The following is a 57,387-nucleotide window of genomic DNA, read 5'->3' as shown; positions in this document are numbered from 1 at the left end:
GATCGGCGTTCCCGGTCCGTTCCTGCCCCGATACCGCCGCCGGGAACTGCCGCGGGAACGGACCGGAAACGGCTATTCCACGTCGAGCTGACAGGCGGCGACCCGCGGCCCGAGGGCGGTGAGCACCACGCGTGTACGGGCCGTTCCCGACTCATGGCCGGCCAGGTCGAGCAGCGATCTCACGAGGGAACGGAGCACCGCGCGCTCCGTCTCGTCCAGGGCCGCGGGGCCGGTGCCGGCACCGGGCGGCCACTCCACGATCCCGGCCACCGTGTGCATGCCGTTCTCGGTTCTGGTCTCGACGCTCAGCTGGGGCCCCTCCAAGGACTCCGGCGCGGTGTACGGATGGGACTGGTCACCGGACGCCACACGCTCCGCCCACCGTTCCACGGTGGACAGGTCCTTGAAGGCCTGGCGGAGTTCCGTCCCGTCGGGCGAGCGATCCCTGGGGTCCTTCACGTGAGTACTCCTTACTGCAGACAACTACGGAACGACCCTTGCCTCTCCGGCTCCCGGTTCCCTCCCGAATCGTTCCCGCTTCCTTCCCGTTCCCTCGTTCGCCAAGGGAACGCACCGGTAATCGATGGCCGCATGATGACCCCCGTTCGACTCAGACAGGGATCCATGGTGATCCGCAGAGGATGCGACATCCTGGGGGATTGAGGCGTGGCAACGAATCGATTCGACGGCTCGGGCACGATGTGCCGGGTGCCGGTGCACAAGGGATCCGGATCCTGATGGGCACCCGGATATCAACGGACATTCCCGGTCGCTTCTCGGGAATGGGGCCCTTCCTCCTCGTCTGGTCCGGCCAGGCGGTGTCCCTGGCGGGAAGCGCCGCGGTCCGGTTCGCCTTCATCGTCGAGGTGTGGGCGTCCGGCGGGAACGCGACGTCGGTCACCGTCCTCTCGCTGTGCGCCATGCTGCCGCAGGCCGTGTTCAGTCCCATTGCAGGCGCAATCGTCGACCGGGTGCCCAAGCGCACCGCGCTCCAGATAGCCGACGCCGGCGGGCTCCTCGTGGTGGGCATGCTGGCCCTGCTCCACTACCTCGGCGCCTTCCACGCCTGGCAGGTCTATCCGGCGGCCGTACTGCTCGGCATCTGTGCCGCCTTCCAGTTCCCGGCCCTGTCATCGGCCGTTCCCCTCCTGGTCCGCAAGGACCAACTGGACCGTACCAACGGTCTGTTGGCCGGCGCGAAAAGTGCGGCCGGGATCGGCGGCCCCGCGCTGGGCGGTCTGCTCGTCGCCCTCTTCGGGATCGGCCCGACGCTCCTGGTCGACGTGGCGAGCTACGCGTTCGCCCTCATCGGCATCCGGATCGTGCGCTTCGACGGCGACCGGGTGACGAAGGAGGCCGGCGCACCGCGCAAGCGGATCACCGCCGATGCCGTCGAAGGGCTGCGCTACCTGTTCCGGGTGCCCGGCCTGCGCGACCTGATCGTCAACTTCTGCGTCGTCAACCTCGTCATGGTCTTCGGTTTCGCCCTCATCTCGCCGATGGTGCTGATCCGGGCCGGCAACGGCGCGCTCGCCGCGGTCAACACCTCGGTCGGGATCGGCGGAGTGGCCGGCGCCCTGCTCATGGCGGCCTGGGGCGGGCCCGCGAACCGGGGCCGGGGCATGATGCTCGGCGTGGTCGGCATGTGCCTGTCCGCCCTGGTGGTGATGAGCCTGGTGGACGGGGTGACCGGCTGGTGCCTGGCCATCCTGGTCGGCGCCCTGCTCATGACGGTGGTCAACGCCTCGATGCAGACGATCGTGCAGACCAAGGTCCCGCACGAATGGCAGGGCCGGGTCTTCGGCGCGGTGATGTTCCTGTCGCAGATCTCCGTGCCCGTGGCCATGGCGGTCTCCGGACCGCTCGCCGACCACGTCTTCGAACCGCTGGCCGCCCGGGGAACCGGACTGTTCACCGTGCTCGGTCCCCTCGTCGGCGACGGTCCGGGCAGCGGCATGGCGGCCATGTTGTTCCTCGCCGGCATCGGCGGGACCGGGGTCGCCGTCTGGGGCCTCGCCAGCCGCTCCATCAGGAACATCGACGACCTGCTGCCCGACCTCGACGCCCCCCGGGAGCCGGCCGGGCAGAGCGAGCACCAGGGAGGTGAGCGCGATGAGGTGCGTGCATGAGCTGTTCGAGGAGCAGGTGGCACGGACACCCGGCGCGACGGCGCTGATCCACGAGGACGAACGGATCGACTACGCGGGACTCGACGAGCGGGCTGCCCGGCTGGCGGGTCTCCTGGCCGCGCGGGGCATCCGGGCCGGTGACACGGTCGGGGTGTACCTGGAGCGCTCCACCGCACTCGTCGTGACGGTGCTCGGCATCCTCAAGGCCGGAGCCGGATATGTGATCCTCGACCCCGGCTTCCCCGCCGAACGGCTGCGCGCGATGGCCGAGGACGCGAGGACGGCCGTGGTCGTCTCGGCCCGCGACGCCGCGCCCGGCCTGCTCGACGTGGCGCGGGTGCACATCGAGGACGTCCACGGGGCGCAGCCGCTGCCGCGCGGCGCCGTACGGGTCCGGCCCGACGACATCGCCTGCGTGATGTTCACCTCCGGGTCGACCGGGCGGCCGAAGGGCATCGCCTCCTCGCACGACGCGATCACGTCCACGCTCACCGGGCAGACCTTCGCCTCCTTCGGCCCCGGCGCGGTCTGGCTGCAGTGCGCGCCGCTGTCCTGGGACGCGTTCGCCATGGAGCTGTGGGGGCCGCTCATGAACGGCGGGACCTGTGTCCTGCACCCCGGCGGGCGGCCCGAACCCTTCGTGATGGCACGGCTCGTCGCCGAGCACGGCATCACCTCCATGTACCTCTCGTCGTCCCTGTTCAACGTCGTCGTGGACGAGTACCCGCAGGTGATGGACGGACTGCGGGAGCTCGTGGTGGGCGGCGAGGCCCTGTCCGCGCCGCATGCGGCCCGCGCCCTGCGACGCCGGCCGGAACTGCGGCTGAGCAACGGCTACGGGCCCGTCGAGTGCATGGTCTTCCTGACCGTCCACCCGGTGAGTGCCGCCGAGCTCGGCGAGGGCCCGGTGCCGATCGGCCTTCCGCTGGCGGGCAAGCGGCTGTACGTCCTCGACGAGGAACTCCGTCCGGTACCGGACGGCCGCGCCGGTGAGATCTACGCCGCCGGGGCGGGCCTCGCCCGCGAATACCGGGGACGGCCGGCGCTGACCGCGGAACGCTTCGTCGCCACCGCGTCCGGTGAGCGTCTCTACCGCACCGGCGACCTCGGGCGGCGGCGAGCCGACGGGGTCCTGGAGTATCTGGGCCGGGCCGACAGCCAGGTGAAGATCCGGGGTTTCAGGGTCGAGCCCGGCGAGGTCGAGAGCGTACTGACCCGGCACCCCGGCATCGACCGGGCGGCGGTCGTCGCCCATGAGCACCCGGCGGGCGACCGGCAGCTGACCGCGTACGTCGTGCCGCGCGGCGGCGCCCGGGCGAACTTCTCCGAGACGGAGTTGCGCGCCTACGCCCGCGGCGTGCTGGCCGACTACCTGGTCCCGGCCGTCTTCGTACCACTGGACGCGCTGCCGCTCACTCCCAGCGGAAAGCTGGACCGGGCCGCTCTGCCGGAGCCCGGCCCCACTGCGGCCCTTCCCGGCCGGGCGGCGAGCGGCACGGCGGCCGCGTTGTGCGAGCTCTTCTCCCAGGTGCTGGGCACCGGCCCGGTCGGCCCGGACGACGACTTCTTCGCCCTGGGCGGTCATTCCCTGCTGGCCGCCCGGCTGCTGGGCCGGGTCCACACCGTGCTCGGCGCCGAGATCGACATCCGCGGGCTCTTCGAGGCGCCCACCCCGGCTCTGCTGGCCCCACTGGTCGACACCGCTCCCCCGGCGCCCCCCGCTCCACCCGCCGCGCCCGGCACCGCCCCGGGGGCGCTCCCGGTGTCGCACGCGCAGCACCGGCTGTGGTTCCTGGACCGGATCGGGGCGGGCGCCGCGTACAACCTGCCGATGCTGGTCCGGCTGCGCGGCACGGTCGACACGGTCGCGCTGGACGAGGCGCTGACCGCGGTCGCCGGCCGTCACGAAGTGCTCCGCACCGTCTTCGAGGAGTCCGACGGCGCCCCCGTACGGCGGGTGCTGAGCGGGGCGGCCGCGCGTCCGCCGCTGCGCCACCTGACGGTCGCCGGGGACTCGATGGAGCGGGAGATCGAGCGGGAGGCCAGGCGCCGCTTCGATCTGCGGTCCGAACTCCCTGTACGCGCAACGCTGTTCACCAGCCGCGAGCGGCCGGACGAGCACGCGCTGCTGGTACTGGTCCATCACATCGCCGGGGACGGGTGGTCCCTGCGGCCGCTCTTCCGCGATCTGTCGCGCGCCTACGAGGCACAGGTCCGGGGCGCGGACACGGCGGGGCTCGCCCCGCTCGCCGTCCCGTACGGGGAGCACGCCCGCCATCAGCTCGACCGGCTCGGCTCCGCGTCCGATCCGCACGCTCTCGCCGCCCGCCAGCTCAGGTACTGGCGCAAGGAACTGGACGGACTGCCGGCCGGCGGTCCGCTGCTGCCCCGCCGAGCCGGGCGTCCCGCCGTCCCCGGTCCGGCCGCGCGGGTCGTGGTCCGCCGGCTCGGCGCGGCGGCCCACGCCCGGGTGGTCGAGGCGGCACGCGCCCGGGGCGCCACGCTCTTCATGGCCCTGCACGCCGCGCTGGCCACCGTGCTGGTGCGGGCCGGGGCGGACGAGGACCTGGCGATCGGCGCCCCGGTGGCCGGGCGCGCCGGGGACGGCAGCGTCGAGGACGTGGTCGGGTTCTTCGTCAACATGCTGGTGCTGCGCACCGATCTGTCCGGCGATCCCACGGCGGCCGAGGTGCTCGCCCGGGTCCGGGAGACGGACCTCGCCGCGTTCGGCCACCAGGACGTGCCGTTCGAGGACGTGGTCGGCAGCCTCAACCCGCCCCGTTCCCCCGGCCGTCAGCCGTTCACCGACGTGGTCCTGGCACTCCAGAACAACGCACGGGCCGAGGTGACGCTGCCCGGTGCCGAGCACGGCGTCGAGATCGTGCGCACCGGCGCCGCCCGGTTCGAACTCCTGGTGGATGTCACGGACTCCACCTCCGAGCAGGGCGCACCGGATGGGTTGACACTGACGTTCGAGTACCGCGGGGAGGCGCTGGAGGCGGAGTTCGTCCAGTGGCTCGCACACGCCCTCCCCGAGGCCCTGGAGGCGGCCGCGACCACCCCCGACACGCCCTTGTCGCGGCTGGGCCTCACCGCGCCGCCCCGGCGCGCACAGGAGAGCGACCGGATCGCGGCGCCCGCCCGGCACCGTGGCTCCGCCGGGCGCCCGATGACCGCACTGGAGCGGGAGATCGCCGCCGTGTGGGGCGAGGTCCTCGGCGTGCCGGTCGCCCGCCCGGACGACGATTTCTTCGCCCTCGGCGGCAACTCCCTGCGCGCGGTGCGGGCCGTGGCCCGGCTCGGCGCGGGCCGGCCGGTGACGGTGGCCCAGCTGTTCGCCGCGCCCACGGTGGCCGCCTTCGCCGCCGAGCTGGAACGGGCGGTCGCCAGACCCGCGCCGCCCGCCGTGTCCGCCATCCCGCGCCGCCCCAGGGTGCCGCGCCGTCCGCAGTCCCAGACCCAGACCGGCAGAAAGCAGGAGGAGTGGCAGTGGACCTCAGTGTGATGTTCTTCGGTGCGGACAGCACCACCGCCGGCGGGGCCCGGCACACCGAGACCTACGAGGACATCCTCGCCGTGGCCAGGACCGCCGACCGGCTCGGGTTCCACGCCCTCTGGACCCCCGAGCGCCACTTCCAGCAGGTGGGGCAGGTCTTCCCCAGCCCGCCGGTGCTGAGCGCGGCGCTCGCCGTCGCCACCGAGCGGATCGGGATCCGCGCGGGCAGCGTCGTCCTGCCGCTCCACCACCCGCTGCGGGTGGCGGAGGACTGGGCCGTCGTGGACAACCTCTCGCACGGGCGGGTGGGCCTCTCCGTCGCCACCGGCTGGCACTCCAAGGACTTCACGCTGGCCCCCGGGAGTTACGCGGACCGCCGGAGGTCCGCCCTGGAGACGATCCCGCGGCTGCGGTCGCTGTGGGCGGGCGAGGCGGCCGAGTACCCCGACGGCACGGGCACCCCGGTCTCCGTGACGCCCCAGCCCCGGCCCGTGCAGGAGACCCTGCCGCTGTGGCTCACCACGTCCGGCAACCCGGAGACCTGGGAGGCTGCCGGACGGCTGCGCGCCGGGGTGCTCGGCGCGACCGTCGGGCAGAGCCGCGACGAGCTGGCCGAGAAGATCGCCCGCTATCGCGCCGCCTGCGCCGAGGCCCCCGACCAGCGGGGCACCGACGCCCACGGCCGGGTCACGCTGATGGCCCACACCTTCGTCGGCACCGACGACGCGGAGGTCCGCCGGATGGCGGGCGCGCCGCTCAAGACCTATCTCGCCTCCTACGTCCGCCAGACCGCGGCGAACCGCTCCGCGGACGCCACGACGGCGGCCCTCACCGAGGAACAGACCGCGATGCTCGCCGACTTCGCGTTCGAGCGCTATCTCAGCTGGGGCAGTCTGCTCGGCTCCCCCGGCCACTGCGCCAAGATGCTCGCCGATCTGGCCGAGCTGGGCGTCGACGAGGTCGCCTGCTTCATCGACTTCGGCATCGGACGCGACGACGTACTGGCCGGGCTGCACCGGTTGGCCGAACTGAAAGAGAACCTGTGATGAGCGCCCCCACCGTTTCGCGCCCCGTCCCGGGTGCCGCGTCCCCTTCTTCCATGGCCGACCGGTTCGGCGCACTCGGCAGGGAGCAGCGCGTCCGCCTGATGCGCCGTCTGCTGGAGGCCGGGCGGGCCCGTGAGATACCCGCCGTCATACCGCCGCGCGACCCCGCCCGCCGGGTGCCGCTGAGCCCCGCGCAGCACGACCTGTGGGTGTACGACTCGCTGTATCCCGGCACGCCCGCGCTCAACCTGTGCGCCGCGTACCACTTCGAGCAGCCCGTCGACCCGGCGCATCTGGAGGCGGCGCTGACACTGATCCAGCGTCACCACGACATCCTGCGGACCCGTATCGTGACGGACCCGTCGGGCGAGCTGCACGTCGAGTTCCGCGACGAGGCGGGCTTCGATCTGGAGCGCGAGGATCTGCGGGGCACCGCCAGGACGATCGACGAGGCCTTCGAGACCTTCCGCAGCCGCCCCTTCGACCTCGGCCGGGACAAGCTGATCCGGGCCCGGTTCGTCCGGGTCGGCGAAGAGCGCTCCACCCTGATGCTGAGTCTGCACCACACCATCAGCGACTGGTGGTCGTTCGACGTGCTGCAGAACGAGTTCGCGCAGGCGTACGGCGCCCTGCGCGACGGACTGGAGCCGCCCCTCACCCGCCCCGCCGTCCAGTACGCCGACTTCTCGTCCTGGCAGAGCGAGCTGGAGGAGTCCGGGGTCTTCGCGAGCCGGCTCGATTTCTGGCGGCGCTATCTCGCCGACCCGCCCGGTCCGCTCACCGTGCCGGGCGGCGCCGCAGCCGTCACCGAGGGCGACGGCATCGCGCAGGTCCCCTTCCGCATCGACGCACCGACCACCGCCGCCGTAAGGGCCCTGGCCCGGGAGCGCGGTGCCTCCGTCTACGTCGTGCTGATGGCCGCCTTCGCCGTCCTGGCGCACCGGGTCAGCGGCGCCGACGACCTGGTGCTCGGCACCCCCATCGCCAACCGAGCGGCCAAGGGCCTGGACCAGGTCATCGGGTACGTCATGAACGCCGTGCCGACCCGCTGGAAGGTGACGCCCGAGCGGTCCTTCGCCGATGTGCTCGCCGGGTTCGCCGTCGACTTCCCGGATCTGATGGCCAACTCGGACGTCCCCGTCGGCCGGATCGTGTCGGCCGCCGCACCCGAGCGCAGCGCGGGCCGGGCCCCGCTGTACCAGTGGGTGTTCATGCACCTGACGCAGCAGCCGAGCGTCTCGGTGATGAAGGAGTTCGCGGAGCCGGAGCGCATCCACACCGGCGGAGAGCACGACCTCGTCGGCGTGGTGAAGGACAGCGGTGACGGCATGGAGGGCAGCTTCGGGCTGCGTACCGATGTCTTCAGCCCCGAGACGGTGGCCCGCTGGACGCAGTGCTACGTCGAGCTCCTGCGGCGGATCACCGCCGACCCCACCGCGCTCGTCGGGGACATCGACCTGGTACCCCGTGCCATGCGCGACGAGCTGCTCGCCGGTTCCGCCGGGCCCGCCGCCCCCGCCCCCCTCTCGCTGCCCGAGCTGGTGGCGCGTCACGCGGCCCGTACACCGGACGCACCGGCCGTCGAGTCCCCGGGGCACACCCTGAGCTACGGCCGGCTGGACGACCGGGTGGCCCGGCTGGCGGGGAGGCTGGTCCGTCTCGGGGCCGGCCCCGGGCGGGTCGTGGCCCTCGCCCTCGCCCGCGGCAGCGACTGGCCGGTGGCGGCGCTGGCCGTCCAGCGGGCCGGCGCCGCCTATCTGCCCCTCGACCCCGCCCACCCGGCCGAGCGGCTCCGCCGGGTCCTGGCCGAGGCCGCGCCCGTGCTCCTCGTCACCGAACCCGGCGCCACGCCCCTGGAGACGGGGCTCCCGACCCTGGTCCTCGACGAGGACGCCTGGTCCGGGGAGCCGCTGCCGCCCGGCGGCCCGGCACCGCACGACGTGGCCCACGTCATCCACACCTCCGGCTCCACCGGCACTCCCAAGGGCGTGGTCGTCACCCACGCCGGTGTGGCCGCGCTCACCCGGAGCCTGGTGGACGGCATCGGACTGGACGCCGACAGCCGGGTGCTCCAGCTCGGGCCGCCCTCCTTCGACATCTCCGTCGGCGAGCTGTGCCTGGCCTTCGGCTCGGGCGGAACCCTGGTGCTTCCTCCCCCGGGCCCGCTCGTGGGCAAGGCCCTCGGGACGGTACTGAGCGAGCGCCGGATCTCCTGCGCGTTCGTCCCGCCGTCCGTGCTCGCGACCGTACCGGCCGGAACTCACCCGGATCTGCGGGCCCTGGTCGTCGGCGCGGAGGCGTGCCCGCCGGAGCTGGTGGCCCGCTGGGCCACCGCGGGGCGGCGCTTCCACAACGCCTACGGGCCCACCGAGTCGACCGTCGTCTCCACCTTCTCCGGGCCGCTGGAGCCCGACAGCACGGTGCCGCCCATCGGCACACCGGTGGCGGGCACCACCGCCTATGTCCTCGACGAACGCCTCCGTCCGGTGCCGGCCGGGGCGGGCGGTGAACTGTACCTGGCGGGCGGGGCGCTCGCCCGTGGCTACCTGGGCCGCGCCGCGCTCACCGCCGAACGGTTCGTCGCCGACCCCTACGGTCCGCCCGGCAGCCGCATGTACCGCACCGGTGACCTCGCCCACCGGGACGACAGCGGCCGCACGTACTACCTCGGGCGCGGCGACGAGCAGGTGAAGCTGCGCGGGCTGCGGATCGAGCCGGGCGAGATCGCCGCCGCGCTCGCCGAACACCCCACCGTGGAAAGGGCGGTGGCCGTCGTCCGCCACGACGGGGCCGGCAGCGACCGGCTCGTCGCGTACGCGGTGCCCGCGCCGGGGGCGGAGATCGACGAGGACGCACTGCTGCTGCACGCCTCCGGGCGCCTGCCCGCGGCCATGGTCCCGGCCGCCGTGGTGGCCCTGGACGCGCTGCCGCTGTCGTCCCACGGCAAGCTCGACCGGGACGCCCTGCCCGCGCCCGCGCCACGGACCACGGGCACCGTCCGGCTCCCGGGGTCGGCGCGTGAGGAGATCCTCTGCGGGCTCTTCGCCGAACTCCTGGACCTCGAACAGGCCGGTGCCGACGACGACTTCTTCCGGCTGGGCGGCGACAGCATCATGGCTATCCAGCTCGCCGCCCGGGCGCGGGCGGCCGGGCTCGTGCTCTCGCCGCACGACGTGTTCACCGTACGCACCCCGGCCCGGCTGGCCGTGCTGGCCCGCACGCCCGACGCCGGCGCCCCGGAGCAGGAGGACACCGGGACCGGACGGCTGCCCCTCACCCCGGTGATGCACTGGTGGCGCGAACAGGTCCGGGACACCGCGGCGTTCACCCAGTCCATGCTGTTCCCGCTGGCGCCCGGCACCGGACTGGCGGCGATCCGGGCGGCCGTCTCCTCGCTCGTCGAGCGGCACGCCGCCCTGCGGATGCGCCTGGTGCGCGGGGACGACACCGGCTGGGAGCTCCAGGTGCCCGAGGAGGGCACGTCCGCCGACCCGGCGGTCGTCCGGGTCGCCGTTCCGGCGGACGCCGATCTCCACTCCCGGGCGACGGAGCTGGCGCGCACCATCACCCTGCGGCCCGAGCACGGCGAGATGGTGCGGGCGGTCCGGCTCGACCCCGGCCCCGGCCGGCCCGGCGCCCTGCTGCTGACCGTGCACCACCTGGCGGTGGACGGCTTCTCCTGGCGGGTGATCGGCCAGGAGCTCGCCGCGACGCTGGACCCCGGTGCCGGGGGCGGGGCCGCGCCCGCCAGGAGCGCCTCCTTCACCCGGTGGTCCCGGCTGCTCTCCCAGGAGGCCGGGCTGCGGCTCGGCGAACTCCCCTGGTGGCAGCGGCAGCTGGCGGACGACACGGCGAGCCTGGCCGACGGTCTGGGGTCGGACGGGCGGCGGGAGACCCTCACCTTCGAGCTGGACCCGGCGCTCACCCGCAGTGTGCTCGTCACCCTGCCGGGCGCCTTCAACTGCCGGCCCGACGCGGTGATGCTGACCGCGCTGACCGCGGCGGCCGTCCGGCGGCGGGGCACCGGCTCCGCGCTCGTCGTCCATCTGGAGGGCCATGGGCGCGAGGCCGTCTCCGCCCAGGTCGACGTGTCCGGCACCGTCGGCTGGTTCACCACGCAGTACCCGGTCCGCCTGGACCTCGGTGCCGCCTCGGTGACGCCGGGCGGCCGGCCCGGGGAGGCCCTGAAGTGCGTCAAGGAGCAGCTGGCGTCGGTGCCCTCCGGCGGGCTCGGCTGGGGTCTGCTGCGCTACCTCGACCCCGGGACCGGCCCGGCGCTCGCCGCGCTCCCCTCCCCCGACGTCCGCTTCAACTATCTGGGCCGGTTCGCCGCGGGTGACGCGGCGGGCGGGCGGCTGCTGGAGCCAGGCCCGGACGCCGTGCCGCTGGCACACACCCTGGAGGTGGACGTGCTGGCCCGTGAGGAGAACGGCGAGCCCGTCCTGGAGGCGAGCTTCTCCTACCCCTCGGGGGTGCTCACCGAGGACGAGGTGCGCGCGCTGGCCGGGGCGTGGTCCGAGGCGCTCGGCGTCCTCGCGGAACACTGCGGCCCGGACGGCGGAGCCGTCCACACCCCGTCCGACTTCCCGCTCGTCGACCTCACCGGCGACCAGCTCGAACTCCTCGGACAGGACATGGACTTCGACGACCTCGACGACCTCGACGCCGGCTTCGACGGCGTCGGCTCCACCGACGGCGCGGGGGAGCGACGATGAACGCGCGCATCGCGGACGTGCTGCCGCTCTCCCCGCTCCAGGAGGGCCTGCTCTTCCAGGCCGCCCGGCAGACCGAGGGACCCGACCCCTATCTGGTGCAGGCCCGGTTCGTGACCGGCCCCTCGGTCGCCGGGGAGACGGTCAGGGCCGCGGTCACCGCGCTCCTGGACCGGCATCCGAACCTGCGCGCCTGCTTCCGGCACGAGCGCCTGGACCGGCCGGTCCAGGTCGTACCGAAGGCGGTCCGGGTGCCGTGGACCGAGGTGGACCTGACCGGTCTCGCCCCGGACGCCGTGGGCGTGCGGACCGACGAGGTGCTGCGCGAGGACGCGGCGCTCCGCTTCGATCCGGCCCGCCCGCCGCTGGTCCGTGCCACGTTCCTGCGGAACGACACCGGCGCCGAACTGATCGTGTCCTTCCACCACATCCTGCTGGACGGCTGGTCGATGGCGGTCGTCGAACGGGACCTCGCCGCCCTCGTGGCGGGCCGGCCGCTGCCGCCCGCCGCGCCCTACCGGGACTACCTGGTGTGGCTGGGCGGCCAGGACCGGCACAAGGCGGAGGCCGCGTGGCGCGAGTCGCTGGAGGGCCTGGAGCGGCCCGCGCTGCTGGCCCCCGCCGGACCGGACACCGCATCCGACCGTTCACGGCTGTGGCTGACCACCGGCCTCACCGAACTGCTGGTCCGGCGGGCCGCCGGAACGGGCGTCACCCTCAACACCCTGGTGCAGGTCGCCTGGGCGCTGGTCCTGGCCCGGCTGACCGGCTCCCGCGACCTGGTCTTCGGCGCGGTCGTCTCGGGGCGCCCGCACGACCTGCCGGGCGTCGAGTCCATGGTGGGCCTGTTCATCAACACCCTGCCGGTCCGGGTGCGGCTGCGGGACGGCGAGCGGGTGGAGGACCTGCTCCTGCGGATCCAGGAGGAGCAGTCCCGGCTGCTGGAACACCACCACGCCCGCACCGCCGAGGTGCAGCGCGCCGTGGGGGCCGGTGAACTCTTCGACACGGTCGTCGCCTTCGAGAACTTCCCCCGGAGCACCGGGGGCGACGACGGCCCCGGCGCCGTCCGCCTGGTGAAGGTGGCCGACGCGACGCACTACCCGGTCACCGTCGCGGCAGTCGCCGAGGACCGGCTGCTGCTGTCGGTGAGCTGCCGCCGGGGCATCTCCGCCGATGCGGTCACCGAGCGTCTGGCACACGTGCTGGAGCAGCTGGCCCGTTCCCCCCGGACGGCGGTGGACGACATCGACGCCCTGCCCGCGGCGGAGCGGCGGCGACTGCTGGCCCTGGCCGACGGCCCGGCCCGGACGCCCGCCGGACCCGCCACCCCGGCCGGCCGGTTCGCCGTCCAGGCGGCCCGTACCCCGGACGCCCCGGCCGTCGACACGGACGGCGAGCTGCTCAGCTACGCCGGGCTCGACGCCGCGTCGGACCGGCTGGCCGGCCGCCTCGTCGGGGCCGGTGTGGCACCGGGTCACACCGTGGCCCTGCTGCTCCCCCGTTCGGCGTCCGTGGTCGTGGCCCAGCTCGCGGTCCTCAAGGCGGGTGCCTGCTGGCTCCCCCTGGACCCGGCGCAGCCGCGGGAGCGGCTGGCCCGGCTGATGTCGGCGGCGGCCCCCTCGCTCGTCCTCACCGCGGGGACGGGTCCGGCTGCCGCCCGGCTGCCCGCCGGTACCCCGCTGCTGGACGTCACCGAGGAGTCGGGGCCCGCGCCCTTCGAGGGCGTGCCCGCCGATCCCGGGGCCGCCGCCTGCGTGATCTACACCTCCGGCTCCACCGGGGAGCCCAAGGGGGTGGTGGTCACGCAGCGGGCGATCACCGAACTGGCCGTCGACGCCCGCTTCGCCGGTGGTGCCCACGAGCGGGTGCTGCTGCACAACCCGTACACCTTCGACGCCTCGACCTACGAGGTGTGGGTCCCGCTCCTGAACGGCGGGACGGTGGTCGTCGCCCCCTCCGAGGCGGTCACCCCCGACCTGCTGGAGCGGGTGGTCCGGGAGCGGCGGGTCACCGCGCTGATGCTCACACCCGAACTGCTGCGCACCGTCGCGGAGATCGCGCCCGGGGCACTGTCCGGGCTCCGCGAGGTGTGGTCCGGCGGCGACGTCCTGGCGCCCGACACCGTGCGCCGGATCCGGGAGCACTGCCCGGACACGGCGGTCGTCAACGGATACGGCCCCACCGAGACGACGGTCTTCGCCACCGCGCACACCGCGTCCCGGGACTCGGCGGGGCACCCGGGCGCCGTCCCCATCGGGCGTCCCCTGGACAACACCCGCGCCCATGTCCTGGACGCCCGGCTGCGCCCCGTCCCGGCAGGCGCCATCGGTGAGCTCTACATCGGCGGCAGCGGACTGGCCCAGGGTTACCTCGGGCGGCCGGTCCCCACCGCGGAGCGGTTCGTGGCCGATCCGTACGGGCCGCCGGGCAGCCGCATGTACCGCACCGGGGACCTGGCCCGCTGGACACCGGACGGCGTGCTGGAGTTCGCCGGCCGGGCCGACGACCAGGTCAAGGTGCGCGGCTTCCGCGTGGAGCCCGCCGAGGTCGAGGCCGCGCTGGCGGGCTGCCCCGGAGTGGCGCGGGCCGTGGTCGGTGTCCGGCGGGACGCGGCGGGCGGCAAGCTGCTGGCCGCCTGGCTGGTACCGGCCGGGGACGAGGGCGGGGAGGAGCAGTGGCAGCGGACTCTCGCCCGGGTGCGGGAGCACGCCGCCGAGCGGCTGCCGGCGCACCTGGTGCCTTCGCTGTGGACCCGGATCGACGAGGTGCCGCTCACCCGCCACGGGAAGGTCGACCGGGCCGCGCTCCCCGACCCCGGACCAGCCGGGGAACCGGCGGCCCACCGGGCGCCGCGCACCGCGCGCGAGCGGGAGCTGTGCGCGCTGTTCGGCACGGTGCTCGGGATCCCCGCGGTCGGTCCCGACACCGACTTCTTCCGGGCGGGCGGCCATTCACTGACCGCGCTGCGCCTGAAGTCGAAGATCGAGACGGTGCTCGGCGTACGGATCCCGGTCTCCGCCCTGTTCGACGCGCCGACCCCGGCCGCTCTCGCCGCCCGGCTCGACGCGCCGCCGTCCACGAACGGCCCCGCTCCCCGGACACCGCTGCGCGCCACCCGCGAACGCCGCGCGTCCGCGACGGCCAGCGACGAGCCGCACCGCAACAGCCTGGAGCCGGTGCTCACCCTGCGCACCGGCGGTCACCGCACCCCGCTCATCTGCGTGCACCCGGGGCTCGGTCTCAGCTGGTCGTACGTGAACCTGCTGCCGTACCTCGATCCGGACCGCCCCGTGCACACCCTGCAGAGCCCGGCGCTGCTGAACGGCGTCGGTGAACTCCCGGCCACCATGGGCGGGATGGCGGACCAGTATCTGCGCCGGGTGCGAGAACTCCAGCCGCACGGACCGTATCTGCTGATCGGCCGGTCCTTCGGCGGGGCGCTCGCCCACGAACTGGCGGTGCGGCTGCGCCGGGCCGGCGAGGAGGTCGGGATGCTCGCCGTCGTGGACGCCATGCCGATGCCGGAGGAGATCAGGCGCACCCCGCTGGACCCCGCCGCCGTCGAGGACGAGATGCTGCGCATCCTGCTCCACTCCCACGCACCGGAACTGCCACCGCCGACGGGGCAGTTGGAGCGTTCCGAGGTGTTCGCCATGGCGCGCGACGGGGCCTTCGACGGCCTCTGTGCCGCTCGTCTGCACAACCTCGTCGACGCCGGGGCGCACCACACCGGCCTCGTACGGAAGTGGTGCCCGTCCTTCTACGACGGCCGGACGACGCTCTTCTCCGCGACGCATGACGCATGGCCGACCACGGCCGAGAAGACCGAGGCCTGGCAGCGCGCGACCGCCGCGCTCGATGTGCGCGAACTGGACTGCGGTCACAGCGACGTACTCACCCAGGGCCCGGCGGCCGAGATCGCCGCGGTCCTCGAAACCGCCCTCCGAGGGGACTGAAACCCATGACCGTCGACGCCGTCGATCTCATCGACCTCTACGCCGCGGAGGGTGTGGGGAACGAGGAGTACGAGTTCCCCGCCTCCGACGCCCAGAGCCGCCTGCTCGTCCTCGACCAGCTGAACCCGGGCTCCCCCCAGTACAACGTCCCGGTCGCCTTCGCGGTGCACGGGCCCTTCGACAAGGCCGCGTTCGGCCGCGCGCTGGACGCGCTCGTCGACCGGCACGAGGCGCTGCGCACCGTGTTCCGGACCGCCGGGGACGGCACCCCGGCACAGCGCGTCTCGGCCGTCGGGCGGGTGCCGCTCACGGTCCGCCGGGACGTGCCCGCCGGCCGTGCGGACGACCTGGTGCGTGCCGAGGCCGCCCGTCCCTTCGACACCGCCGAGGGGCCGCTGCTGCGCTGCACCGTGTACGCCGTCGACGACGGCAGCCACCGGGTGCTGCTCGTCGCCCACCACCTGGTCTGCGACGGCTGGTCGCTCGGCCTCATGCTGGAGGGACTGTCCGAGGGGTACCGGCACGAGGCCGGGGGCCTGACGTACCGGCCCGCCGAGCTACCGATCCAGTTCCCCGACTACGCGGCCTGGCAGCGGGAGCGCGCCGCGGACGGGGCGTTCGAGGCGTCCGTGGAGCACTGGGTCGGCCTGTTGCGCGGCGCGCCCACCACCATGGAGCTGCCGCTGGACCGTCCGCGCCCGCCGGTCCGCACGGCCGCCGGGGGCACCGAGCGTTTCCTGCTCGGCGCCGAGGTCAGGGAACGCCTGGCCGAGGTGGCCGCTGCCTCGGGCGCCACGCCGTTCATGACGATGTTCGCCGCGTACGCCGCGTTCCTCTCCCGTCTCTCGGGCGGCGACGACCTGGTCATCGGCTATCCGGCGTCGGGGCGCGAGCGGCCCGAGCTCCAGGAGATGGTCGGGATGCTGACCAACACCCTGGCGATGCGCGTGGACCTGTCCGGCGATCCCTCGCTCGACGAGCTCACCCACCGGGTCCGGGCCTCGATGCTGGCGGCCCAGCCCTACCAGGACGCGCCGTTCGAGGCGGTGGTCGACACCCTCGCCCCCGTCCGTGAGACCAGCCACGACCCGGTGGTGCAGGTGGCGCTCAGCTACGAGGACGAGGCCGCGCCGGATCTCGCGCTGGCCGGCGCGACGACCGAACGGCTCCCCCTGACCCTGGACACCGCCAAGTTCGACTTCCACCTGTTCATGGAGCGTTGGGGCGCCGGACTCGCCGCCCAGTTCATCTACCGCAGCGACCTGTTCGAGGCCGGAACGGTCCACCGCTGGACGGAGAACTTCCGTACGCTGCTGGCCGGGCTCCTCGCGGACCCGTCCGCGCCGCTGTCCACCGTGGAGCTGGTGCCGGCCGACGAATGCCGCCGGATCATCGCGGGCGCCGACCGCCTCGCACAGGCCGCGCCGCTGGACCGTCTGGTGCCCGATCTGATCGCCGACCGGGCGGCCGAACGCCCCGATGCCACGGCCCTGGTCTGCGGTGAACTCCGCCTGAGCTACGCCGAACTGCTCGCCAGGGCCGACGCGCTGGCCGCCCGGCTGCGTGCCGCCGGAGTGCGGCCGGGCTTCCGGGTCGGTCTGCTGCTGCCCCGCTCGGCCGACCAGGGCATCGCGGCGCTCGCCGTCCTGCGCGCGGGCGGTGCGTACGTCCCGCTGGACCAGGCGCACCCGGAGGCCAGGCTCCGCCACATGGTGGGGAGTTCGGGCACCGGGCTGCTCCTGACCTCCCGGGAGACCGCGGAGAAGGGCGGGAGCCTGGCGGTGCCGTGCATCCGGGTCGACCGCCCGGCCGTCACGGACCCCGTCCTGCCGGGGGCCGTCACGACCGGTGGGGCACCGGGTCCCGAGGACCTCGCCTATGTGCTGTTCACCTCGGGCTCCACCGGCGTCCCCAAGGGCGTCGCCATCGAGCACCGGGCGCTGATCAACCTCACCCGGGCGGTCCGGCACTCCTTCCCCGTCGATGCCGACGACCGGGTGCTGCAGTTCGTGTCGTTCGGCTTCGACGTCGCCGTGTCCGACCTCTTCTTCCCCTGGGTGGCCGGGGCGGAACTGCACATCCCGCAGGAGGACGAGCGGATCGGCGAAGCGCTGCTGGAGCGGCTGCGGGACTCGCGCATCACCTATGTGTTCCTGCCGCCGTCCGCCGCGATGCTGCTGCCCGACCTGACCGGACAGCTGCCCGAGCTGCGGACCGTCGCGGTCGGCGGCGAGGCGTGCCCGGCCGAACTGGTCGAGCGGCTCAGCGCGCCCGGCCGGCGGATCGTGAACGCGTACGGCCCCAGCGAGGTCACCGTCTACGCGACCACCGGCGACCTCACCCCCGGTGAGCCCGTGGTGCTCGGCGGCGCCGTGCCCGGGGCCCGGGTCTACGTCCTCGACGAGCGGCTCCGGCCGGTGCCCGCCGGGGTCGCCGGTGAGATCTACGTGGCCGGGGCCTCGCTGGGGCGGGGCTACATCGGCCGGCCCGCCCTGACCGCCGAACGGTTCGTCGCCGACCCGCACGGCGCACCGGGCACCCGGATGTACCGCACCGGCGACCTCGGCCGGATCGACGCGCACGGCCTCATCCACTACCTCGGGCGCTCCGACCTCCAGGTCAAGCTGCGCGGTGTACGCGTCGAACTCGGCGAGATCGAGACCCTGCTGGCGGGTGCGCCGGGCGTCGCCCTGGCGGCGGCCACCGTCCGCGGCACGGGCACCGCCCAGCGGCTCGTGGCGTATGTCGTGGGCCGGGACGGGGCGGCGCCGCCGGACGCGGAGCTGCGCGCCCATCTCGCCCGGCGGCTGCCGGGGTCCATGGTGCCCGAGGTGCTCGTGCGCCTGGACGAGATGCCGCTCAGCAGCAACGGCAAGATCGACCGGGCCCGGCTCCCGGAACCCGCCACCGTACGGTGCCGGCCGGACGGCTCGACCACCGTCGCGGGCACCGCGACCGAGCGGCTGGTGGCCGGTCTGTGGGCCCGGGTGCTCAACCTCGAACTCGTCGCCGTCACCGACCACTTCTTCGATCTGGGCGGCAACTCGATCCGGCTGCTGAGCGTCCTGTCCGCCCTGCGCGAGCTGGGGACGTACGGCGAACTCAGCCTGGTCGACCTGTTCCGTCACCCCACCGTCAGCTCCCTCGCGGCCTTCCTCGACAGGGCCGCCGCCGGAACCGCCGCCGAACCTCCCGCCGCCACGGCCGCCGCGCGCGGCGGTGACCGGCACGCACGACGCACCGCCGCAGCCCGTCGACTCAGCTACCGGAAAGGCTCCACACGATGACCGAGAACGCCAGCGCCGCCGAGCCCCTCGCAGCCGACTCCGCGATCGCGGTCGTCGGGATGAGCGGACGTTTCCCCGGCGCCCCCGACCTGGACGCCTACTGGGAGAATCTGCTCGGCGGGCTCTGCTCGGTGACCGATTTCACCGAGGAGGAACTGATCGCCGACGGCGCCGACCCGCAGGAGGTGCGCGGCCGCGACTACATACCGGCCAAGGGCCATCTCGCGGACGCGGACCGCTTCGACGCGGAGCTGTTCGGCTTCAACCGCACCGAGGCGGCGGCCCTCGACCCCCAGCACCGGTTGCTCCTGCAGACGGCCTGGTCCGCGCTGGAGAACGCCGGCCGCAGCCCGCTCGGCGGCACGGCACGTACCGGTGTGTACGTCGGCGGCGGCCCCACCGAGCACATGCTGGCCGCGCAGACCGATCCACGGCTCGCCGCGTCCGTCGGGGCGCTCCAGGTGCGCATCCTCACCGACCGCGAGTTCCTCGCCCCCTGGATCTCCTACCGGCTGGGCCTGGAGGGGCCGAGCCTGACGGTGCAGACGGCCTGCTCGACCTCGCTGACGGCGGTGCACCTCGCGGTGCAGTCCCTGCTGCTGGGCGAGTGCGACACGGCACTGGCCGGGGGCGTCGCCGTGGACACGGTGCGCAAGCGGGGCTACCTCCATCAGCAGGGCGGCATCTACTCGCCGGACGGCCGCTGCCGGCCCTTCGACGAGCGGGCCGGCGGCACCGTGCCGGGCAACGGGGTGGGTGTGGTCGTGCTGCGCCGGCTGTCCGACGCGCTCGCCGACAACGACCCGGTCCGGGCGGTCATCCGGGGCAGCGCCGTCACCAACGACGGCGCGACCAAGGTCGGGTTCACCGCGCCCGGCGTCGACCAGCAGACCGCCGCGATCGTGGAGGCGTGGGCCGCGGCCGGTCTCGACCCGGCCGACGCCCAGTACCTGGAGGCACACGGCACGGCCACCGCGCTCGGCGACCGCATCGAGGCGGCGGCGGCGACCGCCGCGTTCAAGGGAGCGCTCGGCACCGGGCGGATCGGGATCGGCTCGGTGAAGTCGAACATCGGCCACCTGGACGCCGCGGCAGGCGTGGCCGCGCTGATCAAGTCGGTGCTCATGCTGGAGCACGCCACCCTGGTGCCGAACGCCGACGCCGGCCGCCCGCACCCGGAACTCGGCTTCGACGACTCCCCGTTCCACCTGATCGAGCGGCCGGCCGCCTGGCCGGAGCCCGAGCACGGCCCCCGGCGGTCCGGGGTGAGCTCGGTCGGGATCGGCGGCACGAATGTGCATGTGGTCCTGGAGGAGGCTCCCCGGCGCACCGATGCCGGGGCACCAAAGGCGCAGGGCGCGCCGGAACTCCTGCTGCTGTCCGCCCGCACCCGGGAGGACCTCTGCGCGCTGGCCGGCCGGCTGGCCGGGGCGCTGCGGGCTCCGGGCGCCCCGTCCCTCGCCGACACCGCGTACACGCTGCGTCTGGGCCGTACGCCGATGGCCGTGCGCGGCTATGTGCGGGCCGGGGACCGGGCGGGGGCGGCGGAGCTGCTCGACGCGCTGGCCTCGGGCGGTGCGGTGGGGCTCGGCGGGCCCGACCCGCTCGGCGAGGCCTGGCTGGCGGGCGAGCCGGTGGTGCGGGAGGGCGACGGCCGGCGGGTCGCGCTGCCGTCCTACCCCTTCGCCGGCGAGAGCTACGGCGCGTACCGCCTCGGCCCGGTCGTCGAGGCCGCCGAGCAGCCGGAGCAGGGCGGCGGCGGTGCCGATCCGGAGCAGGGCGTACGGGCGCTGCTCGCCGAGGCCCTGGGTCTGGCGGACGCCGACGACCCGGAGATGACGTACTTCGCGGCCGGCGGCGACTCCCTGACCGCCGTCCACCTGGTCGGCTGCCTCCGGGACGACTTCGACCTCGACGTCCCCATCACGCTGTTCCTGGAACAGCTGACGCTGCACGAGATGGCCCGCCGCATCGTGGCCACCGGAGAGGGCGAGGACTCCCTCGACGCACTGCTCTCGGAGTTCGAGGCGGAGTGAGTGGGGCCACCGCACAGGGCTTGGGCCCCGACCCGGTAGGGGGTCGGGGCCCAAGCCCTGTGCGGTGCGTGGTGTCAGGCGACCGTGCGGGCCGCTCGGCCGGGCACGTGCGAGGCGACGAGATCCGCGACGTACGGCAGGTGGTCGTTCAGGAAGAAGTGGCCGCCGGGCAGTACATGCCGCTCGAAGGGACCTTCGGCCTCCCGCTCCCAGGCCTGCACTCCCTCGACGGAGACCCGGGGGTCGCTGTCACCGGTCAGCGCGACGACCGGGCAGTGGAGCGGCGGCCCGGGAACATGGGTACGGGCGGACAGCATGGCGTAGTCGGCGCGCAGCGGCGGCAGTGCGAGTTCGAGGATCTCCGGATGGGTCAGCAACTCCTCGTCCGTGCCGGACAGCAGTCGCATCTCCCGGATCAGGTCGTCGTCGCTGGGCGATTCGGGGAGCCGCGAGCGGCGCGGCAGCGAGGGGCCCTCGCTGCCCGAGACGAACAGCACGGCGGGCTCCCGCCCTTCGGCCGCGAGCCGCCGCGCCGTCTCGAACGCCAGGAGCGCACCCATGCTGTGGCCGAACAGCAGAAGCGGCCGGCCCCCGCTCGGAGGGAGCGAGGCCAGCACCGCGTCCACGACGACGCCGAACCGTTCGGCGAACGGTTCGGCGAATCGGTCGTGGCGCCCGGGGTACTGCACGACCAGTGCCTCCACCGTCCCCGTGACCTCGGTCGCCAGCGGGATGTACCCACTGGCCGAACCACCCGCGTGCGGGAAGCACAACATTTGCGCCCCGGCTTCGGGGGCCGGGCGGAAGCACCTTGTCCAGTTGTTCACGACATCCCTTCTCTCGTGTTCTCGGTCCGGTCCGTGACCGACTCCGTGAACGTCTCCGCTCACCGTTCGGCGGCGATCCAGCTCTCCAACTGCTCACGGGTGGTCGCCGGGTCCGCGACGAGAACGGCGAGTTCGTCGTCGCGGGGTTCCAGTGTCGTCAGGGCCGGGCAGCGGTGGCAGGCCTCGACACCGACCTGGTTCCACCACTTGCAGTGCGGGCGGAGGTGGCACCGTGGGACGGCGGCCGGACCGGGCTCGGCCGGTACGGTCGTGATCCGTTCGATCAGCCCGCAGGCCTCGCCGACCCGGTTCGCGCAGTCCGACACGCAGTGCGAGGCGAACCGGAGCACCCGGTTGGGGGCGATCCCCTCCGGGATGCTACCGAGAACATCGGCGGCGGGTACGGGTTCGGCCAGGTAGACCACCTGATCGTGCTCCCCGGACCGTACGCCGAGGACAACGGTCTCCGGGCGGCTCGCATCACCGCTCGGACACCATCTGAGGGGGCTCTCCTGCCCGTCCCGGGCACGGTCCGCAGTGCTGTCCACGGTGCTCACCTCCGATTCGTCAGCAGGAACGCGGGGTTGTCGAGTTGACCACCATGCCGCCGATGACTCCGACGGTGACAGCGCCCTTCTGCTGCTCGGCGGCGACCGCCTGGGCGATGCTTCTGGCGAGCTGCTCCTGGCTGGTGATCCGCTCCGGACGCTCGGCGGCTGCGGCACCGGTGGTTCCGCCGACCGTGACGAGACCCGCAACGAGGGCTGCGGCAGCGGCCGCCGTACGCATGCTGTTGTTCATCCCTGTCCTCCATGGCGTCGGTCATTGCTTACGGAGTCGACGGTAGGGTCCGTGTACCACCGCGATCGGCAGTTCCGGCGGCGGCTTCGCGGGCGGTTCCCGCCCGCGCATTGCCCACTGGTCACGCAGCCAATAAAATCGCGGCATGTCGTCAAGCACCCAGCGGAAGCGGACCCGCAAGTCCCCGGCGGACCGGCGCGCGGAGATCGTCGACGCGGCGGCGGCGATCGCCCTGACCGAGGGGCTGGAGTGCATCACCCTGCGCCGGGTCGCCGAGCAGCTCGGCGTCCGCCCCGGTCTCATCAGCCACTACTTCCCCGCGGTCGAGGACCTGGTGGCCGAGGCCTTCGGCACCGCGGCGTGCGCCGAACTCGACTCCCTGCTGCCGGCGGACCGGGCGGCGGGGACGCCCACGGACCACCTCGCGCGCTTCTTCGCGCTCGCGACGGGCGCCGCGTACGACGACATCAGCCGATTGTGGATCAACGCCCGGCACCTCAGCCGTTACCGCCCCGTCCTGCGTGAGCGGGTCGGCCACCAGGAAGCCCTGTGGCGGGGCCGCCTGGAGGATCTCGTCCGCGAGGGCGTCGACTGCGGCGAGTTCCGCAGCGAAGATCCGTATGTGACGACGATTCGGATCCTCGTGGTCATCGACGGCCTGGGCGCGCATGCCAACACCTCGGCGGAAGGCCGCCCCGAGATCGTCACGCGCATGGCGGTCGGCACGGCCGAACGCGAACTCGGCCTGGAGAGCGGCACACTCACCGGGCGCGCGGCCACGCTCGATGTCAGTGGTGGTTCATAGACTCCCGCCATGAGTGAACCTGTGAACGAGAACGCGTCGGACCGGGCCGGATCCCGCGCGGTGACCGACCGGCCGTTGCCCATCGACATGGCGGTGGCCCGCCGGGTCGCCGAGGCGATGCGGGCCGCCGCGTCCGATGCCTGCACGGCCGCCGGGGTTCCGGACGGAAGCGGCTGGCTCACGGAGCTCGTACGGCCGGAGTTCGACAGCTTCCAGGAGCTCGTCGCCGTGCTCCGCAACGGCGCCGATCCCGATCATGTCCCGCTGATACCGGAGTTGTGCGCCGGGATTCTCGGTGACGCCGCCCGTACGGACCGCACCCTGGCCGGTGACCGGCAGGTGGACGCGCCGTTCTTCCACCACGGGGATCTCGTGGTGCGGGGACATCTGGACATCGCGGCTCCGTTCGTGGTCACCGGTTCCTTGACCGTCGAGGGCTGCCTGGCCGACTGCGGCCCCTACTCCGTCGTCGCGGTCGGCGGTGGAGTGACGGCCCACGCGGTGCACACCGACGGCGAGATGTCGGTCGGTGGCGACATCGCGGCCGAGGTGGTCTACGGCCACTACAACGACCACACGCTCCAGGCGGCCACCATCCGCGCCCGGCTGGTGATCGAGGACGAGCACTGCACGATCGCCGCGGTGAAGGCGGACACCCACTTCGACCTGGACGACTACCAGCAGGGATACGGCGAGGGCGTGCAGGAGCGACTGCGCGAGCTCCTGGTGGACGAGGTGTTCGGCGACGAGGAGGGCGAGGAGGACGAGGAGCAGCTGGACCGGAACCTGCTGTTCGGCCGGATGCGTGAGGGGCTGCCGGTCTTCCGCGCGAAGGACGCGTAGCGACCCGGCGCCCCGGCCCCGGAGGGGTACCGCCTACGCGCGCAGCGCCGCCAGGACTCTGCCGCGGAGCAGTTCGTACTCCTCGCGGAGCCGCACGATCTCCGCGGGCCGTTCGATCACGTCCCCGCCGACGACCATCTCCTCGGGGGCGAACCGCTCGCGCGTCAGATCGACCTCGATCCCCAGGCCCAGACGGTTCCACCAGTGGTAGTCCACTCGCTCGCCGTCGACATGGACCTCGCCGCGGATCAGATCACCGCCCAGCAGATCGTGCACCACCAGGGCGGTGACACCGCACTGGTCGCGCGCCGGATTGTCCGGGGTCCAGTCCGGACGGTGTGTCGGCGTCGTGGTGTCCGCGCCCCAGCCGTCGCGAATGGCCTGCTCCAGGTCGCTGAAATTGCTCAGTGTCATACCGCTCAGCCTCGCAGACGCCTCTGACAGTCCTCCCGGCCGCTCATGCCGGTGCCGGGATCTGCCGATGACGGGGTGGTCGTCGTCCATCCGCCGCGGTACCGCCCCCGGGGCTTCCCGGGGAACCCCCGGGGCGCTGAACACGGGGGTCCCGCCGTGCGTACCCCTGGGCGACGGCCGAAGTCGTGAACACTGCGGAAAGGAAAGCCAGCATGAGCACATCGCGGAACCACGAGGGACGTCCCGGGCGCCGGGCCGTCGTCGTCGCGGCCGGAGCCGCCTCGGTGGCGGCCGTACTCACCGCCTGCGGCAGCCGGCAGGGCTCCGGCGGATCCGATGGGGTCGACCCGGCCGACAACGGAACGGACACCGGCAAATCCACACTCGCGAAGACCGCCGACATCCCCGAGGGCGGCGGAACGGTCTTCCCGGACCAGGGCGTCGTGGTGACGCAGCCGAAGGCCGGCGAGTTCAAGGCGTTCTCCTCGAAGTGCACCCACCAGGGATGCACGGTGTCCAGCGTCTCGAACGGCACCATCGACTGCCCTTGTCACGGCAGCAAGTTCGACGCGTCGACCGGCGCCGTGGCACATGGCCCCGCCACCCAGCCGCTGCCCGCCAGGAAGATCACGGTCACGGGCGACTCGATCGCACTCACGCCCTGACCGCCTCGTCACCGGGCAGTGCCCGGGCTTCTTCCGACGGGCCGTCGCCGATGCCCAGCTCGGGGGTCGGCCTTCGGAAGCCCCGGGTGAGCCGGAGGAGACAGCAGAATCCGATGGCGAGCCAGCACCCTCCGACGGTGAGCGCCGCCGTGCTGAGCTGCGTCAGCAGGTAGACGGTCACACCGGCGCCGAGCACCGGCGCGACGACGTGTCCGAGCACGCCGACACCACCGGTGCCGCGGTTGCGGACGAAGTGGACGACGACGCAGGCGTTGACGACGGTGAAAGCGAGGAACGCACCGAAGTTGATGAACGAGGTCGCGGTCTCCAGGGAGAGACCGGGGCCGAGGAGACACATGGCCCCGGTGACCAGGAGGCAGAACACCGGGGTCCTGGTGCGAGGGTGGAGGGTTCCGAGGAACCGCGGCAGCACCCCGTCGCGGCCCATGATGTACATCAGCCGGCTGGAGCTGAGCTGCACGGCCAGGCCCGAGGCGAATCCGGCGACGATGCCGGCCATGTTGGTCCAGTCGGCGAAGGTCTGACCGCCGACCTGGACCGACATGGTGTACGACTTCGCCGGATGGTGCCCGAGATGGACGAGGCAGTAGGCGACGAAGAGCAGGACGAGGAATACCGTCACGCCGGTCAGGAGCTTGTTGACCCGGTCGGTCAGGGAGAGCCCGATGATGTTGACGAGGGTGGTCAGCCCGGCGTTGACCAGCATCCACACCCAGACCGGAACAGCCGGGAACTGGGCGTTGAGGTACACCGACTGGACGAGCCAGGCGACCATCGGCAGGAACAGGTAGTCGAGCAGTACCACCCAGCCGACGAGGAAGCCGACCGGGGCACCGATCACCTTCCTGGCGTAGAAGTACGCCGATCCCGAGACCGGGAAGTGCCGGGCCATCTTCGCGTAGCTCAGCGCGGTCAGGAACATCGCTCCGGTGGCGACGAGGAAGGCGGTCGGCGCCGTGCCCCCGCTGGCGGCGGCGATCACACCGAAGATCACCATCACCAGGCTGGGGGCCATGTAGGCGAGCCCGAAGGCGACCACCGAGGTGAGCGAGAGGCCGCCGCTCAGTTCGACCCGGTCCGTGGTCATGACGCCTCACCGTCCCGGGCGGGACGGCTGTGGACCGCCGCAGTGCCGGTGCGCAGGCCGGCCGGGGTCTCCGGGGAGATCGCCGGCGCGGGGTCGATACGGCCGTTGTAGAGCGGCAGTTCCAAAGAGGTGTCGCCGGGCTCGAAGTGGTCCCAGGGCCATGAGTCGCCGCTCGTGCCGTACTTCCGCGCCACCGCGACCCGGTCGAAGTCGATCACGCTCAGCAGGGTGGTGTCCTCCATCCCGGTGGCGGCGACGCGGATGGCGCCCTCCGGGTCGATCAGGAGACTCCGGCCCTGGGCCGTCGGGCCTGCACCGTTCACGCTCGCCACCCAGATCTGGTTGACGATGGCGTTCGCCTGGTTGACCGGGATCTTCTGCGCCCGGCCGGACGTCGAGGTCTGCACCAGGTTCACGACCAGTTCGGCGCCCATCCAGGCGAGGTGCCGGGTGACCTCCGGGTACCAGCTGTCGTAGCAGATGGAGAGGCCGACCCTGCCGGTGCCGGGCATGTCGAAGACGACGAACTCCCGGCCGACGCTCATCGGCTCGTAGGGGCGCCAGGTGAAGATCTTCCGGTAGCTCGCCACGAGTTCGCCCTGCGGGTCGTAGACCACGGCGGTGTTGTGGACGGCGCCGTCGGCGCCCCGTTCGAGCACGGTGCCCGGTATGAGCCAGATCCCCAGTTCGCGCGCCAGACCGGACAGGACCCGGCCGAAGGCGATCTACGACACCGCCGTCGAGGCGATCCTGACCGCGGCCGAACGCGCCGCGACGGGTTGACCTCCTCCGGCGCAGGAGAGCTCCGGGGCAGGCGGGACCTCCGGGTCACGCCTCAGGAACCACCCCTGCCGGGTGCCCGGTTCAGCCAGCAGCCCAGCACGCCGTCCGTGTCCGTGATGGTGGCGACGAGGGCGAGCGTGTTGCGGATCATCGCGGGGGTGTAGTCGGCCGGCACCCCGGCGATGGCATCGGACGGCACCACGGCGGTGTAGCCGAGATTCACCGCGTCGAACACGGCGTTGGGAACGGCGACATTGGCCGAGACCCCGGCGACGACGAGCGTGCGGCAGCCGAGGTTGCGCAGCAGCGCGTCCACATCGGTGCCGGCGATCGGCGAGAGACCGTGCAGCCGGCGTACGACGAGGTCCTCGTCGGCCACCTCGATCGGCGGGGCGATCCGTACCGCGGTGGTGCCGGAGTGCTGCTGCACGGGCAACCGGCCGGCTGCCCGGAAGAGCCGGGCGTTGCTGTTGGCCCCCCGGCCGTCGGGGCGCCGTTCGGCCACCGCGTGCAGCACCTGGACCCCGGCCCCGTGGGCGGCGGCGACCAGCCGGGCGACACGGTACAGGGCGCCGGACGACCTGGCCTCCTCGGCCAGTTCGGGCAGCGCGCTGCCGGGGCCGACGACCCCCTGCTGACACTCGACCGTGAGAAGCACGGTGGTGGCCGGATCGAGCTGCTCGGCGAGCTGAGTCCCCGACGGCACGGCTGCCCCTTTCTGCGGCGGACCGGGCGCCAGAGGCTAACCGCCATTGCGTGATGAGGGAAGAGACCTCATGATTTCTGACACACAGTCAGCAAACCGGAAGGGGCGCCCCATGACCGCCACTCAGCGACGGGGCCGTCGGATCATGATGACGGAAGCCGAACGCGACACCTATCTCACCGAGCAGCGCACCTGCCGGGTGGCCACCGTGGCCGAGGACGGCCGTCCGCACATCGGCGCCCTCTGGTTCACCTGGGACGGAACCTCGCTCTGGCTCTACTCGATCACCCGCAGCCTGCGCTGGTCCCAGCTGCGCCACGACCCGAGGATCGCGGTGGTCGTGGACGACGGGGTGGAGTACGGGGAGCTGCGCGGCATCGAGCTCTCCGGCGAGGCCGTCCCGGTCGGCGAAGCGCCCCGCACCGGCGAACCGTGCCCCGGACTCGTCGCGCCGGAACGGCTGTTCGCGGCGAAGTACTTCGGCATGGACACCATGCCGCACGACGGCCGCCACGCCTGGCTGCGGCTGACGCCACGGACCATCACCTCCTGGGACTTCCGGAAGCTCGCGGGGTCGTTCACCACCTGAGCACGCACCTGGCCACGGCCTGTCCGGCCCTGATCCGCCGGGCATTCCCTACGGCGCGTCCAGCTCCCGGCCGGCCACGCGCAGCGCCGTCACCGCCGCCCGGATCGACGGACGCCGGTCCGCGTCGGTACGCCACACGGCGTGGACGTGGCGTCGCATCTTCTGCCGTACGGGTACGAGCCGCACCCCGTCGGGCACGGGTCCGCGGCCGAGCCTCGGCGCCACACAGACGCCCATCCCGGCGGCGATCAGGGCGAGTTGGGTGTGGTGCTCGCCCGCCAGGTGCGCGATGCGCGGTTCGATGCCCTTCGAGCGGAGGGTGAACATCAGCCAGTCGTAGCAGAACTCCCCCTCGGGCCAGGACACCCAGTCGTCGTCGGCGAAATCCTCCAGGTCCACCTCGGCCCGGCCGGCGAGCCGATGGCCGGCAGGCATCGCGATGTCCGGTGCGTCGTCCAGGAGTTCGGCCTTGGCCAGACCACCGGGCACGGGCAGCCGCTTGTTGCTCCAGTCCAGTACCACCGCGAGGTCGGTGTCGCCTCTGAGCACGGCACGGATTCCGTCCTCGGGCTCCAGTTCCCAGGTACGCACGCGGAGTTCGGGGTGATCCCTGCGCAGCGTGTGGAGCACCGCGGGAAAGAGTCCGCGTGCCGCGGTCGGAAAGGCGGAGAGCCGGATCTCGCCCACCACTTCACCGCGCTGCGCCTCGATGTCGGACTGGGCCAGCTCGACCTGGGACAGGATCCGCGCCGCGTGGTCGGCGAGCAGCCGGCCGGCGTCGGTGAGCCGGACCCCGCGCCCGTTCTTGGCCAGGAGCTGTTGCCCCACCTCGCGCTCCAGCTTCGCCAGCTGCTGGGAGACCGCCGAGGTGGTCACATGCAACCCTTCGGCGGCGCCGCTCACGGAACCGTGCCGGGCCAGTGCGTCCAGGGTGCGCAGCCGCTCCAGATTCAACATGTAAGCAATGCTACGCAGACCCTCACACAAAATCTCGCTTGTTCTAAGTGGTCCGCTTCGCCATCGTTGAGTCCATGAGCGTCGCTGCCACACCGAAGTCCACCCCTCCCGCCCAGCCCTCCGCCCCGGCTCCGGCAGCTGTCCCCGCAGCCGCCCCGGCTCCGGTGCCCGCCGCCCGCCCTGCGCTGGACTGGCGGATCCGGTTCGGCGCGCTCTCGCTCATCTGGGGCTTCAGCTTTCTCCTGATCAAGGTCGGCACACAGGGGTACGCCCCGTTCCAGGTCACCCTCGGCCGCCTGCTGTCCGGCACGGCGGTCCTGGCCGTGGCGATGGCGGTCCGGCGTGAGCGGCTGCCGCGCGGTGCCCGCACCTGGGGGCATCTGGCCGTCGCGGCGTTCTTCCTGAACGCGCTGCCGTTCTCGCTCTTCGCCCATGCCGAGCTGACCATCCCCTCGACGCTGGCCGGCATCTGCAACGCGACCTCGCCCCTGTGGGGCATGGCCCTGTCGCTCGTCGCGCTCTCCGAGGACCGGCCCACCCGTCGCCGTGTCGCCGGACTCGGGCTGGGCTTTATCGGCGTACTGACCGTGCTGGGCGCCTGGCAGGGCTTCTCCGGGCTGGACCTCGGCGGCACAGCCATGGCCCTGCTCGCCTCACTCAGCTATCCGGTCGGCTGGATCTACGTCCGCAGGACGCTGGCGGGCAGCGGCTCCTCGACGCTCGCGCTGACCGGCAGTCAGCTCTTCCTCGGCACGGCGCAGATCGCCCTGGTGACCCCGCTGTTCACCTCGGCTCCCGACGGCTTCGCGCTGCTCCCGACCCTGGCCGTGGTGGCTCTCGGGGCGCTCGGCACCGGTTTCGCGGTCCTGGTGCAGTACGGCCTGGTGGAGGAGGTCGGACCGACGACGGCGCAGATGGTCACCTACTTCATCCCGGTCATCGCCACCGCCGCCGGGGTGGCCGTGCTCGGCGAGCAGCTGAGCTGGAACACCCCGGTGGGGGCCCTCGTGGTGCTGGCGGGCGCCGCACTCACCCAGAGCAGGCCCGGACGGGGCGGCCGGACCTCCGGCGGCCGGGCCGGGAGCGGGGATCACCCGTAGTTCAGCGGCTTCACCGGCCCCACCGCTGCCGCCACCGCATCCGCCAGGGGTCCGATGTCGGCCTCGGCGAGCGACGAGATCGTGAGCCGGATCCCCTGGGGCGCGGTCATCCGGAACCGCGCTCCGGGCGCCACCGCCCAGCCCGAGTGCAACAGCCTCGCCACCGCGCCGGTCTCGTCACCGACCGGCACCCACACATTCATCCCGCTGCGCCCGTGGGCCTCCACGCCCCGCTCCGCCAGCGCCCGCACGAGACCGTCCCGCCGCTTCGCGTACGCCCGCGCCACCCGGCCCGGATCGACGGCGCCCGAGGCCCACAGGTGCACCACGGCCCGCTGGAGCAGTCTGCTGACCCAGCCGGGGCCCAGCCGCTGGCGCCCCGCCACCCGGTCGACCGTGACCGGGTCGCCGGTCAGCACGGCGACCCGCAGGTCCGGCCCGTACGCCTTGGCCACGGACCGCACGAAGGCCCAGCGGTCCGTGGCACCGGCCAGCGGATGGAGCGGCAGGTCCACGATGCCGTGCCCGTGGTCGTCCTCGATCAGCAGGACGCCCCGGTGCCCGGCGAGGACTCCCCGCAGCTCGAAGGCGCGCCCGGCACCGATCGCCGCGCCGGTCGGGTTCTGCGCGCGGTCGGTGACCACCAGCGCGCGGGCGCCGTCGTTCAGCGCATCCTCGACGGCGTCGGGCACGGGCCCTTCGTCGTCGACCGCGACGGGCACGGGGCGCAGCCCCAGCGCCGGCACGAGATCCAGCAGGCTGCCCCAGCCGGGGTCCTCGATCGCCACCGCGTCACCGGGTCTGAGGTGCGCGACCAGCACGCGCTCGATCGCGTCCAGCGATCCGGAGGTCGCGACCACGGGCCCGGCCGGCACCCCGTCGGCGTCCAGCGCGGCGCGGGCGAGCCCGGCGAACTCCGGGTCCACCGGTGCCTGCCCGTACATTCCCGGCTGCCGCGCGTACTCCCCCGCGACCGCCGCGAGAACCTCACCCAGCGCGGGCAGCAGGGCCGGGTCGGGATTACCCGCCCCCAGATCCCGCACGCCCACGGGCGCCTCGACCCGGAGCGAACCACGCGCCGTGCTCGCCGGGCGCGGCCGCACCCTGCTGCCCCGGCGCCCGGCCGTCTCGATCACTCCGCGCTCGCGGAGCGTGCGGTAGGCGGCCGCCACCGTATTCGGATTCACCCCCAATCGCTCGGCCAACTCCCGCATGGGGGGCAGCGCTTGACCGGGTTCGAGCTCACCGGAGCCGACCCCGCTCTCCACACTGGCGGCAATGTCCGATGCGCGCCGCCCGACAATCCGATACTCTCCTAGCACAAACAAGATTATGCACTAGTGCAATGGAGTATGCAATGTCGGACACCGCATCGCAGCAGACCACGGCCCCGGAAGCCGCAGCCGGATACGAGCCGACCGAGCGCACCGTCCCGACCCGTTCCCGTGAACGGGCGGCATACGACCGGGAGGTGGTCCACTCGATACTCGACGAGGCGTACGTATGCCACCTCGGCTTCGTCCGTGACGGCGCGCCCGTAGTCCTGCCGACTCTCTTCGGCCGGGTCGGCGACCGGCTCTACGTACACGGCTCGACGGGATCCCGGCCGCTTCGCGAGGCCGGCCGCACCGACACCGGACTGCCCGTGTGCCTGACGGTGACACATGTCGACGGGCTGGTGCTGGCCCGCTCCGCCTTCCACCACTCGATCAACTACCGCTCCGTGGTGGTGCACGGCATCGCGCACACGGTCACCGACCCGCAGGAGCGGCGGACCGCCCTGGACGCCATCGTCGACCACGTGGTGCCGGGCCGCTCCGCCGACTCCCGGCCCGCCGACGAGAAGGAGCTGGCCGCGACCGCGGTGATCCGGCTGGACCTGCGGGAGGCGTCCGCCAAGATCCGTACCGGCGGCCCCAACGACGAGCCCCGTGACCTCGCGCTGCCCCACTGGGCGGGCGTCGTCCCGCTCGCCCGGGGCTATGCCGCGCCGCTCCCCGCGGACGACCTCGACCCCTCGATCGGGGTGCCCGACTACATCACCGCGCTCTGACACACCCCGGGGGCGGACGGCCCCACCACCGGGCAACGGGTCCACCCGCCCCGGCGGTCGGAGCCCGGCGCGCCCACGACCGCGAAGGGCCGTCCGGGACCGGCCTGCGCCGTCATGTCGCGGCTGGTCCCCGCCGCCGCTCGCATCCGGTCCCCGCGGCCGTCAGGTCGCGGCACGCCCGGCGGACAGCTCCCCCTCGGCGTCCGCGCGGTCGCCGTCCGGACCCTCGGGAACCATCACCCCCGGCCCCGAAGCGACGGGACCCGAGGGTGTCCGCGGCGTCGACGACTGGGCGATGAAGGCACCGATCAGCACCATGGCACCGCCGACGAGCTGGGGCGCCGACAGGTGCTCGCCGAGCATCACCCAGGCGAGCACGGTGGCGATGACCGCCTCCAGGCAGGCGACCACACCCGCGACCGCGGGGGAGAGCAGCCGCACCGAGATCACCCCGGTGACGTAGGCGATCACCGTCGCCAGCAACACGATCCAGACGAGCAGCAGCCAGGCCGGAACATCCGTGCCGTCCATGGCGGCACGGCCGCCCAGAATCGACCAGTCCATGCCCCAGGGCCGTGCGACCGCGGTGAGCACGACCGCCCCGATCAGCAGCCCGTAGGCGATGACACCGACCGGATTCGGCGGTTCGGCGCCGTCCGCCCCGCCCGCACTCCCCTGGTCCGACAGGACGAAGTAGCCGACCTGGCAGCAGGCGGCACCGAGCGCCAGCAGCAGTCCGACCGCGTCGAAGCTCAGCCCCGACCAGACCTCGACCACGCACGTCAGTCCGCCCACGGCGAGCACCACACCGACCGCTGCCCGCCGGGTGACCGGTCTGTGCTGGACGAACCGGACCCAGCCGAGGACGAGCGCGGGTGCCAGGTATTCGACGAGCAGGGCGACGCCGACGGGGATGCGGGAGATCGCGGCGAAGTAGAAGGCCTGCACACCCGCGACGGCGAGCAGTCCGAAGCCGAGCAGCAGGACCGGGCGGCTGCGCACCAGGTCCCGGTGACGCCAGGCCACCGGCAGCATGACCAGGGCCGCGCCCGCCACCCGTAGCCACACCACATGGAGCGGATCGAGTCCTGCCTCGATCAGCGGCTTGGCCGCAACCCCTGACCCACCGAATGCGAACGCCGAGGCCAGGGCTAGTCCCAGGCTGGCGCTTCTCCCCTGAGACGCGTGCATCGGCCCATCATGACAGCTGCGGTCAGCAGCGTCACCCCGGTCACCCCTGACACACTCGCCCCTGAGTACGTGGCTTCACCACGGTCTTCCCGTCGGCCCGGGGAGCCGGACCGGACGCCCGTCGACCGGTCGGTCAGCCCCCGGCCTCCCCCACGCCCTGGTCGGCGGCGTCCGCGATCCGGGCGGCGAGGCTGTCCGCGTCGATCCCGCCCCGGACCAGCACTTCCACGGCGCGGCACTCGTGATCCATGGCCAGCGCCGCGAGCAGATCGAGCCCTCCGGCCCGCACGTCGCCGCGCTTGTCTGCCCGGTCGAGCGCTCCGGCCATCGCCGAGGCGGCCGAGGGCGACCAGCCCTCAGCGTCCCGCACGGCGGAGTGCGGGTCCGGGACGACCGGGACCGCGCCGGAGTCCTCCACCGAGCCCTGCCAGCGGAGCCCGTATCCGATACTGCGCTGGACGAGGTAGCCGAGCACCCTGGCCAGTTGGGGCCCGCCCTCGAAGGCCGCCCGCACCGCGGGATCCGATTCGATCAGGGAGTGCAGCAGATGCGCGGTGTCGATCTGCCGGTCGCCGTCGCGCAGCGCACGCCTGCGGGCGCCCGTCACCACGGCGGCCAGCTCCACCGTGAGTCTGGCGTCGAGCTCGGCGCGGTTCGGGACGGGCTGCTGAGGGATCCGCGGCATCCGGTTGTGCACGTCTCCCACCCCATCAGTTCCGGAGCGCCGATACATCCCCGGAAGGACTCATCCAGGCATCCCGCTCAAGTTGGGCACACCCGAACGGTTTCTCCTCCTTGCGGATGAGATCTCGCCATTTCCGGATCCGATCGGTGAAAAGGGCGCGCGCCGCCTTGCCACGCGCTCCCTGAGCAACCGGAAGCCATTCCCTTACGTCCCACAGGCCATACCCATGCGACAGCCGGAAGGGGGACCGCGCACGTGTCCTGGTTGGTCGCCCTGCCGGCACTCGACGGGCGGGAGTACGTGTACCGGGTCCACGCACCGGCCGACGCACTGCGCGCCGACCTCTTCTGGGCCGCGTTCCACTGCCACGACGACGGCCCGCACCCGCGCGCCTTCGACCGGTTCGACGCCGCCCTGATCTGGCGCGCGGGAGCGGAAGGGACCGGCCACATGGATCTGACAGTTCATCAGTATTGAATGTTCCGACCACTGCGGCTACGTTCCGCGACACCGTAACCCGCCGAGAAGGGGTGGTCGCATGGCCGAAGTCAGTGCAGAGGCACGCATCGAAGCACCGGCCGAGAAGGTGTGGGCCCAGCTGACGGACTTCACCGCGTACGGTCAGTGGAACGCCACCCACACCAGCTTCCCCAAGGGCGGCCCGGAGACACTCGAACTCGCGGCCACCTACGAGGAGAACATGAAGCTCATGGGCTTCCCCGCCGAGGTGACCTGGACGGTGGCGGAACTGGAGACCGCACGCCTGCTGACCACCAGAGGCAAGGGCCCGATGGGCGTCAACCTGGCCATGCGCTACTCACTGACCCCCGACGGGGACGCCACCACGGTCCGTATCGACGGGGAGTTCACCGGCGCCGCGGTCTCCCTGATGGCGGGAAAGCTCAAGGATTCGGCGACGGCCGCGCTCGTCGAATCACTGCGCAAGCTGGGCGGCCTCATCACCGCCTGACGCCGTCCGCACGGCGGAAGGGGCCTCGCGGCTCGGCCGCGAGGCCCCTGTCACCACACCCGCGAACACCGCGCCCACCGGCTCAGTGTTCGTCGGCAAGGATCAGATACAGCTTCTTGCGGGCCTCGTTGATGACCGTCAGAGCCTTCTGGCGCTGGTCGGCCGAGCCGGTCTTCCAGACCTGCCCGAACGCCTCCATCAGACCGAAGCCGGCCTGCCGGATCTCATTGGCGCTCTCCCAGTCGACGCCGCGCCCGGCTTCCTCCCAGGGCGCCTCGGACCCCGACTCCGCCTCGGCGCGCCCGGTGTCGGTGAGCGTGAACAGCTTCTTGCCGCCCTCGCTCGCGCTGACGATCAGACCCTCGTCCTCCAGCAGCTGAAGGGTCGGGTAGACCGAGCCGGGGCTGGGCCGCCAGGCCCCACCGCTGCGCTCCCCGATCTCCTGGATCATCTCGTAGCCGTGCATCGGCCGGTCCTTGAGCAGCGCCAGGATCGACGCGCGCACGTCACCGCGCCGCGCCCTCCCCCGGCCGCCGCCCCGGCCACGCCCGCCACCGAAGGGTCCACCCCCGAAGGGCCCGCCCCCGAACGGCGGCCCGAACTGCCCGAAGGCCGCCCGCCGCCCCTCGAAGTCACCACGCCCCTGATGACCGGGCCCACAGTGCCCATGCCCATGACCGAACTCGTGCTCGTGTCCATGTGAACGCATCACTACGCTCCTTACATCGTTGATCTGTCGCGATGCGTCAACGATATATCGGAACCGATCGCATGGCAATGCCTTGCCGATGGGCACACAGTCCGCCGACGGAGGGCGATGCCGACGTGCAGGTCGACGGCCACACCGATCGGCTGCGCCCGCCCGCGCCGCAGGCCCGCCCGGCGCGAGCCGTCACCCGAGGTGGAGCGGGAACCTCGCGGCCGGTTCGCCCAGCTCGGCCGTCCCCTCGTCGGTCGCGGCACGCCGTCCGGTGCCGACCAGCAGGGCGGCCTCGTCGGAGAACGACGCGGGGAAGGCGGCCCCGGCGATCCGCTCCAGCATCTCGCGGGATCGGGCGAGTCCCTCCGCGGGCGGTCCGGCCGCGTCCTGGAGGTGCGCGATCAGGTCGAGGTGGTGCAGCGTCCACTCCAGGACGTACGCCCGGAGGTAGTCGCCCGCGGTGAGGACCCCGTCGCGGGTGCCGACCCGGAGGCCGGGATCGGCGAGCCCGGCCGCGCGAGCGGCGGCGGAGCCGACGTCGTCGAGGTGGAACTTGAGCAGCCCGGCTCCTCGTACGCGGCGGCCAGCCGGACGGTCAGCGCGTCCAGCGGATCGTCACCGGTCGGCGGCGTCGCGGTGACGTCCCAGTAGGTCACCGCGTCACGGGTCGGTTCCGCCTCGGTGGGGGTCACCAGGGTGATCAGGACGTCCTGGGCGTCGATGACCAGATGACACACCAGGTCCCGTACGAGCCAGCCGGCGCAGCCGGACGGCTTCGCGAAGTCCTCGTCCGAAAGCCCGGCGACCGCCGTGCGCAAGGCCGTCCAGGAACGCGAGAAGAGATCCACGCCGGCAACGTGGTCCGGTGCCGCGGAGGCGGACAAGCACATCGGTACGGCCGGTTCCGGCGGCACCGTTCACCCATCGGCATTCCGGGTCCAGTGACACCGGATTGGCCTTGGCACCCGGCTCCGCACCGTACATAGGGTCGCGCCATGAGGATTCGCATCGTCGACACGTTCACCGACCGCCCCTTCACCGGCAACCCGGCGGGAGTCCTGGTCCTGGATTCCGGCACCTTTCCCGACGACGACCGGCTCCAGCGGATCGCCACGGAACTGAACCTCTCCGAGACCGCCTTCGCCCACCCGCTGCCGCCGGGCGGAGAGGCGGACTGGGCGCTTCGCTGGTTCACCCCGGCCACAGAGGTCGACATGTGCGGGCATGCCACCCTCGCCACCGCGCACATCCTGCACACCACCGGGACGGCGAGCGGCACGATGCGCTTCGCGGCGCGGTGCGGGATCCTCGCCGCGACCGCCCGCCCGGACGGCTCCATCACCCTCGACTTCCCCACCTCGCCGCTGACACCGGAGGCCGCCCCGGCCGGGCTGGCCGCCGCCCTGGGCGCGGACCCGCTCTCCGTGCACGACACCGGCCCGCACATCGGCGACCTGGTCGTCGAGCTGTCCGACGAGGCGACCGTACGAGGGCTGGTCCCCGATCTCGTCGCCCTGGCCGAGGTCTCCCGGCGGGGCGTCGTCGCCACGGCCGCGGCGGAGGACCCCTCCCGCGGCTACGACTTCGTCTCCCGCGGCTTCTTCCCGCGCGTCGGGATCGACGAGGACCCGGTGACCGGCAGCGCCCACACCGCGCTGGCGCCCTTCTGGTCGGCCCGGTTCGGCCGGGACGAGCTGACCGGACTACAGGCTTCCGCCCGTTCCGGCCTGGTCCGGACCTCGCTGCGCGGCGACCGCACCCTGCTGACCGGCGACGCGGTGACGGTCATCGACGGCGAACTGCTCACGACACTCTGAGCCCGCGCGCGGGAGGCGTACAGGGCTGCTCACCCTCACGGTGTGGGCAGCCAGCCCACCTTCCCCGCCAGCAGGGCGTATCCGACGAACGCCCCGATGTCCAGCAGCGCATGAGCCGCGACCAGCGGCCCGACCCGCCCCCAACGACGGTACAGCAGCACGAAGACGACGCCCATCGCCATGTTGCCGATGAAGCCGCCGATCCCCTGATACAGGTGGTACGAACCGCGCAGCACCGAACTGGCGACCAGGGCGGCCATCGGCGTCCATCCCAACTGTCCCAGTCTGCGCAGCAGATACCCGACGACGATCACTTCCTCCACGACGGAGTTCTGGATCGCGGACAGGATCAGGACCGGGAACTTCCACCACACGTCGGGCAGCGACTCCGGGACCACGGTCAGGTTGAATCCGGCTGCCCTGGCCACCAGATAGAAGGCGAGACCGGCGCTTCCGATGCCCGCCGCGACCAACGTGCCGCGCCCCAGGTCCGGCCACGGCCTGGCGCGGTCGAAGCCGATGGACCTCAGGCCCGCGCCTTCCCTCATCAGCAGATGCGCGACCAGGGCGACCGGCACCAGAGCGGTCGCGATACCGAAGAGTTGCCAGGCGAGATCCAGCCATGGACGCCCCGGGGCATACGAACTGTTGAGCGTCGCGGCCTGATCCTTCAAACCTCCTGGTTTCGTCAGTGATCCGACAAAACTGATCAGGGCAGACACCCCGCTGGCGCCCAATGAGAGTGCCAGCACGAGGACCGTTTCGGACCGAAGAATCCGTCGCGGAACAGCCTCCTGAGGGAAAGAATCAGCCACAAGCCCCGCCTCCACCTGTACACCTGCCTTCAGTTGTGCATTCACGTCCCATCCTGCTCCCCGTCCGGCTAGGGTCTCGAATGCAGGTACGAAGATCATGCGCGACAGGCCGGGGGACAACCACCATTGCCGATGGTGTGGTCCCCCTTTTTCCTTGTACATCCTCAAGGAGGGGCACCACCGACATGGGACGTCACAGCTTGCCCGACGAGTACGCCGGAGACGGAAGCGGGGACGGATCACCGCCGCGACGCCGGCGCACCGTCGCCATCGCGACCATGCTCGTGCTCGCGGTGGCGGCGGGAACGGCCGTCGCGGCACAGGGCGGCCTGCTGTCGTTCTCGAAGGGCTGCGAGAACTCGGCCGTACATCTGTCCATGATGGCATCGCCGGACATCGCGCCCTCCATTCGCGCCGTCGCCGACAAGGCGCGCAAGGACGAGGTGCGTTCCGACGGCCGCTGCCTGTACGTGACAGTGGTCGCCCGCGACTCCTACAAGGTCGCCGACGCTCTCTCCAGCGACGCCCGCACCCCGGACTTCCAGGTCTGGCTGCCCGACTCCGACCTCTGGGTCGACCGGGCCAAGGGCTCCGGTGACGGCGTCCCGGTCACACCGGGCGACTCCGTCGCGTCCTCTCCCGTGACCCTGGCCATGATTCCGTCCGCGGCCAAGAGCCTCGGCTGGCCGAAGAAGAAGTACTCCTGGGCGGAGCTGACGGCCGCGGCCATGGAGTCGGACAAGGTCCGACTCGGCGCGGCCGACCCGGCACGCAGCGCCACCGGCCTGCTGGCGCTCGCCAGCATCGGCGCGTCCTCCGAGAAGCAGGGCGGGGACAGCGACACCAGGGTCGCGGCGACCGCCAAGCTGCTCGCGCAGCGCATGTCGGACGGTGACACCCAGGTGCTGGAAACACTGGCGCAGGGCGATTCGGGCGCCGAACAGGGCAATCCGGAGCGCAATCAGGCGGTGCTCCTCTCCGAGCAGGCCGCGTTCGCCCACAACGCGGAGGCGACCGGCGGCGGAAAGCTCGACCTCTTCTACCCCCAGGACGGCACCCCGCTCCTCAACTACCCGTACACCCTGGTCGACGAGAACCGGATGAGCACGTCCGAGAGCCGGGCGGCGCTGCGGTTCATGACGCTGCTGAACGAACCCGGTGCTCAGGAGGTCCTGGCGAAGAAGGGCTTCCGGGACGTCGACGGCAGGGCCGGGGAGTCGGTGGTCGCACCGGCGGGCGGCAGGAAGCCCCAGCCCTACGCCACCGCGGCCGCCGCCCCACCGACCGCCGAGGCGCTCCAGCAGACGCTCGGCATGTGGACGATCACGGTGCAGAGCGCCAGGCTGACCACGGTCGTCGACGCGTCCGGATCCATGGCCACGATCGTCCCGGGGCGCAACCAGTCCCGGATGGACGTCACCAAGGCGTCCCTGATCCAGGCACTCAACCAGTTCACGCCGAACGACGAGATCGGGCTCTGGGAGTTCGCCACCACGCTCGACGGCGACAAGGACTACCGCAAACTGGTGCCGGCCACCCGGCTGGGCGACCCGGCGAAGGGCGGCGGCACCCACCGCGAGAAGCTGGCCGCGGCCTTCGCGGCGCTGAAGCCCGTACCGGGCGGTGCGACCGGTCTGTACGACACCATGCTGGCCGCCTACAAGGACGCCCAGGCGACCTATGTGAAGGGCAAGTTCAACGCGGTCGTGATCCTGACCGACGGATCGAACCAGGACAGTCTCTCCATCTCCCGCAGCGCCCTGATCGCGGAGCTGAAGCGGATCGCCGACCCGGAGCGCCCGGTGCCGCTGCTCGCCATCGCGGTCGGCCCCGAGGCGGACCGCGAGGAAGTGAACGAGATAGCGAAGGTGACCGGCGGTGGCGGTTACCAGGTCATCGACCCGGCCGAGATCCAGACGGTGATCCTGCAGGCCATCATGACGGCCGGCCAGAGCGGTCACGCCACCCAGGAATAGCCCGGACGGCGCCGGCGTCACGGTTTCGGGGCGCCGGTGGGCCAGCTGTGCACGGGCTCACCGCTGTGCATCAGTTCGGCGTACCACCGGGTGGTCGCGGCCAGCGCCGCGTGCCTCTCCATCCCGGCCTCCCGTGCCCGGTGGTAGGTGTCCGCCTGCCAGGACGCCCCGTTCACCCGGCGCCTGCAGCGCTCCTCGATGACCCCGAGGTACCGGTCGCGGTCCGCGGGCTCGATGTTCCAGGCATCGAGCCCCGCCGCGGCCAGCGGCAGCAGTTCGTCCCGTACGAGCTTGACGGCCGGCACCCGGGTCAGCCCGCCCGCACGGCCGGGACGCGGCCAGGTCAGTTCCGCGTCGATGCCCAGACGGCATGCGGTGTCGAAGTTCTCCTCCGCCGCGGCGAACGGCAGTCTGGTCCACACCGGACGGGGCTCCTCGGCGAGCGCCCGCACGAGCCCGTAGTACAGCGCCGCATTGGCGATCAGATCGGTGACGGTGGGCCCGGCGGGCAGGACCCGGTTCTCCACCCGCAGATGGGGGACGCCGTCCATCAGGCCGTACACCGGCCGGTTCCAGCGGTAGACCGTTCCGTTGTGGAGCACCAGTTCCTGCAGCCGAGGTACCCCTCCCTCGTCGAGGACCCGCAGCGGCTCCTCCTCGTCGGAGATCGGGAGCAGCGGCGGGAAGTAGCGCAGGTTCTCCTCGAAGAGTTCGTACGCCGAGCCGACCCACCGCTCTCCGAACCAGGTCCTGGGCCGCACGCCCTGGTTCCGGAGTTCGGGCGGCCGGGTGTCGGTGGCCTGCTGGAAGAGCGGCGGCCGCGATTCCCGCCAGAGCTCCTTGCCGAACAGGAAGGGTGAGTTGGCACCGAGTGCGATCTGGACACCGGCGACGGCCTGGGCCGCGTTCCACACGGCCGCGAATCGCGCCGGCGTCACCTGCAGATGGAGCTGGACCGAGGTGCAGGCGGCCTCGGGGGTGATCGAGGCGGAAGTGGAGACCAGTCGTTCCACGCCTTGGATATCGAGGGAGAAATCCTCGCCCCGCGCGGCCACCATTTGATCGTTCAGCAGTGTGTAGCGGTCCACGTCCGAGAGGTTCGCCAGGACGAGGTCCTCGTGGCGCAGAGTGGGCAGAATACCGATCATCATGATCCCGGCATCGACCTCGCCCGCCTTCCGGTGGGCATATCCGAGCCCGGCCCTGAGCTCCTCGGCCAGCTGATCGAAAACACGCCCGCCCAGGCGGTGCGGGACTATGTTCACTTCCAAATTGAACATCCCGAGTTCGGTCTGGAAATCACGGCTCGCGATGCGTGGGAGGACCTCCCCATTCATCATCCTCGGCATGCCGTCGGCACCCGCGAGATTCAGCTCGATCTCCACGCCCATGAGGTTGCGCGGCCGGTCGAACCTCCGCTCCACAAGAAGCCTCTCCAGCCCCTCCAGGCACTGGTGGAGCTTCTTCCGGTACCCCTGTCGATCGGACAGGTCAAAGGCGCCCGCCACGACCTTCTCCCCCATCGGAGCGTCCCTCCCTCAAGTGGGCGGCCCGCGGCCCAGACCGCTCGCGTCACGATCGATAATGCCCAGGCGAGGTGATCCATAACGCCCACAAGAACCCGGCGGGCCCAGTAATCTGAGAGAGAAGCCCGGGGCACATTCCATGGGCATGATGCAGCCCACGGTTTCCCCGCCGGGCGCCGGTGAAAACGCCGACGCGTTTCGGCCGTCCGCGCCCGGGGAAAAATCCCTGGCGGTGGCTGCGCCGCTGACACAGAATCAGTAGATTCTCCGCATAATAAAGTCTTGATACCGCCTTGTCGGCAATGCCTGCGACGGCTAGTGGAATCACCGCGTGAACACGTGTCGTATAAACTCCGCGGACGAGGCAGAGAGTTGACGCACCGGCCCAGTCACCGGCCTCCTCTGGCCCCGCATGCCGACAGCGCCGTCTGCACCCGCCCACGCACCACCGTGTCTCCGAAGTGAGAGGCGACCCACTATGCCGCTGCATGTTCCTCCGGCTCCCGTGCCCGCTCTGCGCAGCGTTCTCACGGCACTCGGTTCACCCACCGCGGTCCGTGAAGCCCGCACACCCGCCCTCCGGTCCGCCCAGGGGCCACTGAGTCCTGAACTCCCGCTCCCCGTCCATGTACTGGAGCGGATCGGTCCGAACGGACTCGCTCCCGCCACCCGGCTCGCCGGGTGGCGGTTTCTGATCCACACCCCGGAACAGGCCGTCGCCGCGGCGGACACCATGCTCACTCCGGACGGCTGGGCCTTCTCGCACTTCTTCGAGGGCCCGTACATCGCCTCGACCGAACTCGCCCTGCGCCAGGCCGAGACGGTGACGGCGCCCTACCAGCCGCGGCTGCTGTCCATCCCGGAGCTCTACATGCTGGCGCTGTGGCTGCACGGCGACATCGAGGCCGACGCCTCCGGCGGGGCGCTCGCCCCCGCCGATCTTCTGGTTCCGCTGGCTCCCGCCCCACCGGGTATCGCGGCACACCGCCCGCACCGGGTCGCCGATCTGCTCCGCGTGATGACGCTGCGCATCACCCCCGGCCCCGGCCCCCTGCTCGGATCACCGGCCTGAGACCCGGACCCCGCACCTGCCCTGTGCCCCGCCACCGTACCCGGTCGCGGGGCACAGTGCTGGGGGCGCACTCCGTGCCCGTCCGGACTAGCCCGTACTGACCACCCCGAACCACCCGAAGGGACAGTGCAATTGCGGTGAACCGTCCGCGCGGGTGACGCGTCCTCCGGGTAAGGAGAAGTGCTGCTGCGAAATCCCTGCGGATTGACGCCCGTGGGGCAACACTGGGACCGGACCGATCGATACGGGGGGCGGCCATGAACACCTCATCCAGCCGCAGGACATTCACTACAACGCAGCGAAAGAACCCAGCCATGTGCCAGCACCAGCCACCATGCCCGACCGCCGACTCAGCCGACCGGGAGGCCGCCCGCCTGACGGCACACCACCCGGAACAGGGCTGGAGCCTGCTGTGCAACGGAGTCCTGCTCTTCGAGGACACCGGTGAGCTGCTCCCGGACGGTCAGATCATCGCTCCGCACCGGCCCCTGGGGACCGACCGGGTGATGAGGGCCGCCTGACCGCGGGCGGTACGAGCTGGGGCCGGCCCGGAGCATTGTCCGAACCGGCCCCGACGCATGTCCGCGTCACACGGTCACGCTCATCGCTCAGTTGTCGTACTCGTCCAGCGGCGGGCAGGAGCAGACGAGGTTGCGGTCGCCGAAGGCGCCGTCGATCCGGCGCACCGGCGGCCAGTACTTGTCGGCGGCCGAGACCCCGGCCGGGAAGACCGCCTCCTCGCGGCTGTACCCGTGCTTCCACTCCCCGCCCAGCATCGCCGCGGTGTGCGGAGCGTTGTGCAGCGGGTTGTCGTCCGCGCTCCACTCGCCGGAGGCCACCTTCTCGACCTCGCCGCGAATGGCGATCATCGTGTCGCAGAACCGGTCGAGCTCCGCGAGGTTCTCGCTCTCGGTCGGCTCGATCATCAGCGTCCCGGCGACCGGGAACGACATGGTCGGCGAGTGGAAGCCGTAGTCGATCAGCCGCTTGGCGATGTCGTCGACGCTGACGCCCGTCGCCTTGGAGATCGGCCGCAGGTCCACGATGCACTCGTGCGCGACCAGACCGGCCGGGCCGTTGTACAGGATCGGGTAGTGCGGTTCCAGACGCTTGGCGATGTAGTTCGCCGCGAGGACGGCGACCTGCGTCGCGCGCTTCAGGCCCTCCCCGCCCATCAGGCGTACGTACGCCCAGGAGATGGGGAGGATGCCGGCCGAGCCCCACGGTGCGGCCGAGATCGGTCCGACGCCGGTCTCGGGGCCCGCGGAGGGCTGGAGCGGGTGGTTCGGCAGGTACGGCGCGAGGTGCGCTCGCACCCCGACCGGACCGACGCCGGGGCCGCCGCCGCCGTGCGGGATGCAGAAGGTCTTGTGCAGGTTCAGGTGCGAGACGTCGCCGCCGAACCGGCCCGGCCTGGCGAGGCCCACCAGCGCGTTGAGGTTGGCACCGTCGACGTACACCTGACCGCCGGCGTCGTGCACCTCGGCGCAGATGTCGGCGACGTGCTCCTCGAACACGCCGTGCGTCGACGGATACGTGATCATGAGCACGGCGAGCTCGTCGCGGTGCTTCTCGATCTTGGCGCGGAGGTCCTCTATGTCGACCTCGCCGTCGTCGGCGGTCTTGACCACGACGACCTTCATGCCCGCCATCACGGCGCTGGCCGCGTTGGTGCCGTGCGCGGAGGACGGGATGAGACAGACGGTGCGCTGCTCGTCACCGTTGGCCCGGTGGTACGCCCGTACGGCCAGCAGGCCCGCGAACTCGCCCTGCGAGCCCGCGTTCGGCTGGATGGAGACCGCGTCGTACCCGGTGACCTCGGCGAGGCGCTCCTCCAGCTCGCGGATGAGAGTGAGGAAGCCCTCCGCCTGGTCGGCCGGGGCGAAGGGGTGCAGCGCGCCGAACTCGGGCCAGGTGATCGACTCCATCTCGGTGGTCGCGTTCAGCTTCATGGTGCAGGAGCCGAGCGGGATCATGCCGCGGTCCAGTGCGTAGTCCCGGTCGGCGAGCTTGCGCAGGTAGCGCAGCATCGCGGTCTCGGAGCGGTGCTGGTGGAAGACCGGGTGGGTGAGGATCTCGTCGGAGCGCAGCAGGCCCTCGGGCAGCGCGTCGGCGACGGTGGCGTCCAGTTCCTCGATGTCCCCGTCGGCGCCGAAGGCGGCCCATACGGCGGCGATCTGCGTACGCGTGGTGGTCTCGTCGCAGGAGAGGGAGACCAGGTCGGCGTCGACGAGCCGCAGGTTGACCCCGCGCTCGCGGGCGTCCGCGACGACGTCGGCGGCCTTGCCCGGGACGCGCACGGTGAGGGTGTCGAAGTGGGCGCCGGTCACGACGTCGACGCCGGAGGCACGCAGGCCCTCGGCCAGGATCGTCGCGTAGCGGTGGGTGCGCCCGGCGATCGTCCGCAGCCCGTCCGGGCCGTGGTAGACCGCGTACATGCCGGCCATGACCGCAAGCAGCACCTGAGCGGTGCAGATGTTGCTGGTGGCCTTCTCGCGGCGGATGTGCTGCTCGCGGGTCTGCAGGGCCAGCCGGTAGGCCTTGTTGCCGTCCGCGTCGACGGAGACACCGACGAGGCGGCCCGGAAGGCTGCGGGCGAACTTCTCGCGTACGGCCATGAACCCGGCGTGCGGTCCGCCGAAGCCCATCGGTACACCGAAGCGCTGCGTGGTGCCGACCGCGATGTCCGCGCCCAGGTCACCGGGCGAGGCGAGCAGCGTCAGGGCCAGCAGGTCGGCGGCGACCGTGACGATCGCGCCCAGCTCGTGGGCCTGCTCGATGACGGGCTCGATGTTCCGCACTTCCCCGGACGCGCCCGGGTACTGCACCAGGACGCCGAAGACACCGCGCTCGGCGATCTCTGCCGGGATGCCGTCGGACAGGTCGGCGACGACGACCTCGACACCGGTCGGCTCGGCGCGGGTCTCGATGACCGCGATCGTCTGCGGCAGGGCGTCGGCATCGACCAGGAAGACGCCGCCCTTCACCTTGCCGACGCGCCGGGCGAGCGCCATGGCCTCGGCGGCCGCGGTGCCCTCGTCCAGCAGGGAGGCGCCGGAGGTGGGCAGCCCGGTCAGCTCGGCGACCATCGTCTGGAAGTTGAGCAGCGCCTCCAGGCGGCCCTGCGAGATCTCCGGCTGGTACGGCGTGTAGGCCGTGTACCAGGCGGGGTTCTCCATGACGTTGCGCAGGATCACCGGCGGGGTGAAGGTGCCGTAGTAGCCGAGCCCGATCATCGGGGCCAGCACCTGGTTGCGGTCCGCGAGCGCGCGCAGCTCGGCCAGCACCTCGGCCTCGGTACGGGCGGCCGGCAGTCCGAGTGCCTCCGTGCTCTTGATGACATCGGGCACCGCGGCCGCGGTCAGCTCGTCCAGCGAGCCGTAACCGAGCTGAGCGAGCATCTTCGACTGCGCCTCGGCATCGGGGCCGATATGGCGCTGCTCGAACGGAATGCCCTGCTCCAGCTGGGAGAGCGGAGTGCGACGGGGGGTCATGGTGGAGGCCTCCTGGTCTGTCACGACCTGCGAGGGGCACCACGGCGCGGGTGCCCGAACGGCCTCCCCCTCTGTCATCTCGACCTGAGAGCTTCACCGGCGCGCCCTGCGGCGTACCGGCTTTCACCGTCGGTGAGGAAGGGACTCGCACCGGCACTCGGCCGCACGTGACCCGTCCTGCTTTCCAGAGTGACCTCGTCCGTGCGGTACGGGGGCCTGAGAGATTCCGGGGAGGATTTGCTCCTTCGGCGCCTTCGGATCAGCTCCGGAGGACTCTCCCGCACGGGGTCAGCGGCCATCACCAGCCTACCAGCGGGGCTCATGGCTGATTTCTCGAGTGGCCAACCACTCGGATCTGCCCTTTTGTAGTGCTTGTGGAGTAGCCGCGACCAGTGGGAGGGACCGTGCAGACCGACATCGATCCGCGCAGCCTGATCGGCCGCAAGGCGTTCGACCGCAAGGGCACCAAGATCGGGACCGTGGACGAGGTGTATCTCGACGACGCGACCGGAGTGCCCGAGTGGGCTGCCGTACGTACCGGACTCTTCAGCCGGGACGCGTTCGTCCCGCTGGAACCCAGCGAATTCGTGGAGGATTCGCTCCGCATCCCCTTCGACCGCGCGCTGATCAAGGACGCGCCCGATTTCGGCGTCGGCCGCCATCTCTCGCCGGAACAGGAACTCCAGCTCTACCGGCACTACGGCCTGGACTCCCTGTCCGGGCCGGCCGGCCCGGACAGGGACTTCGGCAGACTGGCCGGCCAGGACGAGTAGTCCACCGGGTCCCGCACCAGGGGCAGCGGATCGGCGGTCCGGAGCTCCGGGTCGTCGATCCGGAACGTACGCACCCGTCCGGGCGCGGACTCGGGCTCCTCGAACCGCACCGTCACCCGGCCGACGCCGCTGCCCTGCACCCAGCCGTGGCCGTATGTGTCATGGCGTACGTCGTGCCCGGCGGGCCACCGCCGGGCAGCGCGCTGCTCGGGGGTCTCCTGGTCCTGAGCTCCGGAACCGTCCGGCGGCCCGGCCGTGTCGTCCCCGGCCGGTGCCTCAACCGCTTCCTCGGTCGCGGCCCGCTCACCGGCGGCCTGGGCGAAGAGATCCTCCTGCGTGTAGTCGGCGAGCCCCGTCACGCCCACCCCCAGGAGCCGGACGCCCCCGGTGGTGTCCACGGCCTCCAGGAGGCGTGCGGCGGCCTCGCGGACCACCGTGGGGTCGTCCGTGGGCCCACGGAGCGTCTCGGACCTCGTGAGCGTCGAGAAGTCGTACCGGCGCACCTTCAGCACCACCGTCCGCCCGGACCGCCCCGCGCCCCGCAGCCGCTGGACGCACCGGTCGGCCAGTCGCTCGACCTCCGTGCGGATCCGCACCCGGTCGTGCAGGTCGGCGTCGAAGGTGTCCTCGACCGACACCGACTTCGCGTCCCGCTCCGCGACCACCGGCCGGTCGTCGTACCCGAACGCCATCCGGTGCAGCGAGCCGCCGTGCGCCTTCCCCAGCAGGCGTACGAGCTCGTCCTCACCCGCCTCGACCAGGTCGTCGACCGTGGTCATCCCGGCACGGCGCAGATGGTCCGCCGTCGTCGGCCCGACACCGGGCAGGATCCGCACCGGCATGGGGGCGAGCAGGGCGCGTTCCGTACCCGGTTCGATGAGCAGCAGACCGTTCGGCTTCGCCTCCTCCGACGCGATCTTGGCCAGCATCTTGGAACCGGCGAGTCCGACCGAGCCGGTGAGCCCGGTGACCGCTCTGATGGCCGTACGCAGCTGCTCACCGATCACCAGCGCCGATGCCGCGTCGTACGCCGTCCCACCGGCCTCCAGGTCGACGAAGGCCTCGTCCAGGCTGAGCGGCTCCACCAGCGGGGAGAGCTGCGCCAGGAGCTCCATCACCTGGTCGCTCACCGATCGGTAGAGCTGGAAGCGGGGCACCAGATACGCCGCGTTGGGCGCGAGCCGCCGCGCCTGCGCCATGGGCATCGCCGAGTGCACCCCGAAGCGTCGCGCCTCGTACGACGCGGTGGCGACGACTCCGCGCGGCCCCAGCCCGCCCACCACGACCGGCTTGCCGCGCAGGCTCGGCTTCGCCGCCTGCTCGGCAGAGGCGTAGAAGGCATCCATGTCCAGATGCAGGATGGTGGGCGCGGCTCTCACATCGATCGATGCTGCCCTACGGCACTGACAATCGCCGCGCCGCGGGGCCTGCGCGGCGGATCGGGGTCAGCCTGCGCGGTTGCGCCGCCGCGCGAGCTCATCGGTGGGATTGTTCCCGATGAGGGTCTCGCCGGTGTCCACCCGCTCGCCGTGCAGCTGCGAGAGGGCGACGTCGACGTCCTGCCACACCACGCCCACCGCGATGCCGAAGACCCCCTGACCACCCTGGAGCAGGCTGACGACCTCGTCGGGCGAGGAGCACTCGTAGACCGTCGCCCCGTCGCTCATCAGCGTCATCCGCTCCAGGTCCTGGAATCCCCGGGCCCGCAGATGCTGAACCGTGGTGCGGATGTTCTGGAGTGCCACGCCCGTGTCCAGGAAGCGCTTCACGATCTTCAGAAGCACGACGTCCCGGAAGCTGTAGAGCCGCTGCGTGCCGGACCCGTACGCGGGACGCACGCTCGGTTCCACCAGCCCCGTGCGCGCCCAGTAGTCGAGCTGCCGGTAGGTGATCCCGGCAGCCGCGCAGGCGGTTGGCCCCCGGTAACCGATGTCGTTGGCCGATGCCACTCCGCCCCCCGCCACCGCCGCCGGTTGAACCGGTTGCATGATGGTGTGGTCGGCTGTACTCCCCTGCTGCGGATACGGCCCACCCGCTGCCGTACCGTCGCCGCTGCTTCTCACGCCGACCTCCGTCCTTGACCTGCCATCTCGAAGGTAGGCAGTCACTCGGGGTGCGTCAACGATCGCCACACTCGGCACGCCGAGTGATAATCACCCTGAGGGTGGTTTCCCGTGCCTCATGAGCGGGAAAGGCTTGCCGAATGCGCTGACGGCGACCTCGAAGAACGGTCACTGACTGTTGGTACCGAAATCCTCCGGAGAGATCTGATCGAGGAACTCGCGGAACTTCTCCACCTCATCCTCCTGCTCGTCCGGGATGGCGATGCCTGCATCGTCGAGCACCCCGTCACTGCCGTAGATCGGCGTTCCGGTGCGCAGCGCGAGCGCTATGGCGTCGGAGGGCCGCGCGCTCACCTCGACTCCGCTGGCGAAGACCAGCTCCGCGTAGAAGACCCCTTCCCGGAGGTCCGTGATGCGGACCTCGGTGAGCTCCTGGCCCACGGCCTCGAGCACATCCTTGAAGAGGTCATGGGTCAGCGGCCTGGCCGGAGCCATGCCCTGCTGGGCGAAGGCGATCGCAGTCGCCTCACCAGGACCGATCCAAATGGGGAGGTACCGGTCGCCTCCCACTTCACGCAGGAGCACGATCGGTTGGTTGGAGGGCATTTCCACCCGGACACCCACAACGTCGAGCTCGTTCACACAGCAACCCTAGGACGTGCCCGGCAGGTTTGGGTAGTCGGGCACCGGCGCGATCAGTGGAGCCGGATGTGCAGAGCGCTCTGCACAAGGGCCGAATGAAGCCTCACGGACAGCTCCGCGAGCTCTTTCGCAGTGGCCTCCGCATGCGCTCTGGTCTGCGGATTCCGGTGCCGGCGCAGGGGCGCGACCACCTGCTCGATGAGCCCGACCTCGCGATCCGCGGCCGCGCGCATGGCACGCAGGTGACGCGGTTCCAGACCGAACCTGCCCAGATCCGCCACAAGCCTGGCGACGGTCACCATCTCGGCGTCGTAGCCACCCTCGGCGGTCGGGGCGACCAGGCCGTACGACTCCCACTCGTCGAGGTCGCTCTCGGTGGCCTCGGCAGCAGCCAGCAGCTCGGCACGGCCGATCCGGGCCGCGGTGGCCCGTCCGGACTCCGCGTCCCAGCCGCCGTCGGTCAGGTCCCGCGGGCCGCCCCCGGACGGCAGGGCGGCCTGTTCACCACGGGCGAGGGCGTCCAGATGCTCCCGGATGACCTTCAGCGGGAGGTAGTGGTCCCGCTGCATGCGCAGCACCTGAGCCAGCCGCTCCACATCGGCACCACGGAACTTCCGGTAGCCGGAAGGGGTCCGCTGAGGCTCGACGAGCCCCTCGGCCTCCAGGAATCGAATCTTGGAGATCGTGACCTCGGGGAACTCGTCCCTCAGCCGCAGAAGCACCGTGCCGATGCTCATCGGGCGGTCGTCGGCGGTGGCGGTGCCGGCCACGGCACCGCCCGTCGGTGTTCTCAGCATGGACCTTCCCTGACGGGTCAGATACCGCGCCGGCTCGCGTAGAAGACCAGCCGGTACTTGCCGATCTGCACTTCGTCGCCGTTGGACAGGGCGACGGAGTCGATGCGCTCCCGGTTGACGTAGGTGCCGTTCAGGCTGCCCACGTCCCCGACCGTGAAGCTGCCGTCGGGACCCCTGCGGAACTCCACATGCCGCCGCGACACCGTCACGTCGTCGAGGAAGATGTCGCTCTGCGGGTGACGGCCGGCCGTGGTCAGCTCACCGTCCAGCAGGAAGCGGCTGCCGGAGTTCGGGCCGCGGCGCACCACCAGGAGCGCGGAGCCGAGCGGAAGGGCGTCGACGGCGGCCTGGGCCTCGGGCGAGAGCGACGGAAGGGCCGTCTGCCCGGTGGCCTCCGCCTCGTACGCCTCAAGACCGGAGATGGAGATGGTGGACGTCGTCTCCGAGGCACGCTCGGGCACCCCGCCCCTCAGCGGCGCACCGCAGTTGGAGCAGAAACGACTGGCCTCGGCGTTGCGATGGCCGCACCTCGTACAGACCGGCATGGACGAACCCTCCTGCCTGGGGGCGAACTCTCCACCCGAACCCGAGGTCGACGATTCTCCGAAACCTATGCGGCCGGGACCGGCAGGGTCAACAGACGACGCGCCGGAAGCTCCCGAATTGTCACTGCCCGTACCCGACACCTGATCCCGGAAGAGCGGGCGCTCCGTGGCCTGCTCGTCTCCCTGGCCATGGCGCGGTGCGCGATGGCGGGCAGCCTCGTCGCGAGCGCTCTTGCCGAACAACTTCCCAAACAACTTCACGGGCGCTTCCCCTTGACCGAAATAGACCCGCCCGTGGGGCAGGACGAACCCTGAATGAACACACCTGCCGACCCGGACATCTTCACAACGTCCGTATCCACTCGACAGTTTCCACCACGCGCCACCAATACGATGCGGCGACCCCCCGCAACCTTGTACGCGTGTCCTTCGTCCCGTTCCCGCCGCGGCTTCACGGGGACGACGACCGAGCGTAGTCAGGCTGCTTCGCCGGTCGCAAGGCGTCCACGACGATGTCGTCGACCTGCTCGACCTGCACGGTGGCCTGCTCCTTCTCCAGTGTCTGGACCACACCGCCCGGAATGTTCAGCGCCGGCTCCAGATCCTGGGGCTTGCCGATCACCTTGAAGACGTACGGCGCGGTGATCTTACGGTCGTCAACCCTGACATTTCCGCCGTCGCCGGAGAAGTACGTATTGGCCACCACGCGCACTCCGTTCACCTCGATGGCCTCGGCGCCCGCCGCGCGCAGTTCCTGGAGTGCGTCGAGCAGCATGTCCGCCTTCACCCCGTCCCCGGGGTCGTGGACGGTGAGCGTGATCCCGGGGCCGTGTGCCGCCACGGTGCCCGCGAGCACACCGAGCTGCCGCTCCTTCTCCACCGTCTGCTTGCGCGCCTCCTCGGCCTGGTCGGAGCTGTTCTCCAGCTCCGTGCGCTGGGCGGCCAGCCGCTGCTTCTCGTCCTCCAGACGCTGTGTCCGGTCGTCCAGCTCGTCGAGGATCCGGACCAGGTCCTCCTGCCGGGCACCCCGCAGCGCGCTGTTGTCACTGTTGGACCGCACCTGAATGGCCAGTCCGAGACCGAGCACGAACAGCAGGAGCGCGACGACGAGTTGGGCCCGTGTCACCCGCGGCGGCCACAGGCCGGCGATCAGCCGCTGACGACCGGTGAGTTCCTTGGCGGAGCCGGGCGCCTGCTCATCGGCGTGCTCCGGCTCGCCGGGAAGTTCTTGGTTGCTCATCGGCGTCAGGCCCGGAAGACGTGCCGGCGGATGGCCGCGGCGTTGGAGAAGATCCGGATCCCGAGCACGACCACCACACCGGTGGACAGCTGCGCTCCGACGCCCAGCTTGTCGCCAAGGAACACGATGAGTGCGGCCACCACGACGTTCGAGAGGAACGACACGACGAACACCTTGTCGACAAAGATCCCGTCGAGCATGGCCCGCAGACCGCCGAAGACTGCGTCGAGGGCGGCCACGACGGCGATCGGGAGATACGGCTCGACCACGGCCGGCACCTCGGGCCGGACCAACAGTCCGACCACGACTCCCACGACGAGGCCCAGTACGGCGATCACGATGTGCCCTTCCCTGTGTCTGCCGCACCACTGCCGGTGTCTGCGGCCTGATAAGGCTCTGCTGTACGTACGATCAGGCTCGGCGCGACCGGGAGGCTCACCTTCTGCTGCACGGACATGCTCGTCCGGATGTCGAAGGTGTCCTTGAGCGCCCGCAGATACTGACCGTCGGCACTGTCCTGGAACGCGGTGCCGAGTTGCTTCCCGTTCCCCACCGCCAGCACCGTGTACGGCGGCACGAGCGGTCTGTTGTCGACCAGTATGGCGTCGCCCGCCGCGCGGATCGCCGACAGGGCCGTCAGCCGCTGCCCGTTGATCGCGATCGCCTCCGCGCCGGACTGCCACAGCCCGTTGACGACCCGCTGGAGGTCCCGGTCGCGGACCCTCCCGGTGTCGGCGAATCCGCTGGTCTCCCTGGGACCGCCACCCCCCTGGTCGGTGTTCTTGGCGTCGTCGACCACGAGTTTCACGCCGGGCCCCACGACCGGGGTCGCCCCGGCGAGCAGCGCCACCCGCTCCCCCTGGTCCCCGCCGTGCTTCTCCAACGCCTTGCGCTGGCGCCGGCCCACATCGTCCCGGAGCTTGTCCACCTGGGACTCGAGGGTGTCGGCCGCCGACGTCTCGTCGTCGATGCGATCGATCAGCTCCTGGCGCTCCTTGGCGAGGACGGGCGCGGAGACGCGCGCCTCCGCGGCGCCGAGCGTGACCACGAGGGCGGCGAGCACCAGACATGCGGCGAGACCGAGCTTCGACTTGAGCGTACGGGGCAGGCCCGCGCTCCCGTCGGCCTTGCGACGCGCCGACGCCTCGGCGTATCCGTCGTCCAGGCTGTGGTCCATCACATTGGTCAGCAGCGACATGGAAGCGTCGGGACGCGCTGGCGGCGAGACGGTACTCCGATCGGGGGGCTGCTGCGACATGCCGCACATCGTCGCACGTCGCCGCCGCTACCGCCGAATGGCCCCACCGGTGTGCCCGCGGGCGCCCAGGGACGCAGGCGGGCACACCGGAAGAACCGTCACTGACCTGCGCTGTCCACGACCGCCGCCCATTCGTCCAGCAGCGCCTGTGCGGAGGCGTCGTCCGGCCCTTCGGCCCACAGATGGGTGACCGCCTCGGCCCGGTCCGGCAGCACCATCACCCATCGCCCGTCGGCCTCGACCACCCGTACGCCGTCCGTCGTGTCGACACTGCGGTCACCGGCGGCCTCCACGACCCGGCGCATGACCAGTCCCTTGACGGCCCAGGGGGTGGCGAGGTCACGGCGCAGGACATGGGCGCGGGGGATGCGGGCGTCGATCTGGCTGAGGGTGAGCTGGGTCCTGGCCACCAGCCCGATGAGCCGCACGAATGCGGCCGATCCATCGAAGACACTGCTGAATTCGGGAACGATGAAACCCCCGCGCCCGTCTCCACCGAAGATGGTGCCTTCCTCGCGTCCCACGCGCGTCAGATCGTCGGGCGACGTCGTCGTCCATTCGACCTGCGTGCCGTGGTAGGCCGCGACCTGCTCGGCGACCCGTGTGGTGGTGACCGGCAACGCCACCCGTCCGCTGCGCCGCTCGGCCGCCACGAGATCGAGCATCACGAGGAGCGCCCGGTCGTCCTCGACGATCCGGCCCCGCTCGTCGACCAGGGAGAGCCGCTCACCGACCGGGTCGAAGCGGACGCCGAAAGCGGCCCGGGCCGACGAGGCGATCTCGCCCAGCCGCACCAGTCCGGAGCGCCGGGTCTCGGCGGTCTCGGTGGGGCGCGATTCGTCGAGGCCGGGATTGATGGTCAATGAGTCGACACCGAGTCGCCCCAGCAGGCTGGGCAGTACGAGCCCGGCACTCCCGTTGGAGGCGTCGACGACCACCTTGAGACCCGCGTCGGCGATGCCCGCGGTGTCCACGTTCCGCAGCAGCGATCCGGTGTACGAGTCGAAGACGCTGGACGGGAAGTGCAGATCCCCGATCTCGCCCGGGAAGGCGCGGCGGTATTCCTGACGTGCGTAGACCCGGTCCAGCTTCCGCTGCCGCGCCTGCGACAGGTCCGCTCCCCGCTCGTCGAAGAACATGATGTCCACCGAGTCGGGCACGCCGGGGGACGTACGGATCATGATCCCGCCGTCACTGCCCCGCGCGGTCTGCTGGCGTGCGACGGGCAGGGGTACGTTCTCCAGGTCCCGGACGTCGATGGCGCTGGCCTGGAGGGCCGAGATCACCGCTCGCTTCAGGGCACGGGCGCCGCGGGAGTGGTCACGTGCGGTGGTGACCGTCGAGCCCTTCTTCAGAGTCGTGGCGTAGGCACCGGCCAGCCGGACCGCCAGTTCCGGGGTGATCTCGACGTTCAGGATCCCGGACACGCCCCGGGCACCGAAGAGATGGGCCTGTCCGCGCGATTCCCAGATCACCGAGGTGTTGACGAAGGCACCGGCCTCGATGGTCTTGAACGGGTAGACGCGGACATTGCCCTGAATGATCGACTCCTCGCCGATCAGGCACTCGTCCCCGATGACCGCGCCGTCCTCGATGCGGGCAGCCCGCATGACATCGGTGTTCTTTCCGATCACGCAGCCGCGCAGATTGCTGTGCTGGCCGATATAGACGTTGTCGTGCACCACGGCCTTGTGCAGGAACGCACCGCTCTTGACGACGACGTTCGACCCGATGACCGTGTGCTCACGAATCTCCGCACCGGCTTCGACTTTTGCGTAGTCCCCGATGTAGAGCGGTCCGCGCAGCACTGCGTCGGGATGCACTTCCGCGCCTTCGGCAACCCATACGCCGGGCGAGATCTCGAACCCGTCGATGTCGACGTCGACCTTGCGTTCAAGAACGTCGGCCTGCGCCTTCACATAGCTTTCGTGGGTGCCGACATCCTCCCAGTAACCCTCGGCGATGTAGCCGTAGATGGGCTTGCCTTCCTTCATGAGCTGAGGAAAGACGTCGCCTGACCAGTCCACCGAGACATCGGCTTCGACATAGTCGAATACCTCGGGCTCCATGACATAGATTCCGGTGTTCACGGTGTCCGAGAACACCTGGCCCCAGGTGGGCTTCTCCAGGAAACGCTCGACCTGGCCGCCCTCGTCCACGATTGTGATGCCGAATTCCAGCGGGTTCGGTACGCGGGTCAGGCAGACGGTGACCAGACCGCCTTTTTCCTTGTGGAAGGCAATGAGATCGGTCAGATCGAAGTCGGTGAGTGCATCACCGGAAATGACGAGGAAGGTGTCGTCCTTCAGTGCTTCCTCGGCGTTCTTCACGCTCCCCGCGGTGCCGAGCGGCTTCTCCTCGTTGGCGTAGCTGAGCTCCATCCCGAGCTCTTCGCCGTCCCCGAAGTAATTCTTGACCAGCGAGGCAAGAAACTGGACCGTTACGACGGTCTCGTTCAGCCCGTGCCGCTTGAGCAGCCGAAGCACATGCTCCATGATCGGCCGATTGGCGACGGGCAGAAGCGGCTTGGGCATGCTTGAGGTCATGGGGCGAAGGCGAGTGCCTTCGCCGCCAGCCATCACGACGGCCTTCATGTCGGAAACGTCCTCCTTGAAGAGACGACGGTCTGGCCGACTTCGCCCGTCGGGGCACCATCCGGGTCATCCGCGGCGGGCCGGCCACACTGCGCGGCACCGCGTCAACGAGCTCAATCGGCTGCTACATCCGCCTTGACGAGCCGGCGGACCTGAACCACGTAGAGGATCCCTGCCCACCAATAGAGCGTTGTACCCCAACCTGCGAACGCCCATCCGAAAATAGCGGCCAGCGGTGCAAGCCAACCACTTCCGTCGCTGAGCAGCAACAAGGGGAACGCGTACATCAGGTTGAACGTGGCCGCCTTGCCCAGGAAGTTCACCTGGGGCGGCGGATAGCCGTGACGCCGCAGGATTCCGACCATCACGAGGAGCATCAGCTCACGGGCAAGAAGTGCCGCGGTGAGCCACAGCGGCAGGATCTCCCGCCAGGTCAGGCCGACCAGGGTCGAAAGGATGTAGAGGCGATCCGCAGCAGGATCCAGGAGCCGGCCGAGGCTGCTGATCTGGTTCCACCGACGGGCGAGCTTTCCGTCGAGGTAGTCGCTGATGCCGCTGAGCATCAGCACCAGCAGGGCCCAGCCGTCGCTCTGGGGGCCGCCGAACACGGGGCGAAGAATCAGCCACAGGAAGAGCGGAACCCCTACAAGGCGAGCCATGCTGAGGATGTTGGGGATGGTGAGTACCCGGTCCGTCTGAACCCGAGTCTCCTGGACCTCCACCCGGGGGCCTCCTGTGAAGAACGTGCCAATGATGCCCCCTGACCTTACCCTCAGCCACTGCTGTCGGTTGCACAGGGGGGACGGGAAGCATCCCGTGAACGCAGAAAAGCCCCGTGCCACAAGGGCACGGGGCTTTCCCGTAAAAGGAGTTCGGCGGCGTCCTACTCTCCCACAGGGTCCCCCCTGCAGTA

General features: G+C 71.6%; 46 protein-coding genes, 1 pseudogene and 1 riboswitch. Of the genes and pseudogenes, 20 read left to right on the top strand and 27 right to left on the bottom strand.

Annotated features, from left to right (window positions below; genetic code table 11):
* Positions 1–72: 72 nt before the first annotated feature.
* Positions 73–459 (bottom strand): hypothetical protein, encoded by a 387-nt coding sequence (locus ACWCPY_RS32600; protein ID WP_451271065.1) that lies wholly within the window; start codon positions 457–459, stop codon positions 73–75.
* 323 nt (positions 460–782) lie between these two features.
* Between ACWCPY_RS32600 and ACWCPY_RS32595 the strand changes: the two genes are divergently transcribed.
* Genes ACWCPY_RS32595 through ACWCPY_RS32565 form a run of 7 tightly spaced genes read left to right on the top strand, consistent with a single transcriptional unit; the run spans position 783 to position 20,665 of the window.
* On the top strand, positions 783–2,129 hold the full coding sequence (locus ACWCPY_RS32595) for an MFS transporter (protein WP_451271063.1): 1,347 nt from the start codon (positions 783–785) through the stop codon (positions 2,127–2,129).
* Entirely contained in the window at positions 2,113–5,634 is a 3,522-nt protein-coding gene (locus ACWCPY_RS32590; protein WP_451271061.1) for an amino acid adenylation domain-containing protein, read from the top strand. The genes ACWCPY_RS32595 and ACWCPY_RS32590 overlap by 17 nt, the downstream gene beginning before the upstream one ends.
* Positions 5,619–6,671, top strand: coding sequence for a MupA/Atu3671 family FMN-dependent luciferase-like monooxygenase (locus ACWCPY_RS32585; RefSeq protein WP_451271059.1), 1,053 nt, complete (start codon positions 5,619–5,621; stop codon positions 6,669–6,671). Before ACWCPY_RS32590 ends, ACWCPY_RS32585 begins: the two co-directional genes overlap by 16 nt.
* 53 nt (positions 6,672–6,724) lie before the next feature.
* Positions 6,725–11,386: an amino acid adenylation domain-containing protein gene (locus ACWCPY_RS32580; RefSeq protein ID WP_451271057.1), complete on the top strand. Its 4,662-nt coding sequence runs from the start codon at positions 6,725–6,727 to the stop codon at positions 11,384–11,386.
* A complete protein-coding gene (locus tag ACWCPY_RS32575; RefSeq protein ID WP_451271055.1) occupies positions 11,383–15,342 on the top strand; it encodes an amino acid adenylation domain-containing protein in 3,960 nt (1,319 codons plus the stop codon). Before ACWCPY_RS32580 ends, ACWCPY_RS32575 begins: the two co-directional genes overlap by 4 nt.
* 5 nt (positions 15,343–15,347) lie before the next feature.
* Entirely contained in the window at positions 15,348–18,629 is a 3,282-nt protein-coding gene (locus ACWCPY_RS32570; protein ID WP_451271053.1) for a non-ribosomal peptide synthetase, read from the top strand.
* The gene (locus ACWCPY_RS32565) at positions 18,626–20,665 is read left to right on the top strand and encodes a beta-ketoacyl synthase N-terminal-like domain-containing protein (RefSeq protein ID WP_451271051.1); all 2,040 of its coding nucleotides are present in this window, start codon (positions 18,626–18,628) and stop codon (positions 20,663–20,665) included. Before ACWCPY_RS32570 ends, ACWCPY_RS32565 begins: the two co-directional genes overlap by 4 nt.
* A gap of 74 nt (positions 20,666–20,739) precedes the next feature.
* Here ACWCPY_RS32565 and ACWCPY_RS32560 read toward each other — a convergent pair whose 3' ends face one another.
* The 3 genes from ACWCPY_RS32560 to ACWCPY_RS32550 form a co-directional block, all read right to left on the bottom strand.
* A complete protein-coding gene (locus ACWCPY_RS32560) occupies positions 20,740–21,441 on the bottom strand; it encodes a thioesterase II family protein (RefSeq protein WP_451271049.1) in 702 nt (233 codons plus the stop codon).
* 110 nt (positions 21,442–21,551) lie between these two features.
* Positions 21,552–22,040, bottom strand: coding sequence for a hypothetical protein (locus ACWCPY_RS32555; RefSeq protein WP_362453660.1), 489 nt, complete (start codon positions 22,038–22,040; stop codon positions 21,552–21,554).
* Positions 22,041–22,059: 19 nt separating this feature from the next.
* Positions 22,060–22,293, bottom strand: coding sequence for a hypothetical protein (locus ACWCPY_RS32550; protein WP_362453661.1), 234 nt, complete (start codon positions 22,291–22,293; stop codon positions 22,060–22,062).
* Positions 22,294–22,438: 145 nt separating this feature from the next.
* On the opposite strand from ACWCPY_RS32550, the gene ACWCPY_RS32545 reads away from it, so the two are divergent.
* Together ACWCPY_RS32545 and ACWCPY_RS32540 are read left to right on the top strand one after the other, a co-directional pair.
* Complete coding sequence (locus ACWCPY_RS32545; RefSeq protein ID WP_451271046.1) at positions 22,439–23,098, top strand: TetR/AcrR family transcriptional regulator; 660 nt, start codon at positions 22,439–22,441, stop codon at positions 23,096–23,098.
* Positions 23,099–23,107: 9 nt separating this feature from the next.
* Positions 23,108–23,941 carry a hypothetical protein gene (locus ACWCPY_RS32540; protein ID WP_451271044.1) on the top strand — a complete coding sequence of 278 codons (834 nt, stop codon included), beginning with the start codon at positions 23,108–23,110 and terminating at the stop codon, positions 23,939–23,941.
* A 33-nt stretch (positions 23,942–23,974) separates the two neighbouring features.
* On the opposite strand, the gene ACWCPY_RS32535 is transcribed toward ACWCPY_RS32540, so the two are convergent.
* Positions 23,975–24,355, bottom strand: a complete 381-nt coding sequence (locus ACWCPY_RS32535; RefSeq protein WP_451271042.1) for a YunG family protein — start codon at positions 24,353–24,355, stop codon at positions 23,975–23,977.
* A gap of 212 nt (positions 24,356–24,567) precedes the next feature.
* Between ACWCPY_RS32535 and ACWCPY_RS32530 the strand changes: the two genes are divergently transcribed.
* Positions 24,568–25,020 carry a Rieske (2Fe-2S) protein gene (locus tag ACWCPY_RS32530; protein ID WP_451271040.1) on the top strand — a complete coding sequence of 151 codons (453 nt, stop codon included), beginning with the start codon at positions 24,568–24,570 and terminating at the stop codon, positions 25,018–25,020.
* Here ACWCPY_RS32530 and ACWCPY_RS32525 read toward each other — a convergent pair.
* From ACWCPY_RS32525 to ACWCPY_RS32515, 3 genes are all read right to left on the bottom strand, one after another.
* Entirely contained in the window at positions 25,010–26,128 is a 1,119-nt protein-coding gene (locus ACWCPY_RS32525; protein WP_451271038.1) for an APC family permease, read from the bottom strand. The genes ACWCPY_RS32530 and ACWCPY_RS32525 overlap by 11 nt on opposite strands.
* A complete protein-coding gene (locus ACWCPY_RS32520) occupies positions 26,125–26,787 on the bottom strand; it encodes a carbon-nitrogen hydrolase family protein (RefSeq protein ID WP_451271036.1) in 663 nt (220 codons plus the stop codon). Before ACWCPY_RS32520 ends, ACWCPY_RS32525 begins: the two co-directional genes overlap by 4 nt.
* Positions 26,788–26,963: 176 nt before the next feature.
* The gene (locus tag ACWCPY_RS32515) at positions 26,964–27,617 is read right to left on the bottom strand and encodes a cysteine hydrolase (RefSeq protein WP_451271034.1); all 654 of its coding nucleotides are present in this window, start codon (positions 27,615–27,617) and stop codon (positions 26,964–26,966) included.
* A 112-nt stretch (positions 27,618–27,729) separates the two neighbouring features.
* Here ACWCPY_RS32515 and ACWCPY_RS32510 point away from each other — a divergent pair, with 112 nt between their 5' ends.
* Positions 27,730–28,206 carry a pyridoxamine 5'-phosphate oxidase family protein gene (locus ACWCPY_RS32510; RefSeq protein ID WP_451271032.1) on the top strand — a complete coding sequence of 159 codons (477 nt, stop codon included), beginning with the start codon at positions 27,730–27,732 and terminating at the stop codon, positions 28,204–28,206.
* A 48-nt stretch (positions 28,207–28,254) separates the two neighbouring features.
* Here the strand turns inward: ACWCPY_RS32510 and ACWCPY_RS32505 are convergent, their stop codons facing one another.
* On the bottom strand, positions 28,255–29,163 hold the full coding sequence (locus tag ACWCPY_RS32505; RefSeq protein ID WP_451271030.1) for a LysR family transcriptional regulator: 909 nt from the start codon (positions 29,161–29,163) through the stop codon (positions 28,255–28,257).
* Positions 29,164–29,237: 74 nt separating this feature from the next.
* Between ACWCPY_RS32505 and ACWCPY_RS32500 the strand changes: the two genes are divergently transcribed.
* On the top strand, positions 29,238–30,263 hold the full coding sequence (locus tag ACWCPY_RS32500) for a DMT family transporter (protein WP_451271028.1): 1,026 nt from the start codon (positions 29,238–29,240) through the stop codon (positions 30,261–30,263).
* Here ACWCPY_RS32500 and ACWCPY_RS32495 read toward each other — a convergent pair.
* The gene (locus tag ACWCPY_RS32495) at positions 30,254–31,585 is read right to left on the bottom strand and encodes an aminotransferase class I/II-fold pyridoxal phosphate-dependent enzyme (RefSeq protein ID WP_451271026.1); all 1,332 of its coding nucleotides are present in this window, start codon (positions 31,583–31,585) and stop codon (positions 30,254–30,256) included. The genes ACWCPY_RS32500 and ACWCPY_RS32495 overlap by 10 nt on opposite strands.
* Positions 31,586–31,620: 35 nt before the next feature.
* Between ACWCPY_RS32495 and ACWCPY_RS32490 the strand changes: the two genes are divergently transcribed.
* Positions 31,621–32,316: a pyridoxamine 5'-phosphate oxidase family protein gene (locus ACWCPY_RS32490; protein WP_451271024.1), complete on the top strand. Its 696-nt coding sequence runs from the start codon at positions 31,621–31,623 to the stop codon at positions 32,314–32,316.
* A 162-nt stretch (positions 32,317–32,478) separates the two neighbouring features.
* Here ACWCPY_RS32490 and ACWCPY_RS32485 read toward each other — a convergent pair whose 3' ends face one another.
* Both ACWCPY_RS32485 and ACWCPY_RS32480 read right to left on the bottom strand, forming a co-directional pair.
* Positions 32,479–33,507: an EamA family transporter gene (locus ACWCPY_RS32485; RefSeq protein ID WP_451271022.1), complete on the bottom strand. Its 1,029-nt coding sequence runs from the start codon at positions 33,505–33,507 to the stop codon at positions 32,479–32,481.
* A 133-nt stretch (positions 33,508–33,640) separates the two neighbouring features.
* Positions 33,641–34,204, bottom strand: a complete 564-nt coding sequence (locus ACWCPY_RS32480; RefSeq protein WP_451271020.1) for a Clp protease N-terminal domain-containing protein — start codon at positions 34,202–34,204, stop codon at positions 33,641–33,643.
* A 243-nt stretch (positions 34,205–34,447) separates the two neighbouring features.
* Between ACWCPY_RS32480 and ACWCPY_RS32475 the strand changes: the two genes are divergently transcribed.
* Both ACWCPY_RS32475 and ACWCPY_RS32470 read left to right on the top strand, forming a co-directional pair.
* Positions 34,448–34,669, top strand: coding sequence for a hypothetical protein (locus ACWCPY_RS32475; RefSeq protein WP_451271018.1), 222 nt, complete (start codon positions 34,448–34,450; stop codon positions 34,667–34,669).
* A 61-nt stretch (positions 34,670–34,730) separates the two neighbouring features.
* Positions 34,731–35,162 carry a type II toxin-antitoxin system Rv0910 family toxin gene (locus ACWCPY_RS32470; protein ID WP_451271016.1) on the top strand — a complete coding sequence of 144 codons (432 nt, stop codon included), beginning with the start codon at positions 34,731–34,733 and terminating at the stop codon, positions 35,160–35,162.
* 82 nt (positions 35,163–35,244) lie between these two features.
* Here ACWCPY_RS32470 and ACWCPY_RS32465 read toward each other — a convergent pair whose 3' ends face one another.
* Together ACWCPY_RS32465 and ACWCPY_RS32460 are read right to left on the bottom strand one after the other, a co-directional pair.
* Positions 35,245–35,871 carry a PadR family transcriptional regulator gene (locus ACWCPY_RS32465; RefSeq protein WP_451271014.1) on the bottom strand — a complete coding sequence of 209 codons (627 nt, stop codon included), beginning with the start codon at positions 35,869–35,871 and terminating at the stop codon, positions 35,245–35,247.
* A 183-nt stretch (positions 35,872–36,054) separates the two neighbouring features.
* Positions 36,055–36,710 (bottom strand): annotated as a pseudogene (locus ACWCPY_RS32460) (maleylpyruvate isomerase N-terminal domain-containing protein).
* 147 nt (positions 36,711–36,857) lie between these two features.
* Here ACWCPY_RS32460 and ACWCPY_RS32455 point away from each other — a divergent pair.
* On the top strand, positions 36,858–37,679 hold the full coding sequence (locus tag ACWCPY_RS32455; protein WP_451271012.1) for a PhzF family phenazine biosynthesis protein: 822 nt from the start codon (positions 36,858–36,860) through the stop codon (positions 37,677–37,679).
* A gap of 35 nt (positions 37,680–37,714) precedes the next feature.
* On the opposite strand, the gene ACWCPY_RS32450 is transcribed toward ACWCPY_RS32455, so the two are convergent.
* Entirely contained in the window at positions 37,715–38,494 is a 780-nt protein-coding gene (locus ACWCPY_RS32450; RefSeq protein ID WP_451271086.1) for a CPBP family intramembrane glutamic endopeptidase, read from the bottom strand.
* 185 nt (positions 38,495–38,679) lie between these two features.
* Between ACWCPY_RS32450 and ACWCPY_RS32445 the strand changes: the two genes are divergently transcribed.
* Positions 38,680–40,470 (top strand): substrate-binding and VWA domain-containing protein, encoded by a 1,791-nt coding sequence (locus ACWCPY_RS32445; RefSeq protein ID WP_451271010.1) that lies wholly within the window; start codon positions 38,680–38,682, stop codon positions 40,468–40,470.
* Between the two features lie 17 nt (positions 40,471–40,487).
* Here the strand turns inward: ACWCPY_RS32445 and ACWCPY_RS32440 are convergent, their stop codons facing one another.
* The gene (locus ACWCPY_RS32440; protein ID WP_451271008.1) at positions 40,488–41,993 is read right to left on the bottom strand and encodes a glutamate-cysteine ligase family protein; all 1,506 of its coding nucleotides are present in this window, start codon (positions 41,991–41,993) and stop codon (positions 40,488–40,490) included.
* 481 nt (positions 41,994–42,474) lie between these two features.
* On the opposite strand from ACWCPY_RS32440, the gene ACWCPY_RS32435 reads away from it, so the two are divergent.
* Complete coding sequence (locus ACWCPY_RS32435) at positions 42,475–43,068, top strand: hypothetical protein (protein WP_451271006.1); 594 nt, start codon at positions 42,475–42,477, stop codon at positions 43,066–43,068.
* A 314-nt stretch (positions 43,069–43,382) separates the two neighbouring features.
* Entirely contained in the window at positions 43,383–43,589 is a 207-nt protein-coding gene (locus ACWCPY_RS32430; protein WP_311203086.1) for a DUF5999 family protein, read from the top strand.
* 87 nt (positions 43,590–43,676) lie between these two features.
* Here ACWCPY_RS32430 and gcvP read toward each other — a convergent pair whose 3' ends face one another.
* Positions 43,677–46,562, bottom strand: a complete 2,886-nt coding sequence (gene gcvP / locus ACWCPY_RS32425; RefSeq protein WP_451271004.1) for an aminomethyl-transferring glycine dehydrogenase — start codon at positions 46,560–46,562, stop codon at positions 43,677–43,679.
* A 194-nt stretch (positions 46,563–46,756) separates the two neighbouring features.
* Positions 46,757–46,853: riboswitch (glycine riboswitch) on the bottom strand.
* Positions 46,854–46,966: 113 nt separating this feature from the next.
* Here gcvP and ACWCPY_RS32420 point away from each other — a divergent pair.
* Complete coding sequence (locus tag ACWCPY_RS32420) at positions 46,967–47,335, top strand: PRC-barrel domain-containing protein (protein WP_329814649.1); 369 nt, start codon at positions 46,967–46,969, stop codon at positions 47,333–47,335.
* On the opposite strand, the gene ACWCPY_RS32415 is transcribed toward ACWCPY_RS32420, so the two are convergent.
* The 10 genes from ACWCPY_RS32415 to ACWCPY_RS32370 all read right to left on the bottom strand — a co-directional run bounded on the left by ACWCPY_RS32415 (position 47,260) and on the right by ACWCPY_RS32370 (position 57,196).
* Positions 47,260–48,714: a DNA polymerase IV gene (locus tag ACWCPY_RS32415; RefSeq protein ID WP_451271002.1), complete on the bottom strand. Its 1,455-nt coding sequence runs from the start codon at positions 48,712–48,714 to the stop codon at positions 47,260–47,262. The two genes, ACWCPY_RS32420 and ACWCPY_RS32415, sit on opposite strands and share 76 nt — an antisense overlap.
* A 66-nt stretch (positions 48,715–48,780) precedes the next feature.
* Positions 48,781–49,398, bottom strand: a complete 618-nt coding sequence (locus tag ACWCPY_RS32410) for a MerR family transcriptional regulator (protein WP_329814647.1) — start codon at positions 49,396–49,398, stop codon at positions 48,781–48,783.
* Between the two features lie 168 nt (positions 49,399–49,566).
* A complete protein-coding gene (locus ACWCPY_RS32405; protein ID WP_006123076.1) occupies positions 49,567–50,040 on the bottom strand; it encodes a bifunctional nuclease family protein in 474 nt (157 codons plus the stop codon).
* 53 nt (positions 50,041–50,093) lie between these two features.
* Complete coding sequence (gene ftsR, locus ACWCPY_RS32400) at positions 50,094–50,837, bottom strand: transcriptional regulator FtsR (protein WP_451271000.1); 744 nt, start codon at positions 50,835–50,837, stop codon at positions 50,094–50,096.
* 17 nt (positions 50,838–50,854) lie between these two features.
* Entirely contained in the window at positions 50,855–51,643 is a 789-nt protein-coding gene (locus tag ACWCPY_RS32395; RefSeq protein ID WP_451270998.1) for an FHA domain-containing protein, read from the bottom strand.
* 190 nt (positions 51,644–51,833) lie between these two features.
* Positions 51,834–52,622: a DUF881 domain-containing protein gene (locus ACWCPY_RS32390; protein ID WP_451270996.1), complete on the bottom strand. Its 789-nt coding sequence runs from the start codon at positions 52,620–52,622 to the stop codon at positions 51,834–51,836.
* A 5-nt stretch (positions 52,623–52,627) separates the two neighbouring features.
* Positions 52,628–52,960 (bottom strand): small basic family protein, encoded by a 333-nt coding sequence (locus ACWCPY_RS32385; protein WP_003970459.1) that lies wholly within the window; start codon positions 52,958–52,960, stop codon positions 52,628–52,630.
* Positions 52,957–53,880: a DUF881 domain-containing protein gene (locus tag ACWCPY_RS32380; RefSeq protein WP_451270994.1), complete on the bottom strand. Its 924-nt coding sequence runs from the start codon at positions 53,878–53,880 to the stop codon at positions 52,957–52,959. Before ACWCPY_RS32380 ends, ACWCPY_RS32385 begins: the two co-directional genes overlap by 4 nt.
* 98 nt (positions 53,881–53,978) lie before the next feature.
* Complete coding sequence (locus tag ACWCPY_RS32375; protein WP_451270992.1) at positions 53,979–56,474, bottom strand: sugar phosphate nucleotidyltransferase; 2,496 nt, start codon at positions 56,472–56,474, stop codon at positions 53,979–53,981.
* 113 nt (positions 56,475–56,587) lie between these two features.
* Positions 56,588–57,196 carry a CDP-alcohol phosphatidyltransferase family protein gene (locus ACWCPY_RS32370; protein WP_329814641.1) on the bottom strand — a complete coding sequence of 203 codons (609 nt, stop codon included), beginning with the start codon at positions 57,194–57,196 and terminating at the stop codon, positions 56,588–56,590.
* Positions 57,197–57,387 lie beyond the last annotated feature (191 nt).

It is taken from the genome of Streptomyces sp. NPDC002403, from assembly GCF_053593015.1.
The sequence above is the reverse complement of the archived record's forward strand: the minus strand, read 5'-3'. Positions and strand labels throughout refer to the sequence as shown.

What these genes read in the sequence shown, in the direction of transcription:
- ACWCPY_RS32595 (WP_451271063.1), top strand. Translation starts at nt 783, where the DNA reads ATGGGGCCCTTCCTCCTCGTCTGGTCCGGCCAGGCGGTGTCCCTGGCG.
- ACWCPY_RS32590 (WP_451271061.1), top strand. Translation starts at nt 2,113, where the DNA reads ATGAGGTGCGTGCATGAGCTGTTCGAGGAGCAGGTGGCACGGACACCC.
- ACWCPY_RS32580 (WP_451271057.1), top strand. Translation starts at nt 6,725, where the DNA reads ATGGCCGACCGGTTCGGCGCACTCGGCAGGGAGCAGCGCGTCCGCCTG.
- ACWCPY_RS32575 (WP_451271055.1), top strand. Translation starts at nt 11,383, where the DNA reads ATGAACGCGCGCATCGCGGACGTGCTGCCGCTCTCCCCGCTCCAGGAG.
- ACWCPY_RS32570 (WP_451271053.1), top strand. Translation starts at nt 15,348, where the DNA reads ATGACCGTCGACGCCGTCGATCTCATCGACCTCTACGCCGCGGAGGGT.
- ACWCPY_RS32565 (WP_451271051.1), top strand. Translation starts at nt 18,626, where the DNA reads ATGACCGAGAACGCCAGCGCCGCCGAGCCCCTCGCAGCCGACTCCGCG.
- ACWCPY_RS32560 (WP_451271049.1), bottom strand. Translation starts at nt 21,441, where the DNA reads ATGTTGTGCTTCCCGCACGCGGGTGGTTCGGCCAGTGGGTACATCCCG.
- ACWCPY_RS32550 (WP_362453661.1), bottom strand. Translation starts at nt 22,293, where the DNA reads ATGAACAACAGCATGCGTACGGCGGCCGCTGCCGCAGCCCTCGTTGCG.
- ACWCPY_RS32545 (WP_451271046.1), top strand. Translation starts at nt 22,439, where the DNA reads ATGTCGTCAAGCACCCAGCGGAAGCGGACCCGCAAGTCCCCGGCGGAC.
- ACWCPY_RS32540 (WP_451271044.1), top strand. Translation starts at nt 23,108, where the DNA reads ATGAGTGAACCTGTGAACGAGAACGCGTCGGACCGGGCCGGATCCCGC.
- ACWCPY_RS32535 (WP_451271042.1), bottom strand. Translation starts at nt 24,355, where the DNA reads ATGACACTGAGCAATTTCAGCGACCTGGAGCAGGCCATTCGCGACGGC.
- ACWCPY_RS32530 (WP_451271040.1), top strand. Translation starts at nt 24,568, where the DNA reads ATGAGCACATCGCGGAACCACGAGGGACGTCCCGGGCGCCGGGCCGTC.
- ACWCPY_RS32525 (WP_451271038.1), bottom strand. Translation starts at nt 26,128, where the DNA reads ATGACCACGGACCGGGTCGAACTGAGCGGCGGCCTCTCGCTCACCTCG.
- ACWCPY_RS32510 (WP_451271032.1), top strand. Translation starts at nt 27,730, where the DNA reads ATGACCGCCACTCAGCGACGGGGCCGTCGGATCATGATGACGGAAGCC.
- ACWCPY_RS32505 (WP_451271030.1), bottom strand. Translation starts at nt 29,163, where the DNA reads ATGTTGAATCTGGAGCGGCTGCGCACCCTGGACGCACTGGCCCGGCAC.
- ACWCPY_RS32500 (WP_451271028.1), top strand. Translation starts at nt 29,238, where the DNA reads ATGAGCGTCGCTGCCACACCGAAGTCCACCCCTCCCGCCCAGCCCTCC.
- ACWCPY_RS32490 (WP_451271024.1), top strand. Translation starts at nt 31,621, where the DNA reads ATGTCGGACACCGCATCGCAGCAGACCACGGCCCCGGAAGCCGCAGCC.
- ACWCPY_RS32485 (WP_451271022.1), bottom strand. Translation starts at nt 33,507, where the DNA reads ATGCACGCGTCTCAGGGGAGAAGCGCCAGCCTGGGACTAGCCCTGGCC.
- ACWCPY_RS32470 (WP_451271016.1), top strand. Translation starts at nt 34,731, where the DNA reads ATGGCCGAAGTCAGTGCAGAGGCACGCATCGAAGCACCGGCCGAGAAG.
- ACWCPY_RS32465 (WP_451271014.1), bottom strand. Translation starts at nt 35,871, where the DNA reads ATGCGTTCACATGGACACGAGCACGAGTTCGGTCATGGGCATGGGCAC.
- ACWCPY_RS32455 (WP_451271012.1), top strand. Translation starts at nt 36,858, where the DNA reads ATGAGGATTCGCATCGTCGACACGTTCACCGACCGCCCCTTCACCGGC.
- ACWCPY_RS32445 (WP_451271010.1), top strand. Translation starts at nt 38,680, where the DNA reads ATGGGACGTCACAGCTTGCCCGACGAGTACGCCGGAGACGGAAGCGGG.
- ACWCPY_RS32440 (WP_451271008.1), bottom strand. Translation starts at nt 41,993, where the DNA reads ATGGGGGAGAAGGTCGTGGCGGGCGCCTTTGACCTGTCCGATCGACAG.
- ACWCPY_RS32435 (WP_451271006.1), top strand. Translation starts at nt 42,475, where the DNA reads ATGCCGCTGCATGTTCCTCCGGCTCCCGTGCCCGCTCTGCGCAGCGTT.
- ACWCPY_RS32430 (WP_311203086.1), top strand. Translation starts at nt 43,383, where the DNA reads ATGTGCCAGCACCAGCCACCATGCCCGACCGCCGACTCAGCCGACCGG.
- gcvP (WP_451271004.1), bottom strand. Translation starts at nt 46,562, where the DNA reads ATGACCCCCCGTCGCACTCCGCTCTCCCAGCTGGAGCAGGGCATTCCG.
- ftsR (WP_451271000.1), bottom strand. Translation starts at nt 50,837, where the DNA reads ATGCTGAGAACACCGACGGGCGGTGCCGTGGCCGGCACCGCCACCGCC.
- ACWCPY_RS32390 (WP_451270996.1), bottom strand. Translation starts at nt 52,622, where the DNA reads ATGAGCAACCAAGAACTTCCCGGCGAGCCGGAGCACGCCGATGAGCAG.
- ACWCPY_RS32380 (WP_451270994.1), bottom strand. Translation starts at nt 53,880, where the DNA reads ATGTCGCAGCAGCCCCCCGATCGGAGTACCGTCTCGCCGCCAGCGCGT.
- ACWCPY_RS32375 (WP_451270992.1), bottom strand. Translation starts at nt 56,474, where the DNA reads ATGAAGGCCGTCGTGATGGCTGGCGGCGAAGGCACTCGCCTTCGCCCC.